The organism is Glutamicibacter creatinolyticus, from assembly GCF_006094275.1.
Taxonomy (GTDB): Bacteria; Actinomycetota; Actinomycetes; order Actinomycetales; family Micrococcaceae; genus Glutamicibacter; species Glutamicibacter creatinolyticus.
In genome coordinates, this window is the sequence record NZ_CP034412.1 from 392,946 (window position 1) to 449,344 (window position 56,399).

A 56,399-nucleotide genomic window follows, 5' to 3' on the forward strand; every position below is an offset into this window, starting at 1 on the left:
ATGCTCGTCCTCCACGCTGGCCGCATCGGCCACTGCATCCGCGTCGTAGAGCACCAGGCCCAGGTAGCGCAGGCGCCCAACACAGGTTTCGGCGCACACGGTGGGCAGACCCACTTCGATGCGCGGGTAGCAGAACGTACATTTTTCGGCCTTGCCGGTGCGGTGGTTGAAGTACACTTTCTTGTACGGGCAGCCCGAGACGCACATCCGCCAGCCGCGGCAGGCGTCCTGGTCCACCAGCACGATCCCGTCCTCGGCCCGCTTGTACATCGCCCCGGAGGGGCAGGAGGCCACGCAGGAGGGGTTCAGGCAGTGCTCGCAGATGCGCGGCAGGTAGAACATGAAGGCCTTCTCGTACTCGGCCTTCACCTCCTCGCTCATCTTGGCCAGGATCGGGTCATCGGCCATGGTCTCCAGCGAGCCGCCCAGGTTGTCATCCCAGTTCGCCGACCAGCCAATCTTCATATCCTTGCCGGTGAGCAGGCTCTTGGGCTTGGCCACCGGAGTGTGCTCCCCGGAAGGGGAGTTCAGCAGCATGTCGTAGTCGTAGGTCCACGGCTCGTAGTAGTCCTGGATTTCGGGCAGCTTCGGGTTGGAGAAGATGCGCGAGAGCTTGTGCAGCCGCCCGCCGTCCTTCAGCTTCAGCCGGCCGCGCTTGGTGCGCTCCCAGCCGCCGCGCCACTTCTCCTGGTCCTCATAGGTGCGCGGGTAACCCACCCCGGGGCGGGTCTCCACGTTGTTGAACCACACGTACTCCACCCCGGAACGGTTCGTCCAGGCCTGCTTGCAGGTCACCGAGCAGGTGTGGCAGCCAATGCACTTGTCCAGGTTCATCACCATCGACATCTGGGCCATGACCTTCATCGGTATTGCACCTCCTGGTTGCGGCGACGGATCGTGGTGACCTCATCGCGCTGGTTTCCGGTTGGACCAAGGTAGTTGAACGCCCAGGCCAGCTGGCCGTAGCCGCCGATCAGGTGGCTGGGCTTCATCAGGATCCGGGTCAGTGAGTTGTGGATGCCGCCGCGCAACCCGCTGGTTTCGGCGATCGGCACGTCCACGGTGCGGTCCTTGGCGTGGTACATGTACACCGTGCCCTCGGGCATGCGGTGCGAGACGATCGCGCGGGCCACGACCACGCCGTTGCGGTTGTAGGACTCAATCCATTCGTTGTCCCGCACCCCGATCTTCGCCGCGTCCTGCGGGCTCATCCAGATGGTCGGTCCGCCGCGGGAGAGGGAGAGCATGAACAGGTTGTCCTGGTATTCGGAGTGGATCGACCACTTCGAGTGCGGGGTCAGGTAGCGCACCGCCACCTCGGCGTTGCCCGACTCGTGTTCGCTGGTGCGCCCCAGCTGCGCGTCCCCGTACAACCGGTGCATGTCCAGCGGTGGACGGTAGATCGGCAGGGCCTCGCCCAGCTCGTCCATCCAGTCGTGGTCCAGGTAGAAGTGCTGGCGCCCGGTGAGGGTGTGCCAGGGCTTGAGGTGCTCCACGTTGATCGCGAACGCCGTGTAGCGCCGGCCCCCGTGTTCGGAGCCGGACCATTCCGGGGAGGTGATCACGCTGCGCGGCTGGACCTGCACGTCATGGAAGGAGATGTGAGTGCCCTCGTGCTCCTCGGAGAGGAAGGCCATCTTCTGCCCGGTGTGCTCCTCCAGCGCCCGGAAGCCCTGGGTGGCCAGCCGCCCGTTGGAGGTGCCGGAGAACGCCAGGATCATCTCGCACGCGCGCCGGTCGGTGTCCAGGCGCACATGCCCGGCGTACGGGCCGGAGGGCACGGTGCCGTTCAGCCCCTCCAGGGTGCTGATCTCCGGTTCCGGGTGGTAGTTGATGCCCTTGGTGGTCATCCCCATTTTGGCGGTCAGCGGGCCCAGGCTGCGCCACTGGTCGAACAGGTTCGGGTAGTCGCGTTCGACCACCTTCAGCTTGGGCATGCTCACCCCGGGCACCAGCGGCACCTCGCGCTGCACCCGCCCCTTGGGGGTGGCCATCGCATCCGGGGTGTCGTGCTGCAGCGGGGTGGCGACCAGGTCCCTGCGCACCCCCAGGTGCTTGGCGGAGTACTGGCTGAAGCGCTGGGCCATCAGCCCGAACAGCTCGAAGTCGGTCTTCGTCTGCCAGGGCGGGGCGATCGCCGGGTTGAAGGAGTGGATGAACGGGTGCATGTCCGTGGAGGACAGGTCGTATTTCTCGTACCAGGTGGCGGCCGGGAAGACCAGGTCGGAGAACAGCGTGGTGCTGGTCATCCGGAAGTCCGCGGTGGCCAGCAAATCCAGCTTGCCCTCCGGGGCCTGCTCATGCCACGCCATCTGCTGCGGCCGGGAGCCCTCGGCGGCCTCGGGGGCGCGCACCGCCGCGTTGGTGCCCAGCAGGTGCTTGAGGAAGTACTCGTTGCCCTTGCCCGAGGAGCCGAGCACGTTGGCCCGCCACATCAGGATCACCCGCGGGAAGTTCGCCGCATCATCCGGGTCCTCGCAGGCGTAGGCCAGCGAGCCGTCGTTCAGCGAATCCACCACGTGCTGCGCCGGGTCCTTGCCGGCGGCCTCGGCCTCATCCACCAGATCCAGCGGGTTGCGGTTGTAGGTGGGGTAGGAGGGCATCCAGCCGCGCTTGGCCGATTCGACCAGGCAGTCCGCGGTGGTCAGCCCGTCGAAGTGGCCGCGGGCCAGCGGGGAGGCCAGCTGGTTGGCCGGCAGCCCGTCGTAGCGCCACTGGTCGGTGGACAGGTACCAGAACGCGGTGCCGATGGTGTAGCGCGGGGGCCGCACCCAGTCCGAGGCGCCGGCGTACTGCTGGTAGCCGGTGAGCGGGCGGACCTTTTCCTGGCCCACGTAGTGCGCCCAGCCCCCGCCGTTGACGCCCTGGCAGCCGGTCATCATGGTCAGCGCCAGGAAGGTGCGGTAGATGGTGTCCGAGTGGAACCAGTGGTTGGTGCCCGCGCCCATCAGGATCATCGAGCGTCCCCCGGACTTCTCCGCGTTGTCCGCGAATTCCCGGGCGATGCGGATCGCCTGCTCGGCCGGCACGTTGGTGTGCTCCTGCTGCCAGGCCGGGGTGCCCGGGGCGGTGGCGTCATCGTAGCCGGTGGGCCACACCCCCGGCATGCCCGCACGCTGCACCGCGTAGCGGGCGAGCATCAGATCGAACACGGTGGTGACCAGCTTGCCGGCCACCCGCATCACCGGCACGCCGCGGGTGAGGATCCCCGAACCGCCGGCGTGTTCCTGCCCGGCCTCCGGTTCCAGGTCGAAGCGCGGCAGGTTGACCTCGCTGGCCGCGCCGTCCCAGCCATCCAGGTCCGCGACCGAGAGCATCGGGGTGATGTCCCCCAGGTCCAGGTTCCATTCGCCCTTGTCTTCGGCGGCGAAGCGGTGGCCCAGGGTGCCGTTGGGGACCCGGGCGGTGCCGCTGGCGTCCAGCAGCACCGGCTTGAACTCGGCGTTGGCGGCGCCGGCGGCCTGCCCGCCCAGATCCGCGGCGGTGAGGAACTTGCCCGGCACCGGCAGCCCGTTGGCTTCATCGATTTCCACCAGGAACGGGGAGTCGGTGTAGCGGCGCATGTAGTCCTGGAAGGGGGCGGTGCGCTTGGCCACGTAGTGCTCGTTGAGGATCACGTGGCCCATCGCCATGCCCAGTGCGGCGTCGGTGCCCGGGTGCAGGGCCACCCATTCGTCGGCGAACTTGGTGTTGTCGGTGTAGTCGGGGGAGACGGTGACGACCTTCTGGCCGCGGTAGCGCGCCTCGGCCATGAAGTGCGCGTCCGGGGTGCGGGTCACCGGCACGTTCGAGCCCCACATGATCAGGTAGCCGGCGTTCCACCAGTCCGCGGATTCCGGCACGTCGGTCTGGTCCCCGAACACCTGGGGGCTGGCCACCGGCAGGTCGGCGTACCAGTCGTAGAAGGAGAGCATGGTCCCGCCCACCAGGTTCAGGTAGCGTGCCCCCGCCCCGTGGGAGACCATCGACATCGCCGGGATCGGGGAGAACCCGGCGATCCGGTCCGGGCCGTACTTCTTCACCGAGTACACCTGGGCGGCCGCCGCGATCTCCATCGACTCGTCCCAGGTGGTGCGGATCAGCCCGCCCTTGCCGCGGGCCTGCTTGTAGCGCTTGGCCTTGACCGGGTCCTCCACGATCGAGGCCCAGGCGTCCACCGGGTCGGGGTGTTCGGCCTTCGCCGCCCGGTACAGTTCGGCCAGCACGTCGCGGATGTACGGGTAGCGCACCCGGGTGGGCGAGTAGGTGTACCAGCTGAAGGCGGCGCCGCGCGGGCAGCCGCGCGGTTCATATTCGGGGGAGTCCGCGCCCACCGACGGGTAGTCGGTCTGCTGCGTTTCCCAGGTGATGATCCCGTCCTTGACGTAGACCTTCCAGGAGCATGATCCGGTGCAGTTCACCCCGTGGGTGGAGCGCACCACCTTGTCGTGCGACCATCGGTCGCGGTAGAAGACATCACCCTGGCGTCCTCCGGAGAGGAACATCGCCCGCAGATCCTGGCTGGTTTCCCCGCGGCGCAGGTACTTGCCCATGGTCAGCAGCGAATCGGCCAGTGGTCCGTCGGTGGCCGGTGTTGTGTGGTTTGGCCTTTCGGTCATGACAGTGACTCCCAACTGTGACGCTTGACTCAAGCTTCGTCCTTTGTCTCGATAGATGCAAGGGTTCTTCCCCGGGTGTCACTGGAAGTGAGATTTCACATTCCCTAGATAAAAATGTTTGTTTCACTAGCGCGTTGGCGTTTGAGCGGTTAGTGTGCACAACAAGTGGTAGTGCAGCACCTGACGGTTACGGTGGAGGAAAACCATGAGCCAGAAGTCCCCAGCACAAGCCGCGCAGACGTCCCCGGAGCTGCGTGGGCAATTCCCGCAGCTGCTGCTGGCCACGCTCGCCAGCGCCGTGGGTTTCTGGGCCTGGATGCTGATTTCCCCGATTCAAACCCACTACGCGGAGCTGATGAAGCTGGGCGAGGGGCAGATTTCCCTGATGCTGGCCACCCCGGTGCTGGTCGGTGCGCTGGGGCGCATCGTGATCGGTTCGCTGACCGACCGCTTCGGGGCCAGAAAGATGTTCACCGTGGTGCTGCTGGCCTCCGTGCCGGCCGTGCTGCTGGTGGCGCTGGCCGGAACGCTGGGCAGCTTCGCACTGCTGATCGCCTCGGGCACCTACCTGGGCATCGCCGGCACCATCTTCGCGGTCGGGGTGCCCTTCGCCAGCGCCTGGTATGAGCCGCGCCGACGCGGTTTTGCCAACGGCGTGTTCGGCATGGGCATGATCGGCACCGCGGTGTCCGCATTCTTCACCCCCCGGCTGCTGCGCCAGCTCGGCTACTTCGAAACCCACCTGTTCATTGCCGGCCTGCTGGTGCTCAGCGCCGCGGCCGTGTGGTTCTTCATGCGCGAATCCCCGGCCTGGACCCCGAACCGCCAGCCGCTGCTGCCGAAGCTGATCGACACGCTGAAGCTGCCGATCACCTGGGAGATGTCCTTCCTGTACGGCATCGTGTTCGGCGGGTTCGTCGCGTTTTCCACCTTCCTGCCCAAATACCTTGTCACCATCTACCCCGATGACGTGGACCCGGTGGGGGCCGGCGCCCGCACCGCCCTGTTTGCGGTGGCCGCGGTGATTGCCCGGCCGATCGGCGGCGTGCTGGCCGACAAGTTCGGTCCGAAGCTGATTGCCCTGATCTCCCTGGCCGGGATCGTCTCGCTGGCCTACATCGTGGGCATGCAGCCCCCGGAGGGCATCCTGACCGGCATCACCTTCCTGCTGATGGCCTCGGCCATGGGCCTGGGCATGGGCGCCGTGTTCGCCTGGATCGGGCCCTCCACCCCGCCGGAGAAGGTGGGCGCGGTCTCCGGCGTGGTCGCCGCCGCCGGTGGCCTGGGCGGCTACTTCCCGCCGCTGGCGATGGGCGCGACCTACCACGCCGAAACCAACTCCTACGCGCTGGGGCTGTGGCTGCTGGTGCTGGTGGGCACGTTCGCGCTGATTGTGGCCGGCATGCTGCGCGGCACCAAGGGCCGCGGCGGCATGTAACACCGGCCAGGCGCATGCCACATGGGCCTTTGCGGCTGACTTTGGGGTGCCAATGGGGGCATACTGGCGGTAGGCAACCGAAAGGACGCAGATGGCCCTGACCCCCGAAGCGCACCTGGAGTGGATCCTGGATCAGCTGAGCCCCCTGCCGGCCCGGCAACACAGCCTGACCAACGGCTTCCACCACCTGTACGGCACCGTGCTGGCCGAGGACTTCGCCGCCCGCCACCCGCTGCCGCTGTGGGACAATTCGGCCATGGATGGGTACGCGGTGCGTGCCGCCGATACCCGCGGCGCCAGTGACAGCACGCCGGTCACCCTGCGCGTGCTGGGCGAAATCCCGGCCGGCAGCACCCAGGACCCGGCCCTAGAACCCGGGCAGGCGGTGCGGATCATGACCGGGGCGCCGCTGCCCACCGACGCGGACGCCGTGCTGCGGGTGGAGGACACCGTGGGCGAGGACGGGCAGCGCTGGGGCACCGGGCAGGTCACGATCCTGCGTGAGGTCCAGCCGGGCAAGGACATCCGGCACCGCGGTGAGGACCGGGCCGCCGGGGACCTGGTTGCAGCCGCCGGACAGCAGGTGGACGCGGCACTGCTCTCCGCGCTGGCCGCCGCCGGGGCCGAACAGCTCTTGGTGCGCCCACTGCCCACCGCCGCGGTCCTGGTGACCGGCGCGGAACTGCAGGAGGTGGGCGCGGTGCTGCAGCGCGGGCAGATTCCCGAATCGAACTCCTGGCTGATGCAGGGGCTGCTCACCGAAGCCGGCATCACCCAGATCACCGTGCAGCGCTGCACCGATGACACCGACCTGGTGCGTGAACAACTCGCCCGGTTGGGGGCCAGCCACGATGTGGTGATCTCCACCGGCGGGGTGGGCCCGGGCACCCACGACGTGATGCGCCAGGTGCTGCAGGACGAGCCGGGGGTGCGGGCAGTGCGGGTGGCCCTGCGCCCCGGAGCCCCGCAGTGCGCCGGACGCCTGGAATCCGGGGCGATGATGTTCGCCCTGCCCGGCAACCCGGTCAGCGCCGCGGTCGGATTCGAGCTCTTTGTGCGTCCGGCCCTGCGCGCCCTGCAGGGCAACGCGCAACTGCACCGGCCCCGGCTGCGCGCCACCGCGGCCGTGGGATGGAAATCCCCGGTGGGGCGCCTACAGGTGCTGCCGGTCGTCTTTGACCCGGTGAACCCGCAATTGTGCGCCCCGGCCGTGCAGGCCCAGGCGATCTCCCATTCGGTGGGCGGCTTCGGGGCGGCTGAGGGCTACGCCCTGGTCGGACCCGAACAGGGAGACGTGCAGGCCGGAGACCAGGTCGAAGTGTTGCGGGTTAAACCATGACGGAAGCACCTACGCCAGGGAACCAGCGGCCAGCGAACACGCCGAAGGCGGGCGCCGGGTTTGACGCCCTGGTATTGGCCGGCGGGCGCGGCAGCCGCCTGGGCGGGGCGGACAAGGCGGCCCTGACCCTGCACGGACAACGGCTGGTGGACCGGGTCATCACCGCGGCACGAAGCGCCGGAGCAAACCAGGTGGTCGTCATCGGCCCGCCGCACGCCGGCACCGAAGCGGACCGGGTCGTGCGCGAGGAACCAGCATATGGTGGACCGCTGGCGGCACTGGCCGCCGGGATCCGCGCCGTGGACAGCGAATGGGTCATGGTGCTGGCCTGCGACCTGCAGCACCCGCTGGCGGTCGCCACCGCGCTGCGCACCGCCAGCGGCATGGAGCTGGGGGATGGGGCACTGCTGGAAGACGAGGAAGGCCACGTGCAGTGGCTGGCCGGCTACTATCGCACCGCCGCGATCACCACCGCCTGTAAACGGCTCGGGGATGAGGTGGCCAACGCGCCGCTGCGCCGGGTCCTGGGTGAGCTGGAGCTGCACCGGATCCCGGTGGGTGAAAGACTCAGCGACGACATCGACACCCCGCAGGCCCTGGCCACCGCGCGGCAAAGCACGAAACCGGTGGAGCCGGACGACGCGCGCGGCCCCGGGCAACCTGGGGCCGGCCGCCAAGCGTCGGCCCCACCCACACCAAACTGAGTGAGAACACGACCAGCGCCACGCAAAGGGTGGCCGTGAAAGGAATTCGAAAATGGCACAGCATCTCCCACCGGAGGCCCTGGATGAATGGCTGAGCGCGGCCGCCGCCGAACTGGGCCTGGATGAAAACGAGGTGGACATTGCCACCATCCTGGACGTCGCCAAGCACGTCGCCCACGACGTCGCGCGCCCCGCGGCCCCCTTGAGCACCTTCCTGCTGGGCCTCGCCCTGGGACGCGCGGGCGAACAGGGCTCGCTGGCGGCGCTCGCCGGCCAGCTGACCGAGCGGGCCCACCGGTGGGAGCAGGAAAACCCCCAGTAGGAAGATCTGGTGAGGTGCTACCCGGCCAGCAGGGCCTTCTAGAGGTCCAGGATCTGCCGGTTGTGGGGCAGCTGGCCGTGGAACGTAATCGGTACCGGGGCAGCACGGCCGGGCTGCGGGCCATCCATTGCCTGCAGGTGCAGGTGCGGTTCGGTGCTGTTGCCGGTATTGCCGCAGCGTCCCACGGGCTGCCCGGGAGCGAGGTGTTGTCCCACCTCCACCTTCACGCTGTCCTGCATGAGGTGGCAAAGCGCCACGATGATTCCGTCGTGCTCGATCATCACATGGTTGCCGGCCAGTCCCGGCCAGCCGGCGCGGACCCGGGCGCGCTGGCCCAGCGCGTAGCCAACCGAGGCCAGGGCACGGTGGGCTTGATGATCCGGGATGGCGCGCTCAACGGCGATCACCCGACCGTCGCACGGGGCCAGTACCCTCCGGCCAAAGCCAGGGAACGCGGCAGCCGGTTCGCGGCCACGCCAGGTGTTCCACGTCAGTTGGGCACGGCGCCTGCTGTCACCCACGGGCACAAAATCGATGGCATGGGAACTGGCGAACAATGTCGTTCCATGGCTCGGCACACGGTTGGCCGGACTGTTTTGCACCAGCCACCTGCCGGTGAATGGGTAGTCCAGGTCGATCTGCGCTGTCATGGCAACCCCGTGGCTCGGTCATTTGCGTGTTGCCCGCATTCTTGCATCACCGTCTGGAATTTGCCGGTGAGCACGGGGTTGCCGAGCCGGACTGCGGTGCTGTGGAGCTGATCTTCCGTTGTTTCGCCTAGGCTTCGTGTGGGGCCAGGAAAGCCTTCGGAATCAGTTCGGCGCCGGAGACATTCTCCAGGAACTCCGGTTCAATGGGCACCCCGGTGCGCAGAACGCTGATCTGCCCGGTGGGTTCGAGGATGACGCAGGCGATTTCCGAGCGGTTGCGGACCCCGCTCAAGCGCAGCCGGGAGAGCAGCTCGCTTTCCGAGACGTGAGTGCGCTTCAGATTCGCGGTGATGAATTCTTCCCCGGCCATCAGCAGGTACGCCTTGTTGTTGACTGCGGCCCGGCCCCGTGGAAATCGGCGCAGCTGACCGGTGAGGGCCTGCAGAACCAACAGGGTCACCAAGCCCAGCGCCCCGGCGGCCAGTGTGGGCGTGTAGCCGAGGATCGCACGGCCGATGACGGCGCCGAAAGCCACCACCGCGGCAAGGTCAAAGCTGGACAGGTTAGCCATCGTGCGCTGACCGAGCACTCGGATCGCCACGAGCACCAGAACGTATAGCGCAATCGCGGAGAGCACCACGCGCCCGGCGTCGGCCCAAGTTAGTCCGAAATCATGCCACACAAAGAATCCCCTCTAACCTCATCGCTGGAGTGCTTTCGCCCCAACCCATCCTCTCAATAGGGCAGGCACCCGACCGAATTGAACCCAGGACAAAGCGCAACCGAATCGGTCGCAATCGGGGAGCAGACCACCAGCGCATGAGACGGAGAGGACCCGGAACCTCTAATGTCATGGGTTGTGAACATGAGAGTGTTTGGTCCTACGGGGACCTGCGCGTCGCGAATCTTTTGGCGATTTGGCCCTAGTTAAATCGGGGCCTTACAACGGGCTCACCCATTATTCAGATCCTTCTTGATGCCCACTGCTGCGAATCCGAGGGCGATGGCGAAGCAAATCCAGAGTGCGCCGAACGCAACCGGGTATGCGTGGCCGCCTATCAAGGTCATGGCGCCCATGAGCAGTCCGGTCACGACCATGGTGATGGTGAAGCGGTGCGTGATGATCTTCTTCATGGTGTTGAGAATTGCCAGCTGTGTTTGCCGGGCGACACGGGCAGTTGCCATATTTCGCGTTCTGGCTTCTGGAGCTGCTCACTTCCCGCTCGCGGCCACGCGTGATCATGCTGGCTCACTGCGGTAAGGGTGCCGTGGCAAGCAAACGACGGAGACTAGCTCGTTCCCTTGCACTTCCTTCCTCTGATTATCGTTTCCCGTGCAGGAGAGTGGCCGCTTTTTCTGGTGCGTTTCCGGATCGGGGCCATGAGGTTGATTGTGCACGTCGAAGCCGACATTTTGACTCAGCCAACAACTCGGTTCCATGCCCGCACTTTGAATTCAGGAAGAGAAAAACCCCGTAGATTCATAACCTACGGGGTTCATCGTGGCGGTGACGGTGGGATTTGAACCCACGGTACGGGGTTACCGTACACAACATTTCGAGTGTTGCACCTTCGGCCGCTCGGACACGTCACCAGACCTGATAACTCTACAACGAAGGAAAGCTGAAAACCAAAACAACGAGGGCCGATTGGATGGCGAAGTGGCCAGAACCACATGGCGGCTATCCGTGTGGGTCAGCCGTAACTGTTTGCGCCGGCAAGGTTCTAGCGGCGCTTGGCGCGGAAGAAATCCAGCAGCAGTTGAGCGCATTCAGCTTCCAAAACCCTGGGGTACACCTCGACCCAGTGGTTCAGCCGGGGTTCGCGCACAATATCGAATACCGAACCACAGGCTCCGGCCTTCTCATCCCAGGCCCCGAACACCAGCTTTGGGATGCGGGAAAGGACAATGGCGCCGGCGCACATCGCGCAGGGCTCCAGGGTGACAACCAAGGTGCAGTCCTCCAGCCGCCAGCCATCATCCGTGCCGCGGGCCTGCAGGGCGCGAACGGCATTGCGGATGGCCACCACCTCGGCATGTGCGGTCGGATCTCCGCCGGCCTCGCGCTCATTGCGCCCGGAGGCCAGCACCTGCTGGTCGGGGGAGAGAATGACGGCACCGATGGGCACATCATCGGTGGCCAGCGCGGTCCGGGCCTCATCCAGTGCCAGCCGCATCCACTTCTCGTGTTCTTGCACCATAGTGTCACCCACTTTACGTTGCGCAGTGCCACCGGCGTGCGCGAGCTGGGGTGACAACGGTGCCCGGAGCTTCCCAAAACCTCCCGGGCTTGTTCGGTTGGGCACATTGGCCGGATTCAGTGCCCGAATCTCGGGTAAGGGGCTCGTCGGGGCAGGTGGGCGGCTGGTAGATTTTTGCCTATGCGCGTACAGGTAGTTGACCACCCGCTGGTGGCACACAAGGTTTCGGTCCTGCGAGACAAGAACACGGCTTCGCCGACCTTCCGGCAGCTGACGGAGGAACTGGTCACGCTGCTGGCCTACGAGGCGACCCGCGAGGTGAAGACCGAAGAGGTCGAGGTCGTGACCCCGGTGGCCACGACCACCGGAATTGCCTTCGCAAAGCCCACCCCGCTGGTGGTGCCGATCCTGCGCGCCGGGCTGGGCATGCTGGAGGGGATGACCCGCCTGGTGCCCACGGCCGAGGTCGGGTTCCTGGGCATGGCCCGCAATGACGAGACCCTGGACATCATCACCTACGCCGACCGGGTCCCGAACGACCTGCAGGGACGCCAGGTCTTCGTGCTGGATCCGATGCTGGCCACCGGCGGAACCCTTGCCGAAGCCATCAAGTTCATTTTCGAGCGCGGGGCCGCCTCGGTCACCTGCATCTGCCTGATCGCCGCCCCGGAGGGGATCGAGCGCCTGCGCGAGATCCACGGCGAGGACGAGCGGGTCCACCTGGTGCTGGCCGCCCTGGACGAGCGGCTGGATGAGAAGGCCTACATCATTCCCGGGCTGGGGGATGCCGGGGACCGCCTGTACGGCGTGACCCCGCCCATGCACTAGGCCTTCTGGCCCCTACGCCGCCTCGGTTTTTGCCGCAGGCGGCGTTTGCGTATCGGCCAGCGGCAGCCGCACCTCAAAAACGGTGTCCCCGGGCTGGGAAGTGACCGTGATGGTGCCGCGGTGCGCCTGCACGATGCTCTTGGCGATGGGCAGGCCCAGGCCGGTGGTACCGTCGGAACCCGAACGGGCAGCGTTGGCCCGGGTGAAGCGTTCAAAGACATGCGGCAGGAACTCGGGGTCAATGCCCTCGCCGGTGTCCTGCACCCGCAGCACCGCCTGTCCCACGTCCGCATCGGCCAGCACGCTGACCGTCACGGAGTTGCCCACGCTGGTGTGCTTGCGTGCATTGCCCAGCAGGTTGGTGATGACCCGGCGCAGCGCCGAGGAGTCGCAATTGATCGCCACCTCGTCCTGGGTGGCGATGAACGTCCACCGGTGATCCGGGGCGGTGACCGTGAAGTCGTCGGTGATTTCCCGGGCCAGGTCCACCAGGTTCGCCCGGGAGAGCTTGTAGGAGGTTTCCTCCTCCAGCCGGGCCAGCAGCAGCAACTGCTCCACCAGGGCGCTCATGCGTGAACTTTGCTCCAGCACCCGATCGACCGCGCGCCGCCCGTCATCGGAGAAGTGCTCGGTGGCGGCCAGCAGCTCGGTGTAGCCGCGGATCGCCGACAGCGGGGTACGCAGCTCATGGGAGGCATCGGCCACGAATTGGCGCATCTGCCCCTGGGAACGCTCACGCACCTTCAGCGCGCTGTCCACATTGTCGATCAGCGCGTTCAGCGCCTGGCCCACGTTGCCCACTTCGGTGCCCGGGATTGCATCGTGCGGGGAGACCCGCTGGGTCAGCTCCACCTTGCCCGATTCCAGGTCGGTGTGCGCCACGGAGGAAGCCACCGCGGCCACGCGTTTGAGCGGGTTGAAGGACCGGCCAATGGCCCAGGTGCCGGCCAGGCCGGTGCTGATCACGGTCAGCACGCTGATCACCAGGGTCAACCAGGCCATCTCCCGCAACGCGTATTCGGTGGGCTCGGTGGGCAGCCCGGTGATCAGGATGCCTCCGGAGCCCTGGTCCGGGCGGGCGACCAGCACATAGTCCCCGATCGAGAGCTTGCGGATCACCGGGCGGGAGTTGACCTCCAGGGACAGCAGCGGGTCGATGTCCGCGTCGGTGATCGTGATGCGTTCACCGGTGCGTTCATCCAGCCAGGCCCCGAAGGTCAGCTTGCCGTCCACGAAGCGCACGTTCAAGGTGCCCGAGGCCTGCCCGGGCGCGAACAGGTCATCGGGGGAGTTCTTCGGGGTGGAGTAGGTGGCGGCACGGTTCGCCGCCTGGGAGAGCTGCTCATTCAGCTGCGCCATCAAGGTCTGGCGCATGCCGGCGTTGTAGAGCAGGCCAATGAGCACACACACCATCGTCAGGGCGCCGAGCAGGATCACCAGCAGGCGGCGCTGCAGGTTGTAGGGGGTGTGCTTGGTGGCGGGGGAGAACAGGCTCATGCCGCCGGCTTCAGGACATATCCCACGCCGCGCACCGTGTGGATCATCGGTTCGGCGTCCACGTCAATCTTCTTGCGCAGGTAGGAGATGTACAGTTCGACGATGTTCGCCTGGCCGTCAAAGTCGTAGTGCCAGACGTTGTCCAGGATCTGCGACTTGGACACCACCCGGCGGGCGTTGTTCATCAGGTAGGAGAGCAGGTCGAATTCGGTGGCGGTCAGCGAGATGGCCCGCCCGGCACGGGATACGTCGTGCGAATCCAGGTTCAACACCAGATCGCCCACCACCAGTTCGGAGGCGTCCGCGCTGGTGGCTCCGGAGCGTTCGACCAGCCGGTGCAGCCGGATGAGCACCTCCTCGAGGCTGAAGGGCTTGGCCACATAGTCATCGGCCCCGGCCCCCAGCCCCTCGATGCGGTCCTCCACCGCGTCCTTGGCGGTCAGGAACAGCACCGGGACCTCCGGGAAGTAGGTGCGCACCTTGCGCAGCACCTCGGGCCCGTCGAAGCCGGGCAGCATCCAGTCCAGGACCAGGACATCCGGGGCGAAGTTGCGGGCGGTGGCCACCGCTTCGGGCCCGTCGTGCGCGATCGCCGATTCCCAGCCGAGCATCCGGGTGCCCATGGACACCAACTCGGCCAGCGACGGTTCGTCGTCGACCACCAGGACCTTGATGGCGGTGCCGTCCGGGTGGGTGAGCCGTGGGAGCTGTGAAGGAGAGAAACGCGAATCGTTCATGGTCTTACCTTCCCCCATGCCATTGGGCTGACTTTGTGTTTTACCTGTGTGCTTGCTGTGCCCCCAAGCCCGATTTTATGCGGTGCGAAGCCTTGCAGATAGCCGAATATTTGGTCAAGAGCAGCTCTGGGCGAATGTTTGCATCGTGAACAGCGTCCAGCGCTGAATGCTTATTCATGGCAATGTATAGGGTAGTCAGATTGATCGATTCTGGGCGTATCATTGTGCAATGCGTGGCTAGTTAAACGTTTAACGAAAACATTTGTTCAAAGTGGCAAAGGTCACAAATGGATGCTTTTGTCTCGCATCGTGGACATGGGGGTTGATTGTTACTTGCAAGTTCCAATTGTTACGGGGAAACTGGAGGGGTGAGTCAGGCGCAGAACAGCAAAACAGGCAGGTCACGGTTCCCGTGGTCCGGTCCCCAGTGCTGTTCTCGAATGCTTTGCGTCAGCGGTCAGCTCGCAGCGGAAACCTAGTTTTCGTCGCGATCCAGCCGCTGGCGGGAAACCAACTGTCGTGGGTGTAGAGAAGGACGCCCGCGGCGCAAGCAACAAGCAAACAAGAAGCATCAGCGCCAAATCACTTGGCCTTCGCATAGTTAGAGGAAAAACATGACGGCTGGATCCGGATACGTACACGTTTCAATTCGCAACGCGCAGAACCGTGCTGCTGCAGCACAGCGTTCGACAGCTGGCGGCTATGCCCCGGCAGGCTACCGCCCACTGCGCGCCGTATCCACCAACCATGAGCCGCGCGATATTTCACGCCATCAGACCGCAGCCCCGGTCCAGGCCACCGGCGCCGGCTCGGGCAGCGCGGACACCACAGCCCGCGGGTTCGTCCTGTACGTGGGACTCGATGAGGCCACCGCGCAGGCCAACGGCACCTCGCTGGGCAAGCTGGCCACCCAGGTGCGCGCGTTCCTGGCCACCCTGTCCCCACAGGCGCAGACCCACGCCGCGGTCGCCCTGGCACCGGCCACCGCGCAGGGCGAAGCCATTGACGTGGTCCGCCAGGCACTGGGGGACCCGACGGTCAACCGCCGCGCCCGCACCGAGAACCGTCCCAGTACCCCACGGCCCTCCGGCGTTCTGATCGACCTGTCCCGCCGCGAGGTGTACCTGGACGGGGAGACCCTGAACCTGACCTTCAAGGAGTTCGAGCTGCTGAACTTCCTGGTCGAAAACGGCACCCGCACCGTGGGCCGTGAGGAACTGCTGGAAAACCTGTGGCGCAACGCCGAAGAGGTGCCCAATGAGCGCACCATCGACGTGCACATCCGCCGCCTGCGCTCGAAGCTGGGCCGCCTGGCCAACACCGTGCGCACCGTGCGCGGACAGGGCTACCGCTTCTACGAACACCCCGAGGTCGTCGTCTGGGCCGCCCCGGAATACTCGATCTAGCATCAGCTGGTCGCAGAACGGCCACACCGTCCAACGGGCGGGCGTGCTCCTGGCATGGAGGTACGCCCGCCCGTTCGGCGTTTAAGCGGCCCCGGGACGGTGACCCCGTAAGCTGGTGGCATGAATGCTGGAGGCAAGAACACTGCACAGGCCCGGCGGCTGATCCTGCTGCGGCACGGCAAGGCGGACTATCCGCTCGGGGTGGCGGACCACGACCGTCCGCTGGGTGCCCGCGGTGACCGGGAGGCGCCGGCGGCGGGCCGCTGGTTGGTGGAGAATAACCTCATCCCGGACTACATCATGTGCTCCGATGCGCTGCGCACCCGCTCCACCTGTGCCTGGGTGCTCTCCGAACTGGGGGAGAAGGCGCCCACCCCCTACATTGACTCCCGCATCTACTCTGCGGGCACCTCCGGGCTGTGCTCGATCATCAACGAAACCCCCGATACGGTCTCCACGCTGCTGGTCATTGGCCACCAGCCGGTGCTGCAGGAACTGGCGCTGCGCCTGGCCTCCAAGGACTCGGACCAGGAGGCCGTCTACGAGCTGGCCATGAACTACCCCACTCTGGGAATGACGGTCATGGAAACCGCCGAACCGTATTCGCACCTGGATGCGCGGGACGCAGCCGTGACGCACTTCGTGGTGCCCCGGCCCTAGCAAAAAGATCCCGTGACACCGCAGGCGGTGTCACGGGATCGGGGTTAGTTGGTTCGGTCGGTGGGGAGAGCCTGGGCCAGGTTATCCGGCGGCAGCGCGCTCCAGCCCGTGCACGGTGGCCAGCACCGCCTGCACGTAGACCTCCAGCGGGGGCATCGGGGTGGTTACCGCGCGTTCCCGGGCGGTGAGCAGCGTCGCGCCAAACATCGCGCTGGCCGCCACCTGCAGCAGGGGCTCGGGAACCTGCACGGTGCGGCGCAGCACCTGGCGGATCAGCGCGGTGATCTGTTCCCTGAAGTCGCTGAGCTGTTCGCCCCATAGGCTTTCGGAGCGCTGCTGCTCACTGATCCACAGCTGGGCGTAGGACGGGTAGCGCTCCACGAAGCGGAACGCGCTGACCACCATGGCCTCCAGGGCCTGCAGCCCGTCGGACTGTTCGGCGTACTGTTCCAGCTCCTCCAGGAGGATGTCGGCGCCAAAGGCCAGCAGGGCGCCGATCATCGAGTCCTTGGAGCCAAAATTGTAGTACACCGTGCCCTTGGAGACCCCTGCGGCCCGGGCGATCTCATCCACCGAGACCGCGTTGATGCCGCGGTGCCCCAGCAGGGTCATCGAGGCCGCGAACAGCCGTTCCTTGGAATCGGTGGCCCGCACCCGGGGGCGCCCGACCGCCTCGCCGGTCATACGACCAGCTCCGGCTGCAGGGTCTTCAACGTCCAGGTCTTGTGCTTGCGCACCGCCAGGGTGCTCAGCGCCAGACCCAGCAGCGTGTAGCCGATTAGGCCCAGCACCACTTCGGAGAGCAGCGCCAGATCCGCGCCGTAGACCAGGTGGCGCAGGCCGGCAACCACATGGCCCATCGGCAGGATGCGGTGCAGCACGTGCAGCGGCTCAGGCAGCGTCTCCCACGGGAAGGTGCCGCCGGCGGTGACCAGCTGCAGCACCATCAGCACCAGCACCACGAACTTGCCGGCCGCGCCCAGTAGGGCGGTGATGCCCTGGATGATCGCGGTGAAGGCCATGGAGGCCAGCGCCAGCAGGCCCCAGGTCATCCACGGGTGGGCGGTGTCCAGGCCCAGCCAGAAGAGCACCACCGCGTACAGCAGGCTGGACTGGATCACTGAGAGCAGGAAGAACGGCATCCAGCCGCCCAGCGCGATCTTCCAGTCCCGACCGTTGGAGGCCAGGGCACGCTTGGTGATCGGGCGCATCACCTGGGTCAGGATGAACGCGCCAATCCAGGTGGCCAGGGTGATGAAGAACGGCGCCAGGCCCTCGCCGTACGCGCCGGCCTTGGCCTGGTCGGTGCGGTCCACGGCCACCGGGTCACCGATGACCTCGGAGAGGTGCTCGCGGGTCGGGTCATCCGGGTTCGGGATTTCCTTGGTGCCGTCGGACAGGCCGGTGGCCAGTTCCCCGGAACCGTCGGCCAGGTCGTTGGAGCCCTTGCCCAGATCGCCCACGCCGCTTTGCAGGTCCTTCAGGCCGGTGTACAGCTGGGCGCTGCCGGTTTGCAGTTCGGCGGCACCGGCGTTCAGTTCCTTGGCCCCCGAATCCAGCTGCTTCGCTCCGGCCAGCGCGTCACGCTGCCCGGCATACAGCGTCTTGGCGCCGTCGTTGAGCTGCGCCGCACCGGCGGCCAGGTCGTTGCCGCCGGTGGCGGCGGTGGAGATGCCCTTGACCAGGGTCGGCACCGCGGCGTTAAGCTGTGCGGTGCCGTCCGCCAGGGTGTTCAGCCCCGCCGAGAGCTGCTTGTTGCCCTGGGCGACCTGCTCGGAGCCGTCGGCCAGCTGCTGGATCTGCTGCTGGGCGGTCTTCAGCTGCGCCTTGATTTCCTTGGCGCGCTGGATCACCTGCGAGTTGGCCGCGGCCTCGTCCACTGAGCTGGAGACGGTTTTGACTAGCTCATCGGCCTGCTCCTGGGTGATGATTTCATCTTTCACCAACTGCTGGATGCCATCGAGGCTCTTCTTCTCCACGGTTTGCAGGCGCTTGTCCGCATCGGCTTCCAGCGCGGTGATGACCTCGGCGGCCTCGCTGACTTTGTCGTTGAGCTGGGCGTTGCCGTCGGCGACCTGACGGGAGCCGGCAGCCAGCTGCTTGGCGGCCTTCGCGGCCTGCTGCGCGCCGTCGTTCAGCTGCTTGGCGGAGCTGGGCAGCGGGGCGGTCTGCTTCTTCATTTCATTGAGCCCGGCGGCCAGCTGGTCTGCACCCTTCTTCAGGTCCCCGGTGCCGGCGGACAGTTCCTTGGCGCCGTCGCGCAGCTGGGTCTGGCCCTTGACCAGGTCCCCGGTGCCCTGCTTCAGCGTCTTGGTCCCATCGTGCAGTTCCACCGTGCCGTCGGCCAGCTGCTTGCCGCCGTCGACCAGCTGCTTGGTGCCGTCCGAAAGCGTGGCGACCCCGTCCTTCAGCTGCAGGGTGCCGTCGTAGACCTGGCCTGCGCCATCAGCGGCGTCGGCCATGGAGGAGTGGATGTCCACGAATCCGGCGATCATCGAGTCGGCGGTTTGGGTGCCCACTTCCTTGGCCACCGAGTTGTGCACCTCATTGGCCAGGGTGTCGGCGAACGTGCCCACCATGAAGTTGTTGGCGTCATTTGTGGTGATCTTCAGCTGGGCCTGCTTGGCCTTGTCGAAGTCGGCCGGGGAGGCCAGGTTGGCGGAGAAGTCCTTGGGGATGGTCATGGCGAACGAGTAGTCGCCGTTGGCCACGCCCTCATAGGCTTCCTGCTCGGAACCCACCAACTCCCAGCCGAAGGTGCCGTCCTCCAGCAGGGATTCGGTGACATCCTCACCGACCTTCAGGTCCTTGCCGGACTTCTCGGCTCCCTCATCGAGGTTGACCAAGGCGGCGCGCACGCCGGAGAGGTGGGACTGCGGATCCCAGTTGGCATAGAGGTACATGGCCCCGTATAGCAGCGGTACACAGCTCAGGGCGATAATCGCCAGCTTGGGCAGGGTGCCGCGGGTCATGCGCTGCAGCTCGGAAAGAGCCAGTCGCAGAATCGTCATTTGGTGTCCTCCCCGCGGGAAGTGGTCTCAGGTTTTGGGTTGATCGCCGGGTCGTGGGGCTGGGCATGCTCGCCCGGCTCGGTCTCCCTGGCCGGCTCGGCCTGGGTGGCTTCGGGTTCGGCTGGGGCCGGGGGAGCCTCGTCCGCCGGCGGGGCCAGATGCTGCGGTTCGTGATCCGGCTCGGTGCCGCCGGCATTTTGTTCCACCGGTTCGGGACCCGGGTCCTCGGACTTGTGTTTCGGACCGTCCGGTTCATCGCCGTCGGCGGCAGCGTCCACCTCGATGTGCTCGGTGTCCTCGTGCTCGCCCAGCAGGGCATCAATGGCCACCGTCTGCTCCGCATCCTGGTTCTGCCCGGCCTGTTCGTGCACGGCATGCTCGCCGACGTCGGCGTCGTCCTGCGCATGTGCCGAATCGTGCGGAAGGTGCATCTGCGGTTCGACATCCTGCTCACCCATGAAGAACACCGGGCCATGCCAGTCATCGGGGACCCGGGAGACCACGGCCACGACCGCCGGCTTGCGGCGGGACTGGGCCATGGCCTCCAGCAGGTCCAGCCAGCTGGAGTCCTCCAGACGGTGGCGGTCGGGAGAGTCGAAGACCGACAAGCGCACCTGGTGGTACTCCTCGCTCAGCCGCGCCATGATGTCCAGGCGGGTCAGCGGATCGAGGGCATCCACCCATTCGCTGGCCACCTCGGAAAAGCCGTGCTGGTTCAGCCAGGAGTCAATTCCGCGCTTGCGCCAGATCGGCACCGGCACCAGGGAGAGGTCCTCGGCCACCAGGTCGCGCACCTTCAGGTGGGGTTCCGGGGCGTTGATTTCCGGTGAGTCCACCAGCGCGCTGTGCTTGCGCAGCAGCTTCAGGCTGTCCTTGCCTTCCCAGCTGGCCGTGCCGGAGCTGGGCTTCATGCGCCCGGAGAGCACCAGGCTTAGTGCGGTGCGTGAGAGCGCCGGTTCGGCAACTACCAGGACCACCTCTCCGCGCTCTACTCGCACGGTGGTTGGAGGGCAGATGACGCCGTGGCGTCCGTCCACGGAAACAGAGTCAGCAAAAAGCATGAAACAAGACTAATTGAACTGACCGGTCAGTTCAATTAGTAAGGCTGTTTTCTCACTCACACGCAGGAGTTTCACAGGTCATGCCGGTGATGCGGTCAGCTTCTGCGGCTGCGGCACTACGTCCGAACGCGGTCCCTTAGCTATCGGACAGCAGCTCTTGGCTCCGAGTGTACTGGTAGCCAAACTCGGTGGCTACCGATTCCAGGGTCAGCTTTCCGGCGTGGGTGTTCAGGCCGTTGGCCAGGCCCTCGTCTTCCCGCATGGCCTGCGCCCAACCCTTGTTCGCGATGCGCAGGGCGTAGGGCAGGGTTGCGTTGGTCAGGGCCGCCGTCGACGTCTGCGGCACGGCGCCGGGCATGTTGCCCACGCAGTAATACAGTGCATCGTGGACCTTGAAGGTCGGATCGTCATGCGTGGTGGGCCGCGAGCCTTCGAAGCAGCCGCCCTGATCAATCGCGATATCCACCAGCACCGAGCCCGGACGCATCCGCTGAACCATGTCCAGGGTCACCAGCTTCGGTGCTGCGGCTCCGGGGATCAGCACCGAGCCAATCACCAGGTCCGCGTCGGCGACCTGCTCGGCGATGGCCAGCTTGGTGGACGCGAGGGTCTTGACGCGTCCGGCGTGGGTGGTGTCGATTTCCTTGAGCCGGGCCAGGTTCACGTCAATGACGGTGACGTCGGCGCCAAGTCCGGCACTGGCCACCGCGGCGTTCTCGCCGGCTACGCCACCACCGATGACCACGACCTTGGCCGGGCGGGTGCCGGGCACCCCGCCCATGAGGATCCCGGAGCCACCCGATGGATGCAATAGGGTGACGGAACCGATCTGCGCCGCCAGCCGCCCGGCGACTTCGCTCATCGGCGCCAACAACGGCAGCGTCCGACCCCGGGTGACCGTTTCATAGGCGACCGCGGTGGTTCCCGCGGTGAGCAAGGCGTCGGTGCATTCCCGGGAGGCGGCCAAGTGCAGGTAGGTGAAAAGGACCTGGTTCTCGCGCAGCAGCGGGTATTCGCTGGGCGTTGGCTCCTTGACCTTGAGCACCAGTTCTCCGGCTTCGAAGGCCGCAGCCGCATCTGGAACCAGGCGGGCGCCGGCCTGGCTGTACTGCTCGTCGCTGATGCCCGAGCCGATGCCCGCCTGGGTTTCGATGACCACTTCGTGGCCGTGGGCAACGAATTCGGCAACGCCGGCCGGGGTGATCGCCACCCGGTGCTCGTTGTTCTTTGATTCCTTGGGCACGGCAATGATCATGGAACGTTCCTCCTTGGCGGCGAGCAGTCAAGCCCTGAAGTGTTAATCCTCCACGATACGTTCGGGCTCTGAAGTGTGCTCGAAGATGACGCAACAAAGAAGAGAACAGCTTCAGATGGCTCTGGGACATGACCGCCCCTTGGTTTCGTGAATGCGGAGGCGGTACCAAGCGCCAATGCCTGAATGGAATAAGGGGATCAAAGCCAGCCGGACAAGCGCTCCCGGGTCGGAGCGGCAGCGGGGAGCAGGGGAGTTAGGTTAAAAGCAAGAATCCCGGGAGCTTGAAAGCTTCCCGGGATTCTTGAACCTGTGCGCCCAAAGGGATTCGAACCCCTGACCTTCTGTTCCGTAGACAGACGCTCTATCCAGCTGAGCTATGGGCGCTTATTGAGTTGTTGTCGTCGTGACGACTTGAATAACTATACACGGGCGAAGGCGGGCTCGCGAACCGGAACGGTTCAAAGTGCCGCGATTCACATCCACGTCCTCCAGTCCAGTGCGTGGGCCCGGGTTCCTCGCTTGGCGCGAGAAAGATGTGACAGGATCCGACGGGGCGGAGCGAGGGCGCCCGGGTGGCTGGGCCGGGATGGGCCGCAGTGGAAGTTGAGAACGGGAACAAAAAATCCCGGAACTCGCCGTTGCGATGTTCCGGGATTTGCTGGTGCGCCCAAAGGGATTCGAACCCCTGACCTTCTGTTCCGTAGACAGACGCTCTATCCAGCTGAGCTATGGGCGCGTATTCTTTTATTTGGCCCGCAGGTGCGAACCTCGAATAACTATACAGGCCAACCGCCCGGCCTCCAAATTGGCTCGGCGGGGCACTGATATCTTGGTTTTTTACTTTTATTGAGGACCGAAAAAGGGTACCGGTCTACGTGACCTTCGTCACAGTAAAAGCTGGTTGGTGCACCAATCTTCCCCGAATTCACGGTGTTTTTATTCTAACCATGTTGACCATCCCCGGATTCTGCGGCTTGGGTCACAAGCGGCCGAAAACGTTGACCCCCTAGCCTTGAACTATTGCAAGTTCAGCCCAATGGAGGGAATGGATAATGAGCACCAGCTCCGATCAGAACGTACTCGATGCAGCACCGACCACCCACGCGAAGTTGGCGGCTTGGGTTGAGGAGGTTGCGGCACTGACGAAGCCTGATCGTATCTATTGGGTTGATGGCTCCCAGGAAGAGAACGACCGCCTGTGCGGCGAGCTGGTTGAAGCCGGCACCCTGGTCAAGCTCACCGACCCGAACTTCCCGAACTCCTACGCGGCCTTCTCCGACCCGGCCGACGTGGCCCGCGTCGAGGAGCGCACCTTCATCTGCTCCGAAAAGGAGGAGGACTCGGGCTTCACCAACAACTGGGAAGACCCGAAGGTCATGAAGGAGCGCCTGACCGGACTGTTCGATGGCGCCATGCGTGGACGCACCATGTACGTCATCCCGTTCGTCATGGGACCGCTGAATGCCGAGCAGCCTGCTTACGGTGTGGAAATCACCGACTCGGCCTACGTGGTCGCCTCAATGCGCATCATGGCCAAGATCGGCGATGAGGTCCTGCGCAAGATGGAAGCCGAGGACGCCTTCTTCGTTCCGGCCATGCACACCGTCGGTGCCCCGCTGGAGCCGGGACAGAAGGACGTGGCCTGGCCGTGCAACGAGGAGAAGTGGATCGTGCACTTCCCCGAGGAGCGCTCCATCTGGTCCTACGGTTCGGGCTACGGCGGCAACGCGCTGTTGGGCAAGAAGTGCTACTCGCTGCGCATCGCCTCGGCGATGGCCCGCGACGAAGGCTGGCTGGCCGAGCACATGCTGATCCTGAAGCTGACCAGCCCGCAGGGCAAGTCCTACAACATCGCTGCCGCGTTCCCCTCGGCCTGCGGCAAGACCAACCTTGCGCTGCTGGATCCGACCATCGACGGCTGGAAGGCCGAAACCCTGGGCGATGACATCAACTGGATGCGTCCGGGCAAGAACGGTGAACTGCGCGGCGTGAATCCGGAGTACGGCCTGTTCGGCGTCGCCCCGGGCACCGGCTGGTCCACCAACCCGAACGCCATGCGCGCCATCACCAAGGGCAACTCGATCTTCACCAACGTCGCGCTGACCGATGAGGGCGGCGTGTGGTGGGAAGGCATGACCGACGAGGCCCCAGCCCACCTGATCGACTGGAAGGGCAATGACTGGACCCCGGATTCCGGGCGCAAGGCCGCCCACCCGAACTCCCGCTTCTGCACCCCGATCGACCAGGTCGATATGCTCGCCGAGGAATACTACTCCCCGGACGGCGTGAAGATCGATGCGATCCTCTTCGGCGGCCGCCGCAAGACCACCATCCCGCTGGTGACCGAGGCCCGCACCTGGACCAACGGCATCTTCATGGGCTCGACCCTCTCCTCGGAGACCACCGCCGCCGCCTCCGGGGCCACCGGCGTGGTGCGCCGCGATCCCATGGCGATGCTGCCGTTCATCGGCTACAACGCCGGTGACTACCTGAACCACTGGGACCGCATCTCGCAGAAGCTGAACCCGGAACAGATGCCCAAGATCTTCCTGGTCAACTGGTTCCGCCGCACCGCCGAGGGTGGCTTCGCGTGGCCCGGCTTCGGGGACAACTCCCGCGTGCTGAAGTGGGTCATCGAGCGCATCGAGGGCACCGCCGAGGCCAAGGAAACCGCCGTGGGCTACGTGCCGACCGGTGATTCCCTGGACCTGACCGGCCTGGAAGGCTTCACCTCGGATGACGTGGAGGTCGCCGTGAAGGTTGACACCCAGGAATGGCTCGAGGAAGTCGAGAGCATCGAGGAATGGTACGCCAAGTTCGGTGAGGCACTGCCGGACTCGCTGCGCGCCGAACTTGACGGCCTGAAGGAGCGCCTGAGCGCCTAATCCGGCTCCCGGACAAAACACCTACCCTGCGGAAGAATCATTGATTCCGCGGGGTAGGTGTTTTAAGCGCTCATCCACCGGCAAGTTCCCGGGGCGCCAAGTTCCCGGGGAGCACAAGCCCGGGCCGGAAAGAGGGCAGGGAGCTAGCCCCGGCGGGGGCGATGCCGCGCGTCGGCGGTGGACCAGTAGGCGCCCAGCGCCAGGAGCAGCCCAACCAGTGCGGTCACCGAGAACGCGACCGGGGAATCTTCCCCGCCCAGCCCCACCAGCGGGCTGACCAGTGCGCCGGCCAGGAACTGTGCGCAACCCAGCGCAGCCGAACCGCTGCCCGAGGTGCGTCGCACCTCCTCCAGGGCCAGGCCGGTGGTGTTGCCCATGACCAGGCCAACGGGAGCCACCATAAAGAAGATCACCACCGCAAGGATGGGGGAGCGCACCCCGGAAAACACCAGGGTGAGCATCACCAGGCTGGAAACCAGCAGGATCACCAGGGCCACCCCCACGGTGCGGCGCAAGGGGACCCGCAGCGCCAACCGGGCGGAGATCAGGCCGGAAAGAATCAGGCCCAGTGAATTGACGCCAAAGCACAGGGCGTAACCGGTGGGGCTGAATCCCATGACGTTCTGGTAGAGGAACGGGGAAGCCGAAATGTAGGCCATCATCGCTCCGAAAGTCGCCGCGAACTGGACCATGTAGCCCACGAACCGGCGCTGGGTCAGCACCGTCCCCAATGGCCCGAACAGTGCCCCGGTGGAACGGGCCGCGGCCGGGTGGGTTTCACGCACCACCGCAAACGAGCCCAGGGCCATCAGCCCCGCCGCCCCGGCCAGCACCCACAGCACCGCGCGCCAGCCCCCGGCATGGGCTACCGCGGCACCCAGGATCGGGGCGACCGCCGGAGCGACCCCGCCGATGGTCATCAGGATCGAAAAGATGCGTGCGGTGCGCGGCCCGGAGGTGACGTCGGAAACGATGGCCTTTGAAATCACCAGGCCCGCCGCAGCACCCACGCCCTGGATGCCGCGTGCGGCAATGAGCGTGGGCAGGCTCGGGGCCAGCGCGGCACCGATCGAGGCCAGCACGAACAACAGCGTTCCGTAGCGCAGCGGAATGGTCCGTCCCCAGCGGTCGGAGAACGCGCCCCACAGCAGCTGCCCCAGCGCCATCCCGATCAGGAAGGTGGTCAGCGTCAGCTGCACCCCCGAGGCGGTGGTGGAGAACTCGTCCTGCATTGCCGGGAAAGAGGGCAGGTACATGTCCGTGGCCAGCGGCCCGGTTGTGCCCAACAGCACGATCACCATAAACAGGGCAGCGGTCAGCCGGGAGGCGGAGGGGGAAGATGACATATCTGCCATTCTAAATGTGGCCCTGGTCGGGGACCGCGGCCGGCCTGGCAGGTTACCAAGCGCCCGTTCGGGCACCCACGGGGTCACCGGAAGCCGGGGGATTGGAGGCCGTGGCGTTGGGGCCCTCCAGCCAGGCCACGCACGCCCCGGCCAGCGCAACCAGCCCAATGCCCGCCAGCGCCACCGGCGACAGGGCCTGATCCAGCAGCAGCCACCCGATCAGCGTGCCCATGGCCGGGTCAATGGCGAACAGGGTGCCAATCACGCGGGCCGAGGAAATCCGGGCCGCCAGGGTGTCCACCGCGTAGGGGATGGCCACCCCGATCAGCGCGCTGAGCGCCAGCATCATCCACTGTCCCCCGGAGACCTCCGCCACCCGTGGAACCCCGAAGGGCAGGCTGACCAGCGCCGCAACCGCGACTGACAGGGCCAGGGAGGAAATCGACTCCGAATCCTGTTTGCCGACCTTTTCCGCCAGCAGCGTATACAGGGCAAAGCACAGTCCGGCACCCAGACCGAAGGCGAAGCCCAGCAGATCGAAATAGCCGCCGGGCCCGGCTATCAGGATCACGCCGGCCAGGGCCAGCAATGCCCACAAGGCCTCGCGCACGCGCCGACTGAGCACCAACGCCACAATGGCCGGACCCAGGAAATCAAGGGTCACCGCGATCCCCAGCGGCAGATGCTCAATGGCCTTGTACAGCAGCAGGTTCATCGCTGCCATCGCGATCCCGTAGCCGGAAATGGCTGCCCACTGCCGGGCACTGCGCCCGGTGAGCCGGGGACGGAAGAAGGCCAGCAGCATCAGCGCTGCCAGCACCAGGCGCAACGAGCTGACTGCCGGGGAGCCCAGCGAATCAAACATGCTCGCGGACACGACGGAGGAGAGCTGGATCCCCAGCGAGCCGATCAGCACATACAGTGCCGCCCGCGCGCCGGGGTGCGCCGGGGCCAACGCCGACGCATTTTTGTTCGTGGACAACAGCTCACTCCTTTGGGACGGGGCGGGACGTCACATCCCGGGGAGCCGGAGGACGGATGGAGGATGCGCTCCGACTTGAGCCTGAGTAAAGAATTCGTTGCGCTCACGGCGCACCGGTGGGTGCAAACTCCCCTACCTGTGAAAGTATAGTCACATGGTTTTGGCGCGATTGATCCTCGGGTTGTTGTGCTTGTCGCCGATGACCGGCTACGAGCTGAAGAAGCACTTTGACTCCTCCATCAACCACTTCTGGAACGCCGACAAGGCGCAGATCTACCGCACACTGGCTCAGCTGGTGGACAAGGGCTACGCCACGGTGCGCACCGTGCCGCAAAGCAACTACCCGGATCGCCAGGAACACCACATCACTCCCGAGGGCCGCCAGGCGCTGCGCCAGTGGCTGGGGGACGGGGTGGCCCGCGGCACCGAACGCGACCCGTTCATGGGCCAGGTGTTCTTCGCCGCGGAACTGGAACGCGAGGAAATCCAGGATCTGCTGGCCACCCGGCGGGATCAGACCCAGTCCACCCTGGATGACTACCTCTCCCAGCGGGAGGGCATCGACATGCGTGCGGCCGCCGACCGGCGCAGCTTCCTGATGGCCGCCACCTTGGATCACGCCATCCGCCAGCAGGTGGCCGAAATTGAATGGCTCGACGCGGTAATGGAGTACCTGCCATGACTGATAAGAAGAACCCCGAGGGCCTGGGCCCGAACCAGAAGAAACCGACCGGCCAGCCCGCCGGCGAGCAGCCAACGGCGGCCGGGCAACAGACCGGCACTAGGCAGCCAGCCGAGGGTAAACCTCAGCAGGCAGCGCCGCAGACCAAGGGCGCCACCGCCGCAGGCAACCAGGCCAAGGGCAACCGGCCCCAAGACGCGGCAGACAAGACAGCTGCCGCCAAGGCGAGTGCGGCAAAGCCGGACGCAGCAAAGGAGCCGGTGAAGGAAAAACCGGCCGCCAACGTCCCCACCGCGAAGGACTCGGGTCAGCAGGCCGCCGATGGGCCGAAGCCGGCACCCCAGAAGTCGTCGCCGACCAAGCCAGCGAAGAGCAAGCCGGCGAAGAGCAAGGCGGCACAGGAGGGCTCGAAGCAGCCGGCCGCCGAGCCGCGGCCCAAGCCCACCGACCCGGTGAACAGCTCCGCCCCAGCGCAGGCGGCCAAGGACGGCAAGCTCAGGGCCGGTGAACCGATCGGTGAACAACCCAAGCCGGGCACCGGGCAGCGTCCGGGCGTGGTCAAGTACCCGAGCGGCCCCAGCCGTGAGGGATCCGCGCTGAGCCACCTGGCCGACAAGGTCAAAAACGGCCGGCTGCTTGCCGGGCAGGGGTTCGGGCGCAGGCCGCAGGCCGGCCCACTGGCGGACAAGTCCGGCACCGGCGCGACGGCGAAGCCGGCTGCCGCCGCCAGGCCCGCCACCCCCACCCGGGTCGACGGCAAGGGGCCGGGCGACTACCCGGAGGTGCATCCGGTGCGGCGCCACAGCGGCAACCAGACCCCGCAAACCATTGTGTTCCTGCATGGCGGCAACGTCGGCAACTGGTCCTGGGACCCGCAGGTGCTGGCGCTGGGGGACTTCCACATCCTCACCCTGCACCTTCCGGCGTTCGGGGCCCGCAGCGAGGAGCCCTGGCAGGGACTGGAGTCCGCGGCCGATGACGTGGCGGCGCTGATCGCCGATGAGGTCGCCGAGGGCGGGGTGCACCTGGTGGGGATGTCCCTGGGCGGGGTGATCGCCCTGCACGTGGCCGCCCGCCACCCGGAACTGGTGGAATCCCTGATGATCACCGGCACCCCGGTGGCCGGGGTGCCCGCCCCGGCCCGGGCGTTGAGCCGGATGCAGCTCAAACTGCTGGGCAACGAATGGTACTGGCGTTTCCAGGCCGGCGCGCACGGCATGGTCGATGACGAACGCGACCTGTTCGCCTCCCACGGCCTGGCGTTGAAACCGGCCAACCTGCGCGCCATCATGGACGAGCTGGACCCGGGAGGGCTGCCGGCGAACCTGACGGCCTTCACCGGCCCGGTGCTGATCCTGGCCGGGGCGAAGGAGCCGAAGGTGGTTCAGCGCTCCTTCGCGCCGCTGCAGACCCTGCTGCCCCAGGCGGTCACCCGCCTGGTTCCGAACCTGCACCACCAGTGGAACATCGAGGATCCGGTGTTCTTCAACTCCGTGGTCCGCCGCTGGGTCACTGAGGGCAAGGTCCACACCCGGCTCGTGGACCCCGCCGCAGCCAAGCCGGCCCAGGGCAAGTAGGGATCCGGGCCCCGGCCCCGGTGGCCTGGGCCGGGGGACAAGGGAAAAGGCGCGCCCGCTGTCGCGGACGCGCCTGGTACCCGTGCGGCTCAGCGGACCCCCATGATCCGTTGGACTGCCAGAGTGCGGTGTTGTGGCTAGACGGCCAGCCACACATCCGGTCCGAAGACCTCATAGTGGATGCGCTCGGCCGGAATGCCTGCAGCCAGTGCCTGTCCACGCACTGCGTGCATGAACGGCAGTGGACCGCACAGGTAGACGTGGGAATTCGGGTCGAACTCGGCATTGTTCAGGTTCATCAGGCCGGCGGTGCTCTTCACATCGGTGGGCAGCTCGCCGCGCTCGAACCAGGTGGTCAGGGTCGCGTTGGGCAGCTTCTCCACGGATTCGACCATCTGGGCGCGCAGGGCCCAGGTGTCGGCTTCCTGGTCGGCGTGCAGCACCGTGATCGAACGCTGTGAGTTGCTCTCGGCCAGGGTGGCCAGGGCGGCGGCGCTCGGGGTGCAGCCAATGCCGGCGGTGGCGATCACCAGCGGCTCACCGGAGTGGTCGATGACCAGGTCGCCGTAGGGGTTGGAAATCTCAATGGTGTCCCCAACCTTCAGCTGGGTGTGCAGGATCGGGGTGAACTCACCATTCGGATCCAGCTTCACGGTCACGGTGCGCCGGGAGGTGTCGGCGACATTGCCGGAGAGGGTGTACTGGCGGACCTGGCGGACGCCGTCGGCCATCGGCATGCGCAGCGAGATGAACTGGCCCGGCTCGGCGGGGGTGACCGGGGTGTCATCGGCCGGCTCAAAGGTGAAGGTCACCGAGCCCGGCGCGGTTTCCTCCCGCCCGGTCAGGGTCCACAGGCTGTAGTAGTGGTCGTTGACCTGCTTGGCGTACAGGCCCTTCTCGATCTTGATCAGCGCGTGGGCCATCAGCCAGTAGACCTCGGACCAGGCGTCGGCGATCTCCGGGGTCAGGGCGTCCCCGAGGTTCTCGGCGATGGCGGCGAACAGGTGTTCGTAAACGATCGGGTACTGTTCCTCAACGATGCCCAGCGAGGCGTGCTTGTGGGCGATGCGCGCCAGCATGGTCTCGGGCAGGGTGTCGGGGTTGTTCAGCAGGTGCGAGGCGAAGACCGCGATGGAACCGGCCAGCGCCTGCTGCTGCTTGCCGTTCTTCTGGTTCGAGCGGGAGAAGTATCCATCCAGCAGGTCCGGACGCGCGGCAAACATGCGGTTGTAGAAGTTCGGGGTGATGCTGGAAATCCGCTCGGCGATGATCGGCAGGGTGGCTTCGATGACCGGGCGGGATTGAGTGGAAAGCATCGGGTCTCCTTGTGGCGGTTTATCTTGCATCCCATATGCAAGATTTACATCTTAAGTTCTACGCGACGTAGAACTGATTGGCAAGTCCGTGACGCCCGGCAGCTGGCTAACGGGTGCCGCTGGGACGGATTTGGGGGAAGGGAAGGCGCGTCAGCGCCGGGGAAGCGGAGACCACATCGGCCACCGTCAGGTTGTCCAAAGAAGCGTAGAAAGCGTCTCTGGCTTGGCGCAACGCGCCGCGTAACCGGCATCCGCCGACCATCGGGCAGTCATGGGCGGCGTCGTGGGTTGTGCAGTCCACCACATCTTCACGCCAGTCCAGGGTGCGCAGCAAGGAGCCCAGATTCATCTGCAGACCCTGTTCGGTGATGCTGGCCCCACCGTGCCGGCCTCGGGTCACCTCCAGGGCCCCGAGGCCGCCCAGCTCGGCCACGGCCTTGGTGACGTGGTTGTACGGCACGTGGATCAGTTCGGCGATCTGCCGGGTGGTCAGCTGGCCGACACCGTGCGCGCCAAGCACCATCAAGGTGCGCAGGCACACGTCGGTATAGGCGCTGAGTCTCATTGCTGATCCATCACTAGGTCCGGGCCGCTGGGCGGGGGCCGGTGGCTACTGGGCGTCCTGGGCGAACAGCGACATGTCCGCCGGTTCGGCCACCGGGTCCTCGAAGTGCCAGGTGCCGCCGGGCTCATCGGGCATGGTGTAGGGCTGGACAATTGCCAGCGCGGCGCCGGCCTTGTGCTCGGCCACCACATGGATCGCGTCGCGGTTGTCCTCGGCCAGCAGCACATCGGAGGTGATGGCCACGGCCGCGAAGTTCGCGCCCTCCTGGTTCAGCACCTGAACCAGGTCCGCGGCCATGGCCTCGGTGTCGATATCGGCTTCCGGGTCATCGGGGTTCTCGGTCGGCGGCACCGCCAGCAGACGCAGCTCCGGCTCCTCGGCCCCGCTCTGCGGTTCCAGGCCGATCGCGAAGGGCAGGAAGACGCCCTGCTCCTCCAGTTGCTCGCGAGCCACACCCAACGCCGTACCCAGCACCTTGTTCAGGGCTTCCTTGACCGAGTCATCGAGTTCGTCAAAATTCATGGTCTCGTCCTCTATTTCCTCGTCCGCTTGCTTCGTTTCGGTCGCTTACTTCGTTTTGGCGTTTTCCCGCACAATGCCCAGCACGGTGTCCCGGATGGGGGTGATCACCGAGGCCTGCGCCCCCTCGCCGTTGAACCGCAGGTACGGTTCGGTGTTGGAGGGACGCAGGTTGATCCACCAGCTACCATCCTGCGCGCTGATGGTGGTTCCATCAAGGCGCTGCACCACCACCGGCTGGCCGGCGAAATGCTCCAGCACCCGGTCCACGGCCCCCTGCTTGTCCTCCACCTCGGAGTTGATCTCCCCGGTGGCGGTGTAGGGCTCGTATTCCGCGCCGAATTCTGACAATGGTAGCGGCTGGGAACCCAGGGCCGCCAATACGTGCATGGCCGCCAGCATCCCGGTGTCGGCGTTGAAGAAGTCCCGGAAGTAGTAGTGCGCCGAGTGCTCGCCACCGAAGACCGCGCCCTGGCGGGCCATCTCGGCCTTGATGAAGGAGTGGCCCACCCGGGTCATCACCGGCTTGCCCCCGGCCCGGGTCACGAACTCCGGGACCGCCTTGGAGGTGATCAGGTTGTGGATGATGGTCGGGGTCTGTTCCCCGTCCTTTTGGACGCGGGCGATTTCACGCACCGCCACCAGCGCGGTGATGGCCGAGGGGGAGAGCGGTTCGCCCTTTTCGTCAATGACGAAGCAGCGGTCCGCATCCCCGTCGAAGGCCAAGCCCATGTCCGCACCGTGCTGGAGCACCGCGGCCTGCAGGTCCCTCAGGTTCTCCGGCTCCAGCGGGTTGGCCGGATGGTTCGGGAAGGTGCCATCCAGCTCAAAGTACAGGTCAATGATTTCCAGCGGCAGGCCGGGCAGCACCGCATCTCCCAGCACGGCCGGGGTGGTCATCCCGGCCATCCCGTTGCCGGCATCCACCACGATCTTCAGCGGGCGGATCTGGGACAGGTCCACCAGCTCACGCAGGTAGGCGGCGTAGTCGCCCAGCACGTCCAGTTCGCTGATCGTGCCCTGGGGAGCGTCCCCGGAGACCGGCAGGCCCTCATCGAGGTACCCCTGGGCCACATCACGGATGTCATACAGCCCGGTCTCGGAGGAGATCGGCACGGCCCCGGCCTTGGACATCTTGATGCCGTTGTACTGGGCCGGGTTGTGGCTGGCGGTGAAGACCACCCCGGCGGCGTTGTGCTTGCCGGCGGCGAAGTACAGCTCGTCGGTGGAGATCAAGCCGAGCATCTTCACGTTGGCCCCGCGGTAGGTCGCCCCGCGGGCGAAGGCCTGGCAAAAGTCTGCGCTGGAAGGACGCATGTCCCCGCCCACCAGGACCTCGCGTCCGCCTAGTCCCAAAACATCGACGAACGCTGCGCCAATGGCTTCCACGGCTTCCTCGTTGATGGTCTGTCCCACCACGCCGCGCACGTCGTACGCCTTGAAGCACTGCTTAAGATCAATCTCTGCACTCACGCACCTCACACTACCGGGATGCCGGGCCCAATGCCCTGTCCTGGGGCGGTACGGGCATAGGAGTTCGCTAACAGTTTCGCCCTGGGCAGGATCGTGCGCACGCCGGTGCCCGGGCAGAAGCGCAAAAGGTCGGAGGCTGCTGGAATACTGGGGGCATGGCGCAGCTACAGCAGACCGAATTAAAGGAACTGGCACTGGAGAAGCTGCGGGCGCTGGTCCAGCACCCGCAGGCCGAGTTCCATCCTGGACAGTTCGAGGCGATCTCCGCCCTGGTCGCCCAGCAGCGCCGCGCCCTGGTGGTGCAGCGCACCGGCTGGGGCAAGTCGGCGGTCTACTTCGTTTCCTCCCTGCTGCTGCGGGCCATGGGCCGCGGGCCGACCCTGATCGTCTCCCCGCTGCTGGCGCTGATGCGCGACCAGGTCGCCGCCGCGGAGCGGGCCGGGGTGCGTGCCGCGGCGATCAACTCGGCCAACGTCCTGGAATGGCGTGAAATCCTGGACCAGCTGCAGCGTGACGAGCTGGACGTGCTGCTGGTCTCCCCGGAGCGGCTGAACAACCCCTCCTTCCGTGAACACCAGTTGCCGGTGCTGATCCAGCGCATGGGCCTGTTGGTGATCGACGAGGCGCACTGCATCTCCGATTGGGGGCATGACTTCCGCCCGGACTACCGTCGCATCCGGGACCTGATTTCCCGTCTGCCGCAGGGGCTGCCGGTGTTGGCCACCACCGCCACCGCCAACTCGCGCGTGGTGCAGGACGTGGCCGAGCAGCTGGCGGTGGGCGGCCAGGAAGTGTTTACGCTGCGCGGCACCCTGGCCCGCGACTCGCTGCGCCTTGGAGTGCTCAAGCTCGCCTCCCCGCGCATGCGCCTGGCCTGGCTGCTGAGCCACATTGAGGACTTCCAGGGCTCCGGGATCATCTACACGCTCACCGTCTCGGCGGCCGAGGACATTGCCCGGATGCTGCGCGAAGCCGGGCACGAGGTCGCGGCCTACACCGGGCGCACGGATCTGGAGCAGCGCGAGCGGCTGGAGGCGGCGCTGAAGGCCAATCAGGTCAAGGCGCTGGTGGCCACCAGCGCGCTGGGCATGGGCTTTGACAAGCCGGACCTGGGCTTCGTGATCCACGTGGGCGCGCCCAGTTCCCCGGTGGCCTACTACCAGCAGGTGGGCCGTGCCGGACGCGGCAGCATCAACGCGGACGTGCTGCTGCTGCCCGGGGTGGAGGACGCCGAGATCTGGGAGTACTTCGCCACCAGCTCGATGCCCGACGAACAGCGGGCCGGGCAGGTGCTCTCCACGCTGGCCGCGACCGATGGCCCCATGAGTGTGCCGGCCCTGGAAAGCGCCGTAAACCTGCGACGCACCCCGCTGGAGCTGCTGCTGAAGGTACTGGCCGTGGACGGGGCGGTGGAAAGGGTGGCCGGCGGCTGGATGCGCACCGACATGCCCTGGTCCTATGACGCCGAACGCTACCGCCGGGTCGCCCAGAGCCGGGTGCATGAGCAGAACCTGATGAAGGACTATGAGAACACCACCGGCTGCCGGATGGAGTTCTTGACCCGCACCCTGGATGACCCGCAGTCCGAACCGTGCGGACGGTGCGACCGCTGCGCCGGGCCCTGGTATGACGATCACATCCCGGACACCGCGAAGGACTCCGCGCAGGCGGCACTGGGCCGCGTAGGGGTGCCGATCGAACCCCGTAAGGCCTACCCGTCCGGGATGGACCGGCTGGGGCATTCGCTCAAGGGCAAGATCCCGGTTGACGAACAGGTCCAGGAGGGCCGGGCCCTGGCCAGGCTGACCGACCTGGGCTGGGGCAACCGGCTGCGCCAACTGTTCGCCGATCCCACCGACGCACCAATCAATGACGCCCTGCTGCAGGCCTGCGTGAAGGTGCTGGCCGAATGGGACTGGCAGACCCGGCCCGTCGGGGTGGTGGCGATGCCCTCGCGGGCCCGTCCCCAGCTGGTCGGCTCCCTGGCCTACCGCCTGGCCGAACTGGGCCAGCTGCGCTACCTGGGTCAGCTGCAGTACCGCACAGCCCCGGCCGAGGGGGGAGCCGGAGGCAACTCGGCGTTCCGGGTGGCCGAGGTGGCCGATGCCTTTGACATTCCCGCGGACATGGAGGCCCTGCTCTCCTCGGCGCCGGGACCGGTGCTGTTGGTCGATGACCTGTGCGATTCGCGCTGGTCACTGGCGATGGCGGGCCGTGCCTTGCGGATTGCGGGAGCTCCCGGTGTATTGCCTTTCACTTTGGGCATAGCCGGGTGAACGGGCAGGGAAAGGAAGTACGCTGGAAGCATGGAAATCCTCATCTGGCTCGTCGTGGTCATCTTTGTCCTGGTAGCGGGGTTCTTCTGGCTGCAGTCCGTGCGCAAGCGCAATATGGAGCAGATCTCCCAGTCGGTTAGCCGTGAAGCTGCCCAGGCTGCCGCGGCCAAGCTGGATGAGGAATCACGCAAGTCGATCTACCGGGACCTGGCCAAGGGGGATGTCATGGCCGCGGTGCAGAAGTACCGTGCCAAGACCGGAGCCAGCGTAAAGGAATGCGTGATCGCCGTGCGCAGCCTTGACGCCTACCCGCAGGCCGGTGGCCCCGCATCGATTCCGGAGCTGGATGCCGAACCGCACCAGGATAGTTCGGATCTGCCCCCGGCGGCGCGCGACGTGGCCGTGGCTGAAGCCCCCAAGGATGGAAGCGACCAGGACGCAAACGCCGAAGACTTGCCGGGTTCGAAGGAACCCGCCGCTGATTTGCCGGGTGATGACACCGGGGCGGGCATCGAGGTGCCGCGCACTGCGGATACCGGGGACATCCAGTCGCTGCCCGATGATGAAACTTGGGTGGTGCCCACCGAATGGAACGAAAAATTTGGATCGGATCGCACCCCCAGTTCCACTCATTTCAAGCTGGCCTACGAGGTGGATGGCGAACAGCATGAGTTCTCCAGCGAGAAGCTGCCGCCGAACGAGTACGACCAGCTCTTCTCGATGTTGCGCGACGGCGATACGGCCGGGGCAGCCCAGATCCTGCACGAGCACACCATGCTTCCGGTGGAGGATTTGGAGCGCATGATCGCCACTTCACCGATGGCCGGGGGAGAGGGCACCGGGAACGTGGCCGACTTCCGTTTTGAGGGGCAGGGCCCGGACGGCCCGGTCTACTTTGACGCCGCGGACCTGCCGGAATCAGAACGCGAGGAGCTCTTTGACGCGATCGCGCGCACCGACCTGGAAAAGATGAGTTCCATCATCGTCAAGCACACCTCACTGCCCGCGGACATAGTCCAGAACATGCTCCGTTCCTTCGTCAAGCGTGAGGAATAGACGCGCATTCACGGTGGCAGATAACTTCTCGAACATCTTCTTGGAGTTTCATGTGAGTCACCGATTTCCGGTTGCAGGCCCATAGCGCCCTCACTAGCGTCGTACATATCAACGCACCGCACGGTGTGTGAGATCGCTACGGAAAGGGGAAGTACATGGGACTCGGAGATAAGATCAAGAACCAGGCCCAGGACCTCTCGGGCAAGGCCAAGGAAAAGCTCGGCGATGCGACTGATAACCAGGACATGCAGGCCGAGGGTCTGAAGGACCAGGCCGGCGCCAAGGCCAAGAAGGCCGGCGAAGAGGTCAAGGACGCGGCACACGACGTGAAGCGTGACCTGAAGTAAACCAGTATTAAATTTTGAACCGGTGGGGCCGGAGTCGACCAAGGGGTCGGCTCCGGCCCCACCGCTGTTTACCGGCAGAAATCGTCATAGGTCTGCAGCGCCTTCAACGGACGGGTAAAGCTGAACGAGAGTGAATGCCTGCTGCAGCCCAGCGTGCACTAGGAAAATCAAACCTGTCAGAGGCTTGAGACCTACCTCGCAGAATCTGTGAAATGCATCTTGGCAAACGAAAAACCCCCTAGTTTACTAGGGGGTTTTTGGCGGACACGGGGGGATTTGAACCCCCGGTCGAGTTTAACCCCGACCCTTCATTAGCAGTGAAGTCCATTCGGCCGCTCTGGCACGTGTCCATCCGCTGTTTCCAGCAAAATAAAGCTTATCGAAATTGCTGGCTGGAAACAAAACGGCCGCACGCTACTGTATCGCACGCCATAGGAACTCGTAGCTGGTGGCCAACATGCGGGCGGTAGACGCATTGTCGGTGGAACCGGCATGACCTCCGTCTTCCGGCTCGTGGTAACGCGTGGAGGAGATCCCCTTCTCCAGCATGCGAGCTGCCATCTTGCGTGCCTGTACGGGGCCAACCCGGTCATCGGTCGTCGTCGTCCAGATCAGGGACTTCGGATAGTCTTGCGCCGGATGCGGCTGATCATCCAGCCGGTGCAGCGGTGAGAAGGTGCGCACGTATTCCCATTGTTCCGGAATCTCCGGGTCTCCGTACTCGGCGATCCAGGAGTGGCCGGCCGAAAGCCGGGTGTAGCGCTTCATGTCCAGCAGGGGAACACCGCAGGAGATGGCGCCGAAGAACTGGGGGTACCCGGTGATCATATTGCCCATGAGCAAACCGCCATTGGAACGGCCGGTCGCGGCAAGGTGCGAACGGCTGGTGACCTTTCGTGCCACCAAGTCCTCGGCAATGGCCGCAAAGTCTTCATACGCGCGGTGCCGGTTCTGCTGCAACGCCGCACGGTGCCACTTCGGGCCGTACTCGCCCCCGCCACGGATGTTGGTCAACACGTACACGGCGCGGCGTCCCTGCGCAGTGCGGCGATTCAACCATGCGGTGCCCAGGGACGGGCTGTAGCCCGGGGTGAGGCTGACCTGGAACCCTCCATAGCCGTCCATCAGTACCGGGTTCTTTCCGTCCAGTACCAATTGCTCATCAGCGACCTGGAAATACGGCACCCGGGTGCCGTCCGCGGATACCGCGAAATGCTGGGTCACGCTCAATCCGGCGGAATCAAAGCGCTCCGGTGAGCGCTTGATGACCTCGGCCTGCCCACCAACTCGTCCGCGCAGCAAGGTGGTGGGCTGGGTGAAACCGGTGACGGTCATCCAGTAGTCCTCACCGGCCTGCTCATCCTCGTCATCCACGGCGCTGACCGACACGGAGAGGAAGTCACCCTGAACCGGCAGGGTACTGCTCGCAAACCCGGAATCCAGGTCGACAACCTGTACTTCGCTGGCCACATCCCGCAGGAGCGTGATCAGCAGGTGGCCTGCGGTGAAGGAGAAGGACTCAAGCGAGGTGTGCTCATCCGGGGTGAAGACCAGGGTGCCCGGATCGCCGGAATCAAGGAAGCTGGACAGTTCGGTGATGGCCAATGCTCCGGCCGGTACGACCGTGCCCTGCTGGTTCCAATCGGTCTGTGGCGCGAAAAGCACCCATTGGCGGTGCAACAGGACCCGAACATCGGTGGGAACCTTGATGATCTGGTGGGTATCATCCCAAATCACCCCAGTCACCGAGTTGTAGAAGTCAATGGCGTCGGTGGTGACAATGCGTTCAAAACCCGGTGTCGAATCGAAATGTGCCCAGCCGCCCACGTGTTCCACGTCGACTTCGAAAATGCTCTCGGCCGCCGCCAGCTGCTGTCCCCGCTTCAAACGGCGTGTGCAGCGGGCGTAGGTGGAACGGGTCGTATCCTGTTCGTTGGTCGCGCTGGCCACCAAGATGGTGTCCTCATCCACCCAGGAGACCGAGGTCTTGGCCACCGGCAGCTCAAATCCGTCCGGCACGAACTCCAAGGATGCCAGGTCGAATTCCCGGATCATCACCTGGTCCCCGCCATCGGGGCTCATCCGGATCAGGGCGCGTCGGTACGGCTCGCCCGCCCCGGGGCGCAGCAGCTGTGCGCCGGCGAAATGCCAGTCCTGTTCCTGATTCCGCGCGTAGTCGTCAAAGTCGATCAGCACCTGCCATCGAGGGTTGGAGCTGCGGTAGGACTGCCAGTCGGTGCGCCGCCATACGCCCAAGCGGTGATCGGCGTCCCGCCAGAAGTTGTAGTAGTACTCGCCCCGCTTGGTGACCATGGGGATCTTGTCGGTGGCGTCCAGTACCTGCTGGATCCGTTGCGTGGTGGCCTCGAAGTTGGCGTCATAGAGCTCGCCTTCGGTGACGGCGTTCTGTTTCCGGACCCATTCAAGGGCCTTCTCGTCATGGATTCCCTCAAGCCAGTCAAGGGATTCGGTGTGATCAACGGGCGGTTGCTGGGTTGCGCTTCGGTCCATGTGCCCCAGTCTAGGCCGGAAACAGAATAATCTTGGAGGGTGAGTACCCAACGAGATGACACCAAAGCAACGTTCGCAGTAGCCATTATTGGCGCCGGCCCCCGCGGCACCAGCACGGTCGAGCGCCTTGCCAGCATGGTGGCCAACACCGGCCGGCTGGCTGTGCAACTGCGTGTCATTGTGCTTGATGCCTACCGGCCAGGCTCTGGACATGTGTGGGACTCAAGCCAGTCACCCAATTTCTGGATGAATACGCCCGCTTCCTTTCCCACTGTCGCCCCTGACCGGCAGGACAGCGAACCGGGACTCAGCTTTGCCCAGTTCGTGCAGCGCCATGGGGACGGTGCCAACCTGAGCCAGGGGCAGCAAGCCGAACTGCAGAACACCTCATCGGGGACCTACCCCACCCGCGCCCTGTACGGCCGGTATCTTGAGCATGTCTACGACCGGTGCGCGGCGGTACTCACCGGGCACCCGGATGTTGACTACGAATTCATCCGCGGTGAAGTGGTGGCGGTGGATCCCCGCGAGGCCACCTACCGGGTGAGCTATGAAACCCCCGGGAGCGACCAGCGGCACGAGTTGCGGGCCGATGCGGTGGTGCTGGCCCTGGGGCACCAGGCAGCGGACCTGAACCCGCAGCAGAAGGTGCTGGCAGAGCAGGCCCAACAGGCCGGGACCACCTATATTGGCCCGAGCATCCCGCTGGATGTGGACTACTCGAAGTTCTCCGCCGGCAAGCCCGCACTGCTGCGTGGGATGGGCCTGAACTTCTTCGACGCCATGGCCGAACTGACGATCGGCCGCGGAGGGCAGTTCCGTGAGGTTTCCCAGGTACCCGGCGAGCGCTTTGACTACCTGCCCTCCGGGAAGGAGCCGGTACTGGTTGCCGCTTCCCGGCGCGGCACCCCCTACTGGGGCAAACCCTTGACGGATCGGTTCATCCCCGAGGACATCACGCTGCATTACCTGCAGGCCGAGGAGCTGATGCAGCAGGTGGCCGAAGCCCGGGGAAACAACCCCGAGGCCACTTTGGTGTTCAGCCGGGACATCTGGCCGCTGCTGCATCGGGACATCCTCTGGGCCTATTACAGCCAGTGTGCACGGGAGCACGAGGCGCAGCTGCCCATCCCGGCCGAGCAGTTCCTCTCCCATGTGGCCGAAATCCTGGACGCCGAACACCACGAGGGCACCCAGGTGTGGTTGGCTGCGCTGCGTGACTTCATCACCGGCTTCCCCATGATCCAGTGGCTGGATGTGCCGGGGCTGGCCCACCCCTTTGAGGAGATCGGCTTCCCCTCGCACGAGCACTACCAGCAGGCGGTGCGCCAGTACCTGCGGCATAACGCGCACTGCAGTGCGCGCGGCATGCAGGACCCGCTCTCCTGGGCGGTGCTGACCATGAACGCCGGACGGATGGTCGTCAAGGACCTGATCGCCCAGGGCCTGATAGACCAGCAGTCGAAGATCGAGGAAATCCAGGGACGCTTCGAACCGCTGGTGGAGGGAATGGCCTCCGGTCCTCCGTTGGAACGCATCGAACAGCTGTTGGCGCTTTCCCGTGCCGGACTCGTGTCCTTCGCTGGACCAGAACCGCGGTTTGAATTCGATGCGCTCGCCGGGGAATTCACCGTCTCATCCCCCTGGGTGGACAGCGAGGGGTACACCGCCCGGCTGTTGTGCGAATCGATGATGCCAGCCAACCGCGTGTTGCAGAACAACACCCGGCTGATGCGACAGCTGTTGGGGGACCGGGTGGCCCGGGCCTTCCACTGGCAGAACGCGGATGGGGAACTGATCCCCGGGTCGGGCTTCGACGTGGTCGGTGAGCCCTACCGGCTGGTGGCCGGTGACGGCACCGTGCACCGCGGCATCTTCGTGCTGGGCCTGCAGCTGTCCTCCGTGCAGTGGGGGACCGCGATTGCCGCACAGTCCGGGGATGTGGAAGACCCGGCGGCGCGCACGCTGGGAGATGCGCACCTGGTGGTCAACGAGCTGGCACGCCTGAGCGGGCTGGGGATCTCCCACCTGTCACTGCGGCGCTCGCAGCAGGGCGCCGAAGTCGGCGTGGGTGCCGGCCCGGACTACGACTAGCACCCGATCCCGGTCTTGTGCCGCCGGCGGCGCTGCCCACGCCCGGCCCGGGCGTGGGAACACAAAAACCCCTTGCCATTCCATGTAAGAAGGAAGGCAAGGGGTTTTTCCCTGTGCGGATGGTAAGAGATTCGAACTCTTGGTACGGGGTTACCGCACACTGGTTTTCAAGACCAGCTCCTTCGGCCGCTCGGACAACCATCCAACCGGAACGAGTATACGCTATCGGCAAGACCTGAAAGGAATCGTTGACTATGTCCCACACCATGCAGGCCTACATTTACTCACAGCCCGGGGGACCGGAAGTTCTGGAGAAAGTCGAACGCGGCAAACCGGTGCCGGGGGCCGGGGAAGTGCTGATCAAGGTCGCCGCCTTTGGCCTGAATCGTGCCGACGTGCAGCAGCGGATCGGGGTCTACCCGCCGCCCCCAGGCGCCAGCGACATCCCGGGCCTGGAGGTGGCCGGCACCATCGAGGCACTGGGCCCCGACGTGGAACGCTGGGCCACCGGAGACCGGGTCGCCGCGCTGCTGGCCTCCGGAGGCTACGCCGAATACGTCACCGCACCGGCCGAGGTGCTTTTCCCGGTTCCCCAGGACATGGACCTGAGCCAGGCCGCCGGGCTGCCGGAGGTCGCCTCGACCGTGGTCTCGAACATCTTCGACCAGGGCGAACTGCGCTCCGGGCAGACCATCCTGATCCACGGCGGCGCCGGCGGCATCGGCTCCATGGCGATCCAGCTGGCCAAGGCGGCGGGGGCACGGGTGCTGGTCACCGCCTCCAGCGCTCAAAAACTGGCCTACTGCACCGAACTGGGTGCGGATGCGGGAATCAACTACGCCACCGAGGATGTGCTCACCCGGGTCGAGGAACTGACCGAGGGCACCGGGGTGGATCTCATCCTGGACGTAGTGGGCGCGAAGTACCTGGCCATGAACCTCAAGGCGCTCGCCGTGGGCGGACGGCTGGTGATCATTGGGTTGCAGGGTGGGCGCAAGGCCGAAGCCGACCTGGGACTGATGCTCTCCAAGCGGCTGCGCATCATTGCCACCACGCTGCGTTCCCGACCGCTGGAGGAGAAGGCCGGGATCGTGCACCGCACCGTCCAGCGGCTCACCCCGCTGCTGCAGGACCGGTCACTGGAACTGAATGTGGAGCGCAGCTTTGGTTTTGACGAGCTGGCCGCCGCCCACGAGTACTTCGACTCCGGAGAGCACAAGGGAAAGATTGTCGTAACGCTGCACTAGGCCAGCGGCCCCGTGGGAGTAGTGTGGATTTGTTTACATCTGGGTGACCCGCTTCATAGCATGGGGTCACCCAGATCACGGGGCACATCATCACCGCACCCTCTCGAAAGGTAAGTTGCCATGAGTCGCAGTCATACATTGCCGCCGGCAGCGGTCGATCCGCAAGTGGCCGAGCGCGAGGAGAACCGCTGGACCCCGACGCGGATCATTATCTGGGTGGCGATCGCGCTGCTGGGGGCCGTGGCCTGGTCCGTCCTGGCCTTCTCCCGCGGCGAGACCATCAATGCCATCTGGTTCGTGTTCGCCGCGGTGGCCACCTACCTGATTGCCTACCGTTTCTACGCCAAGTTCATCGAACGCAAGATCGCCAAACCCGATGACCACCGCGCCACCCCGGCCGAATACCTGAACAACGGCCGGGACTTCGTGCCCACCGACCGCCGGGTGCTCTTTGGTCACCACTTTGCCGCGATCGCCGGGGCCGGCCCGCTGGTCGGCCCGGTGCTCGCCGCGCAGATGGGCTACCTGCCCGGAACCATCTGGATCATCGTCGGCGTGGTGCTGGCCGGAGCGGTGCAGGACTACCTGGTGCTGTTCTTCTCCATGCGCCGCGGCGGCCGCTCACTGGGCCAGATGGCCCGCGAGGAACTCGGCGTCATCGGCGGCACCGCCGCCCTGATCGCCACCCTGGCCATCATGATCATCATCGTCGCCATCCTGGCGCTGGTCGTGGTCAACGCGCTGGGTGAATCGGCCTGGGGCGTCTACTCGGTGGGCTTGACCATTCCGATCGCCCTGTTCATGGGCATCTACCTGCGCTTCATCCGCCCGGGCAAGGTGCTGGAAGTATCCATCATCGGTTTCGTGCTGCTGATGTTCGCCATCATCTCCGGACGCTGGATCGCCGAAACCCCGTGGGGTGCCGAGTTCTTCCACATGGAACGCACCACCATCGCCTGGGCCATCATCATCTACGGCTTCATCGCCGCGATCCTCCCGGTCTGGCTGCTGCTGGCCCCGCGCGACTACCTGTCCACGTTCATGAAAATCGGTGTGATCGCCCTGCTGGCGATCGCGATCATTGTGGTGCGCCCGGAAATCAACGTCCCGGTGGTGTCCGAGTTCGCCTCCCGCTCCGATGGGCCGGTGGTGGCCGGCAGCCTGTTCCCGTTCCTGTTCGTCACCATTGCCTGTGGCGCGCTCTCCGGGTTCCACGCCCTGATTTCCTCGGGCACCACCCCGAAGCTGGTGGAGAAGGAAAAGCAGACCCGCTTCCTGGGCTACGGCGGCATGCTGATGGAATCCTTCGTGGCCATCATGGCCCTGGTCGCCGCGATCTCCATCGACCGCGGCATCTACTTCGCCATGAACGCCTCCTCCGCCGCCACCGGCGGCACCGTGGAAACCGCGGTGGCGTTCGTGAACTCGCTGGGGCTTTCCGGGGTGCATCTGGAGCCCGGAACGCTGACCGACCTGGCCAACCACGTCGGGGAGGAGTCGGTGGTTTCACGCACCGGCGGCGCCCCGACCCTGGCGGTGGGCATTGCCACGATCATGCACCAGTGGTTCGGCGGGACCGCGATGATGGGCTTCTGGTACCACTTCGCGATCATGTTCGAGGCCCTGTTCATCCTCACCGCGGTGGACGCCGGAACCCGTGTGGCCCGCTTCATGCTGCAGGACACCATCGGCAACTTCGTCCCGAAGTTCAAGGACACCTCGTGGCGTCCCGGGGCGTGGCTGTGTACCGCGATCATGGTCGCCGGCTGGGGGTACATCCTGATCCTCGGGGTCACCGACCCGCTGGGCGGGATCAACACGTTCTTCCCGCTGTTTGGCATCTCCAACCAGCTGTTGGCGGCGATCGCCCTGGCGATCGTGATGACCATCGTGGCCAAGCGCGGAAACTTCAAGCACCTCTGGGTGGTCGTGCTGCCGCTGGCCTTCACCGTCGTGATCACGTTCGTTGCCAGTTGGCAGAAGATCTTCTCCACCGACGTGAAGGTCGGCTACTTCGCCAACCACAACGCCTACAAGGAAGCGCTGGCCAACGGGGAAGCCAGCCTGGGCAGCACCAAGAGCGTGGAGGCCATGGAGGCGGTCGTGCGCAACACCGGCGTGCAGGGCTGGCTCTCGGTGGCGTTCCTGCTGCTTTCGGTCATCGTGATCGTAGCCGCGATCATCGCCACCGTGCGTGCCCGGAACCTCAACGCGGCCGATGACACCGAGGACCCGTACGTGGAATCCAAGATCTATGCACCGCAGGGCATTGTCTCCCTGCCGGCGGAGAAGGAACTGGAGGCGAAGTGGAAGGACTACCACGAGGCCACCGGCACCACCCCGGCCGCGGGGCACTAGGGGAGGGGAACATGGGATTCGTCCAGGGCCTGTTCAAGGCCAAGAAGTTCGTCGACGGGGTGTTGGGCGCCGACAAGTACCAGCACTACCTGGAACACCACCGGCGCCAGCATCCGGGCGAGGAACCGATGAACGAACGGGAGTTCTGGAAGGACTACACCGACTGGCAGGAGCGCAACCCGCAGGGACGCTGCTGCTAGGAACCCGGTCCGGGGCACCCTAATCGCAGCGGGCAGTGGCCGTCGCATCCGTCAAGGATGCGGCGGCCACTGCCGGTGGTGGGCTGGTCTGCGAATCCCGGTACTCTTAAACCGGTACCAGAGCACAGGAAGGCAACCACGAGCTCATGGCTTTCTTTTCCCGGCTGCGCCAAACCCGCGCCGCCAACCGCGACCTCGGGCAGGGGGTGTGGCGTCGCGCCCACGACCGGTTCAACCGTTCGCTGGACCGGGTGTTCCAGGTGGTGGAGGGAATCGGCAACGACGAGCTGCACAACCAGCTGATGGCCTGCGCCAATGAACTGGCCGACCTGCAGCCGCGGGTGCGCGTGGTGTGCACCCAGGCCCAGAAGCTGACTCCCAGTGAAGAGGAATTCGTGCCCGAACGCACCTTTGACGTGCACCGAGCCCTGACCAAGGCCGCCAATGACCTGGCCACCAGTGCCCAGGTGCTGGCGATGACCCGGCTGCAGGCCGAAGCCGGCAGCGATGTCAGCAACTTCGCGGTGCGCACCCGCGTGCAAATCGTTGTCGAAGGAGTCCAGGCCGCTGAGGCGGCCCTGGAAAAAGTGCGCGACTGACCCGTTTTCCGGTTTCCCCGCACCCGGTGCGCACACTAGATTGGGAACATGAGTAGACAAGTTCCACAAGTCACGTTCCTGGACGGAAATTCCATTGACCAGCTGGGCTTCGGTGTCTGGCAGATTCCCGATGAGCAGGTTGCGCCGGTGCTCGCCGCGGCATTGAAGGCCGGTTACCGGCACATCGACACCGCTGCGATCTACGGCAACGAGGCAGGAGTGGGCCGCGCGATCGCAGAGAGCGGGCTGGAACGCCCGGAGCTGTTCATCACCACCAAGGTCTGGAACTCCGAGCAGGGCTACGACAAGACCCTGGCCGCCTTTGATGCCTCGCTGCAGAAGCTGGGCACCGACTACGTGGACCTGTACCTGATCCACTGGCTGCAGCCCAAGCGCCAACTGTACGTGGATACCTGGAAGGCCCTGGTCCAGTTGAAGGAATCGGGCCGGGCCCGCTCCATCGGCGTCGCCAACTTCACCATTGAGGCCCTCGAGGAGCTGCATGAAGCCACCGGTGTCCGCCCGGTGATCAACCAGGTCGAAACCCACCCGTACTTCCCGCAGCATGAACTGCGCGCCTACGAGAAGGAACACGGGATCATCCACGAATCCTGGTCGCCGCTGGGCCAGGGCGGCGAGCTGCTCAAGGACCCGGTGCTCGTTGAGATTGCCGAGAAGCACGGGGCCAGTACCGCCCAGGTCGTCATCGCCTGGCACCTGGCCTTGGGCAACGTGGTGATCCCCAAGTCGGTCACCGAATCGCGGATCGTTGAGAACTTCGCGGCGCTGGATGTGAACCTGGACGCCGAGGACCTGGAAAAGATCGCCGGCCTGGACCGCGGGGCCGAAGGGCGGATCGCCTCGGATCCGGCAACCGCCGACTTCGCCTAGAACCCGCGTGGCACGGCGGCTGACCCTGTCTCTGGTGGGGCCAGCCGCTGCGCTCTAGACTGGCGTTGTCCTTTCGCCGACCCAGATGGAGCGAACATGAGCGCAGAGCAGTTTCCCGAGCCCGTCATCGAGGATCACCCGCTGGTGCACCTGGCGCTGATCCGCAAGACCCTGGGGTTTGACGAGATTAGGGCGTTCTATGACGCCAGTTTTCCCCAATTGTTTGCCGCGCTGCAGGACAGCGGCCGCCGGCTGGTGGGCGCCCCGCTGGGTATTACCTACGGCACCCCCGGCCGCCTGATCGACTTGGCCGTGGCGTTGCCGCTGGATGCCCCGCTGGGTTCCGTGCAACCCGTGGTGGGCGCAATCCTGCCGGCCGCCCGTACGGCCACCCTGGTGGTGCAGGGCGACTACGAACAGTTGGCAGCAGCGCACGCCCATCTGCGCCAATGGGTGCTGGAGCAGGGGCTGAACCCAGCCGAGGTGGCCTGGGAACAGTACCTGACGCAGCCGGAACCGGACGCCGATCCGGCGCAGAACCTCACAAAGATCGGCCTGGTCTTGGCTGGTTGATCCGAACCCGGCATCATCCGGCGTTATCCGTCGCTCCCTGAAACGGGCACCGGCGGCGTCGGCGTAGCCTTGCGGGTACGAAAAACGCCCTTGTCACAATCGCTGGCGATTCTGACAAGGGCGTCTGGCCGAGCCCCCTGCCGGATTTGAACCGGCGACCTGCTCTTTACGAGGGAGCTGCTCTACCCCTGAGCTAAGGAGGCCAAGTGCCACTAGGGCACCAAGTCACTTTATCCGAGTCGCTCTTGGCTCGTCAAAACGCGAGGGCGGCTGGCCGCGTCCTAGCATTTGGTTCCGTCTTCGGGAACCTGTCCATCAATCAGGTACCCGTCCACGGCTTGGGTCACACAGTCATTCGAGCGGCCGTAGGCGGTGTGGCCGTGGCCCTCATAGGTCAGCAGCACCCCACCCTGCAGCTGCTTGGCCAGTGATTCCGACCAGTGGTACGGGGTGGCCGGGTCGCCGGTGGTTCCGATCACCAGGATGTCCCCGGCGCCGTCGGCGTGCAGCTCGCCGGGAACCCGGGTCGACTCGAACGGCCAATCCTCACACCCCAGGGCACCGTAGGAGAGGTACTTGCCCATAATGGGAGCCTGGCGCTGCAGTTCGCTGGCCTCGGCCTCCATCCGCGCCTCGGCCGCGTCCATCGGGTAGTCCAGGCAGGTCACCGCACCGAAGGCCTCGGTGGTGTTGCCCGTGTAGTTCCCCTCCTCGTCGCGGCCGGCGGACAGGTCGGCGAAGTACTGGATCTGATCGACGTCGCCCTCCAACGCGTCGGCCATCGCCGAGCTGAGCATCGGCCAGGAGGTTGACTCGTAGAGCGGGATGATGAAGCCGTTGATGAAGTCGATGACCGGTACCTTGCGCCCGTCGCTGGCCACCATGGGCTTGGCCTCAAGCTTCTTGAAGAAGTCCTGCAACTGCTTGTAGGCGTCCTCCGCGGTGCCGGTGAACGGGCAGTCCCCGCTTTCCACGCAGTCTTCCAGCCAGGCCTTGATTTCCTTTTCGAAGCCGACCGCCTGGGCCAGGTCCACCTGGCTGGAGGTGCTCTTTGGATCCATGGCCCCATCCAGCACCATCCGCCCGGCGTGGCCCGGGAACAGGTCGGCGTAGGTGGCGCCGAGGAAGGTGCCGTACGAGAAACCCAGGTAGTCCAGCTGCTCATCACCCAGGGCCTCGCGGATGATGTCCATGTCCTTGGCCGCGCTGGCGGTATCCACGTGGCCAAGCAGCTCACCGGTCTTTTCCAGGCAGGAGTCGGCGTACTTCTTGGACTCGGCGCGGATTTCCTCGCGTTCGGCGGGGACCCAACTGCGCTGGTTCTGCTGGCGCAGTTCGTCCTGTTCGGCGTCGTCCAGGCAGGTGACCGGGGTGCTCTTGCCCACCCCTCGCGGGTCGAAGCCGATGACGTTGTATTCGCGCTGCAGTTCCTTGCTGAACATCAGCGGCACCGAGGACTTGACCAGGTCCAGCCCCGAGCCGCCCGGACCGCCGGGATTGACCAGCAGGTTCTTTTCGCTGCCCTGGGCGACGCGGCGGTTCAGCGCCAGGTCGATGGAGCCATCCTGCGGGTTCTCATAGTCCAGCGGCACCTTCAGGGTGGCGCATTCGATGACGCTGCCGCACTTTTCCCACTGCAGCTGCTGCTCGTAGTAGCTCTGCAGCCCCTGGGCCACCGGCTCCGGTTCGGCGCGTTGTTCCGTGGGGGCCGAGCAGCCGCTGACCAGCAGTGCGAGCACCGCGCTGAAGGCCGCGGCGGGGAGCCACCGGCGGTGGCGTGGACGTACGGACACGTGTCACTCCTTGGGTTGGTGAGCGCCGCAGCGCTGGAAAACTATCGTCGGACCGGTTGCAGCAGGGTGGACATCAGTGCCTCCAGGGCCAGCAGCGGGGTGACGTTGGCGGCCAGGCGGCGGCGGGTTTCGTTGATCGCGTCGATCTGGGAGAGGGTTTTCTCGCTGGGCTGGGCGGCGGCGTAGGCGCTGATCTCTTTGCGCCGGTGCTCATTGATCAGCTCCACCCGGGTGCCCAGCTGCAGGGTGAGCACGTCACGGAAAAAAGTGGTCAGGTCGATCAGGGTGCGGTCCAAAGAATCGAAGGTGGCGCGGCGGGAGAAGCGCTTGGCGTCCTCCTCCAGCTGCTTGAAGGCCCCCCGCAGGCCCGGCGGGATGGTTTCCTCCTCGCCCAGCCCGTTCGCGTGGCGCAGCGCCGCGGTGCGTTCGGCCAGTGAGGCGCCGGTGGTCGCCTCGGCGTGGTCGGTCGCCAGGGACACCACCTGGGCGGCGGCCGCCATCGCCTGGGGCAGGGTGCGCAGGCGCAGCGGCAGGCTGATGACCTCCTCGCGCCGGGAGCGGGCCTGTTCGTCCCGGGCCAGCATCCGGGCCACCCCAATGTGGGATTGGGAGACGCGGGCGGCGAAGTGGGCCTGCTCCTGGCTCAGCCCGTCCCGGCGCACCAGCAGATCGGCGACCTCATCCACGGAGGGGATGGACAGATTCACCGCGCGGCAGCGGGAGCGGATGGTGACCAGCACATCGGCGGGGGAGGGGGCGCACAGGAACCACAGGGTGCGTGCCGGCGGCTCCTCGATGGCCTTGAGCAGCACATTGGTGGTGCGCTCGGTCATCCGGTCCGCGTCCTCAATGATGATGATCCGCCAGCGTCCGGTCCGCGCGCTTTCCTGGGCGCGGGTGATCAGCTGGCGCACGTCCTCGATCTGGTAGGCGACCTTGTGGGTGGAGATGAAGTCCACATCCGGGTGGGTGCCCTCCAGGACCTGCACGCAGGCGGTGCACTGCCCGCAACCGGCCGGTTGGCGCTCGCACTGCAGGGCCGCGGCGAAGGCCCGGGCCGCGGTGGTGCGCCCGGAACCGGGCGGGCCGGTGAACAGCCAGGCGTGGGTGGGCGCGCCCAGTTCAATCTGGCGCTCGAGCACCTGAATGATGCGCTGCTGTCCGGCCAGCTCGGCAAAGACCGGGCGCATCAGAGCATCGCCTGCACTCGGTTCAGGATCTGGCGGTGCAGCTGTTCGGCGCCGGTGGTGGCGTCAAGGACCAGGTAGCGTTCGGGGGCCGTGCCGGCCAGGGCCAGGAAGCCCTGGCGGATGCGTTCGTGGAAGTCATCGGGTTCGGCTTCCAGCCGGTCGGCGTCCTCCACCCCGCCCCCGGCGGTGACCCGCCGGGCCCGGCCGTCGGCCGCGGAGATGTCCAGCAGGATCGTCAGGTCCGGGGCCAGCCCGTCGGTGGCGAACCGGTTCACGGCCGCCACCTGCTCGATCCCCAGACCGCGCCCAATGCCCTGGTAGGCCAGGGAGGAATCCACGAAGCGGTCGGTGACCACGTGGGTGCCCGAACGCAGGTGCGGCAGGATGAACTGGTTGACGTGGGCGGCGCGGGCCGCGGCGTACATCAGCGCCTCGGTGCGTTCATCGATCTGCCCGTGCCCGTGCTCGAGCACCAGGGAGCGCAGCTTCTCCCCGATGTCGGTGCCGCCCGGTTCCCGGGTGATGACCACCGGGGCGCCGCCGCGGGCCAGGGCCTGGTGCAGCAGGCGCAGCTGGGTGGACTTGCCGGCGCCGTCACCGCCTTCAAAGGCAAGGAACAGGCCACGCGCGGAACTGGGGGATGCGGTACTCACCCGTCTAGCCTAACGAAGATCGGGGCGCGGATTGCCCGGCTGGCCGCAGAAGTCGTCACGCTCACTGTGCCCGGCGGTGAAACATGCTGCAATGCTGCTGCTTCGCTTCCCGGCCCGGGCGTAATCTTGGCGCTATGAGCCCAACCAAGACCCCGCACACCGACCCCGAACAGTGGAGCGCCCACACCCTGGCGGTGGCCGGCGCCCGGCCCGAGGCCGTGAACAACGCCCCGGTGAACCATCCGGTGACCTTCACCTCCACCTTCCATTCACAGGCGGTGGCCAGCGGCGGGGACCGGGTCTACGCCCGCTTCGCGAACCCCAGCTGGGATGGGTTCGAGCAGCTGCTGGGCCAGCTGGAGCTTGCCACGCTCCCGGCGCTGGTCTACTCCTCCGGGATGGCGGCGATCGCTGCGGCCCTGTCACTGGTTCCGCGCGGGGGCACCCTGGTGCTGCCGCGGCACTCCTACAACGGTTCGCTCTCGCTGCTGGCCCAGATGGAGGCGGCCGGGGACGTGGTGGTGCGCCCGATCGATATCACCGACACCGCCGCCGGCATCGCGGCGCTGCAGGGCGCCGATGCGCTGTGGCTCGAGTCCCCGACCAACCCGATGCTGGAGGTGGCCGAGCTGCCCGTGCTGCTGGCCGCCGCGGCCGAGCACGGTGTGCTCAGCCTGGTGGACAACACGTTCGCCACCCCGCTGCTGCAGCGCCCGCTGGGCCTGGGCGCGGACGTGGTGGTGCATTCGGTGACCAAGTCGCTCTCCGGACATTCCGATGTGGTCCTTGGCGCGGCGGTGACCTCCAACCCGCAGCTGCGGGAGAAGCTGCACGCTTACCGCACCCTGCATGGGGCGATCGCCTCACCCATGGACGTGTTCCTGGCGCTGCGCGGGATGCGCACGCTCTCGGTGCGCCTGGAACGGGCCCAGTCCAACGCCCAGTTCCTGGCCGAACAGCTAGAGGCCCACCCGGCGGTCGGCGCCGTGCGCTACCCCGGCCTGCCCGGGGATCCGGGCCATGGACGGGCCCGGGAGCAAATGGACGGGTTCGGGTCGATCATTGCCCTGGAGGTCGGTGCCGATGCCCCGGCCGCCGACCGGGTGATCGCGGCGCTGCGCCTGATTACCCCGGCCACCTCGCTGGGCGGGGTGGAAACCCTGGCCGAGCGCCGGGCCCGGCACGCCTCCGAACCGGCCAGCGTGCCGCCGAACCTGATCCGGCTCTCGGTGGGCATCGAGGACCCGCAGGATCTGTGGCGGGACCTGAGCCAGGCGCTGGGGAGCCTGGAAGGCTGAGCCCGCCGCCGTCGGCGGGCTGGTCGGGGTGCCGGTGCGCCAAATGTGTCGTTGCCAATGTGTCCCGGCGCGGGGCCGCGCGGGTAGGCTGGAAACATGCAACTAGCACGCACCATCGAATTCTTTCTGATGTATGCCCTGTCCCTGGTGATCGCGGTCCTGGCGCTGTGGGCGCTGATTGACGCAGTGCGCCACCCCGGGGACCGCTTTGTGGCCGAGGGCAAGCGCACCAAGGGGTTCTGGATGGCGTTGACCGGCGGCAGCGCCTTCATCGCCGTGCTTTCCGTGCTGCCCAACGCGGCCGCGCTCGGCGGCGGATTCCTGCAGCTGATTGCCGCCTGCATCTGCTGCGTCTACCTGGCCGACGTGCGCCCGGCGCTCTCCGGGCGCGGAGGCAACTGGTACAACTACTGACCCGCCGGTCCCTGCGCCCGTTCCGAGGGATGGGCCGGGAGCACCGAGGGGTGACCAACGCCCAGGGTGGGTGCAATGAACCACCGGGGCACGAACCTGCAACGCTAAGATGGGAATCATGAGCCATACTTTGATTTTGCTGCGCCACGGGCAGAGTGAATGGAACGAGAAGAACCTGTTCACCGGGTGGTATGACGTCTCGCTGACCGAGAAGGGCCGCGCCGAGGCCGTGCGCGGCGGCCAGCTGATGGACGAGGCCGGCTACAAGCCGCAGGTCCTGCACACCTCCCTGCTGACCCGTGCCATCGTCACCGCCAACCTGGCGCTGGAGGCCTCCGGGCGTTCCTGGATTCCGGTGCACCGCAGCTGGCGCCTGAACGAACGCCACTATGGGGCGCTGCAGGGCAAGGACAAGGCGCAGACCCTGGCCGAATTCGGCGAGGAGCAGTTCATGCAGTGGCGCCGCAGCTACGACACCCCGCCGCCGGCGCTGGCCGACGACTCGCAGTTCAGCCAGGTCGGCGACGAGCGCTACGCCTCGCTGGGTGATGACGCTCCGCGCACCGAATGCCTCAAGGACGTGCTTGAGCGCATGCTGCCGTACTGGGAGGACTCCATCAAGCCGGATCTGACCGCGGGCAAGACCGTGCTGGTCGCCGCGCACGGCAACTCGCTGCGCGCCCTGGTCAAGCACCTGGACGGCATCAGCGACGAGGACATCGCCGGGCTGAACATTCCCACCGGCATCCCGCTGGTCTACGAACTGGACGAGAACTTCACCCCGGTCACCGCCGGGGGCACCTACCTGGATCCCGAAGCCGCCGCCGAGGCCATCAAGGCAGTGGCCAACCAGGGCCGCAAGTAGGTTCCACGCACTGTAAGACGTGCCACGAACGAAGCGTGAAAGCGCTTCCGACGTGGCACGTCTTTTGCCGTTCCGCTACCGGCGGGGCCATGGTTGACAGGCTGTGAGCGAAACCTCCCTCCACGATTGTGTTTTTGTCTCATCTATGCTGTAATCTCCTATCTCGAACAGCACAATGGCTCACGTTAGGAATGCAATTCGTGGCAACTGATTACGATGAGGTCCGCCCGGATGTAGCCGAGGCACGTAAGGCTTCACTGGATGCGGTCAAGTCCGCAAACGCCCCCGACGCCAAGAGCGTCGTGCGCGAACTCGACGAAACCGACCACACCGACGGTTTGGAACTGCCCGGTGCTGACTTGTCGAACGAGGAACTGACCGTCACGGTCGTTCCCGCCAAGGACGACGAGTTCATCTGTGGCTCGTGCTTCCTGGTCCGTCACCGCTCGCAGCTGGTGCGCGAGGAAGGCAACATCGGATTCTGCGTCGAGTGCGAAGGCTAATCGCCGCACTTTTACCAGCTTTCTTCAATCGGCATGTTTCGAAGACCACTTCGAGACATGCCGACGGTGTTTAACGGCCCGGCCGTGCGGGTTCGCGCTCAGCGGGGCAGCCCACCGCGGTCCAGCTGTTCCAGCAGGCGCGGCCGGTTCGCATGGCGGATGCGCACCTGGGCAATGAACTTCCGTGCCCGCGCCGTCTCACCGGTTTTTGCCGCCAGTTCCAGCAACTGGCGCAGCTGGTCGGCGACCTGCGGGTACATGCGCCGGTCGGCATGCAGCAGCTTGGCTTCCACGCTTGATTCCAGCAGGGGCACGGCCCGTTCGGGGGCGAATGGGACAACGGCGCTGATCACCTGATCCAGCAGCGCGTGGCCCGGTTCCTCCAGGCGTCCCAGCTCATCGCAGGCCCGTGCCGGGTCCTGCAGCACCTGCAGGCCAAAACGCACCGCGTCCCGCGGGGAATCGGCGCGCAGGCGCTCAAAGACCATCTGCTCATGTTCCGGCCACTGACCGGCGCCGAGCCGGTAGATTTGTTCGGCCAGCTCGTAGCCGCCGTAGCGGTGGAAAAGCTGCAGCCGGGCAGCCAGGGAGCGTTCGGGTTCCAGCCGGTCCAGCAGCTGCAGCCACAAGCGCAGGGCCCCGGCGCGCGGCCGGGATCCGTCGGGCAGCTCAACGTGCACGGCGCGGTGGGCGTAGTTCAGTGCGGCACTGGCCAGGCCGGCCTCGTCCAGGGCCTGCGCAATGAGCAGCGGATCCCGGCTTGGCCCGCCATGGCTTTGGACTATCGCCGAGGCGTCGGCTTCCAGGACTGCCAGGCGTTGGCGGTTGTACTGCGCCACCCGCTGCACCTGCAGCAGGCGGTCAGCCGCGGCCGCCGGTTGCCGGGAAGCCTGGGCCTGCAGGGACTGCAGGGCACGCTGCAGCCGCTGCTTGTATGGGTTGAGCGCCGGGCCGGGCAGCAGCGCGCGGTAGGCGAAGACGTCCGGCTGCCAGTTCGCCGGGGGCCGACGCAGCTGCTGCTGGAGCAGCCATGGCACCAAGTCGGCAGCCGGGACTCCTGCCTGCACGGCGGCCCGGGCGTGCAGCGGGGCCAATTCCTGCAGGGCCATCTGGATCAGCCCGTAGTCATCCCCGGAGCGGGCCAGCTCTGCGGTGAGCAGGTCGATGGCCTGGGCGCAGGTTTGGTACACCGGCAGCGCGGGCCCCTCCTGCAGCATTGCGGCCAGCTGCTCGGCGGCATCCAGCAGATCCAGTTCCAGGTCCTGCAGCCACTGACGTGCCGCCGGCCCGCGGGGCGCTGCCGCGGCGCGGCGCAGGTCGAAGCAGTCACGCAGCTGGGCAAGGTCCTGGTCCAGGGCGCTGACCGGGGTGCGGGCCACGGAGTGTGTCCGGGCCATGCTCAGGCCGAGAGTTCGGTGTGCAGCTCGAGCAGTTCGTTGGTGATTTGGGCGAAGACGGACGCGGGGGCCTCGGGCAGCTGGGAGGCCTCGTTGATTTGGCTCAGGGCCTGTTCGGTCAGATCCCGGGCGTTCTCGCGGTGTCCGCGGTTGGCCAGCGCGCGCAGCAGGGTGATGCCTTCACGGGCTTCGGCTGCGATGCCCTCCGGTTCCCGCAGGGCCGGGCTGATTCCGTCAAAGGTGAAATGCAGCAGGATCCGGGAGAACAGTTCCATCTCTGATTCGTTGCTCATCAATACTCCTTGGCGCAGGCTAGGTTCGTCTCCAGTATGTCATTGACCCGGCGGGCGGCGGCGATGCGCAAATGCCACGGTCCGGCATCCCGTTGGGGAGATGCCGGACCGTGGCATGGTGCTGTATTGCGTGCCGGGTGGAACCTAGCCCTGGGGCTCCCACTCGCCGGTGACCAGGTAGGTGACCTTGCGTGCCACCGAGACGCCGTGATCACCAAAGCGTTCCAGGTAGCGGCTGGTCAGCGACACGTCCACGGTGGTGGGGGCGTCCTCCTGCCAGCTTTCCTCGGCAATGATCTGGAAGACCGACGAGTGCAGCTTGTCCAGTTCGCGGTTCAGCTCAATGATCTGGCTGGCGATGGCCAGGTCGCGGGTGTCCAGCAGCCGGCCCAGTTCCCGGGCAATGCGGATGTCCAGCTGGGCCATCTTGCTGAAGGTCTCGGAAATTGCCGAGGGCACCGCCCGCTTGGGGAAGCGCAGGCGCGCCAGCTGGGCCAGGTGCCGGGCCAGGTCGCCCATCCGCTCCAGCGAGGCGCTCATGCGCAGCGAACCGACAATCATGCGCAGGTCGCTGGCTACCGGCCCCTGCAGGGCCAGGGTGTCAATGGCCCGCTCATCGAGCTGGGTCTGCAGGAAGTCAATCTTCGCGTCTTCGGCAATGACCTCCTGAGCCAGGTCCACATCCGCGTTGGCCAGCGAGTCCCATGCGCGTTCCATCGCCTCGGCCACCCGCTGTGACATCTCAATGAGGTCTTCGCCGATCTGCTGCAGATCAGCCTGAAATACTTT

At 66.0% G+C, this 56,399-nt stretch carries 49 protein-coding genes and 6 tRNA genes (2 of these 55 cut by a window edge); 24 read left to right on the forward strand and 31 right to left on the reverse strand.

All coding sequences use genetic code 11. The features are described from left to right. Positions 1-864 carry the 5' portion of a nitrate reductase subunit beta gene (narH, locus tag GcLGCM259_RS01875; protein WP_138925596.1) on the reverse strand. It extends 792 nt beyond the left edge of the window, so 864 of the gene's 1,656 nt are visible here — the first part of the coding sequence; the start codon lies at positions 862-864; its stop codon lies off the left edge, out of view. Next, positions 861-4,598, reverse strand: a complete 3,738-nt coding sequence (locus tag GcLGCM259_RS01880; RefSeq protein WP_138925597.1) for a nitrate reductase subunit alpha — start codon at positions 4,596-4,598, stop codon at positions 861-863. The genes narH and GcLGCM259_RS01880 overlap by 4 nt, the downstream gene beginning before the upstream one ends. 205 nt (positions 4,599-4,803) lie before the next feature. On the opposite strand from GcLGCM259_RS01880, the gene GcLGCM259_RS01885 reads away from it, so the two are divergent. From GcLGCM259_RS01885 to GcLGCM259_RS01900, 4 genes are all read left to right on the forward strand, one after another. Next, entirely contained in the window at positions 4,804-6,036 is a 1,233-nt protein-coding gene (locus GcLGCM259_RS01885) for an MFS transporter (protein ID WP_138175000.1), read from the forward strand. A gap of 91 nt (positions 6,037-6,127) precedes the next feature. After that, positions 6,128-7,375, forward strand: coding sequence for a molybdopterin molybdotransferase MoeA (locus GcLGCM259_RS01890; protein WP_138925598.1), 1,248 nt, complete (start codon positions 6,128-6,130; stop codon positions 7,373-7,375). Continuing rightward, complete coding sequence (mobA, locus tag GcLGCM259_RS01895; protein WP_138925599.1) at positions 7,372-8,079, forward strand: molybdenum cofactor guanylyltransferase; 708 nt, start codon at positions 7,372-7,374, stop codon at positions 8,077-8,079. Before GcLGCM259_RS01890 ends, mobA begins: the two co-directional genes overlap by 4 nt. A 52-nt stretch (positions 8,080-8,131) precedes the next feature. Further along, positions 8,132-8,401 carry a DUF6457 domain-containing protein gene (locus tag GcLGCM259_RS01900; RefSeq protein WP_138174994.1) on the forward strand — a complete coding sequence of 90 codons (270 nt, stop codon included), beginning with the start codon at positions 8,132-8,134 and terminating at the stop codon, positions 8,399-8,401. Positions 8,402-8,439: 38 nt separating this feature from the next. Here the strand turns inward: GcLGCM259_RS01900 and GcLGCM259_RS01905 are convergent, their stop codons facing one another. From GcLGCM259_RS01905 to tadA, 5 genes are all read right to left on the reverse strand, one after another. After that, positions 8,440-9,051 carry a M23 family metallopeptidase gene (locus GcLGCM259_RS01905; protein ID WP_138925600.1) on the reverse strand — a complete coding sequence of 204 codons (612 nt, stop codon included), beginning with the start codon at positions 9,049-9,051 and terminating at the stop codon, positions 8,440-8,442. Positions 9,052-9,178: 127 nt separating this feature from the next. Then, positions 9,179-9,733 (reverse strand): DUF421 domain-containing protein, encoded by a 555-nt coding sequence (locus GcLGCM259_RS01910; RefSeq protein ID WP_138174992.1) that lies wholly within the window; start codon positions 9,731-9,733, stop codon positions 9,179-9,181. A 269-nt stretch (positions 9,734-10,002) separates the two neighbouring features. Next, positions 10,003-10,236, reverse strand: coding sequence for a hypothetical protein (locus tag GcLGCM259_RS01915; protein ID WP_138925601.1), 234 nt, complete (start codon positions 10,234-10,236; stop codon positions 10,003-10,005). Positions 10,237-10,553: 317 nt separating this feature from the next. Beyond that, positions 10,554-10,644, reverse strand: a tRNA-Ser gene (locus tag GcLGCM259_RS01920). 131 nt (positions 10,645-10,775) lie between these two features. Beyond that, on the reverse strand, positions 10,776-11,252 hold the full coding sequence (gene tadA, locus GcLGCM259_RS01925; RefSeq protein WP_138925602.1) for a tRNA adenosine(34) deaminase TadA: 477 nt from the start codon (positions 11,250-11,252) through the stop codon (positions 10,776-10,778). 180 nt (positions 11,253-11,432) lie between these two features. On the opposite strand from tadA, the gene upp reads away from it, so the two are divergent. Continuing rightward, positions 11,433-12,080 carry a uracil phosphoribosyltransferase gene (gene upp, locus GcLGCM259_RS01930; RefSeq protein ID WP_138174986.1) on the forward strand — a complete coding sequence of 216 codons (648 nt, stop codon included), beginning with the start codon at positions 11,433-11,435 and terminating at the stop codon, positions 12,078-12,080. Between the two features lie 12 nt (positions 12,081-12,092). Here the strand turns inward: upp and GcLGCM259_RS01935 are convergent, their stop codons facing one another. Together GcLGCM259_RS01935 and GcLGCM259_RS01940 are read right to left on the reverse strand one after the other, a co-directional pair. Next, on the reverse strand, positions 12,093-13,577 hold the full coding sequence (locus GcLGCM259_RS01935; RefSeq protein WP_138174984.1) for a sensor histidine kinase: 1,485 nt from the start codon (positions 13,575-13,577) through the stop codon (positions 12,093-12,095). Beyond that, positions 13,574-14,314 (reverse strand): response regulator transcription factor, encoded by a 741-nt coding sequence (locus tag GcLGCM259_RS01940; protein WP_054821151.1) that lies wholly within the window; start codon positions 14,312-14,314, stop codon positions 13,574-13,576. The genes GcLGCM259_RS01935 and GcLGCM259_RS01940 overlap by 4 nt, the downstream gene beginning before the upstream one ends. A gap of 614 nt (positions 14,315-14,928) precedes the next feature. Between GcLGCM259_RS01940 and GcLGCM259_RS01945 the strand changes: the two genes are divergently transcribed. Next, positions 14,929-15,720 (forward strand): winged helix-turn-helix domain-containing protein, encoded by a 792-nt coding sequence (locus GcLGCM259_RS01945; protein WP_138174982.1) that lies wholly within the window; start codon positions 14,929-14,931, stop codon positions 15,718-15,720. 120 nt (positions 15,721-15,840) lie between these two features. Further along, positions 15,841-16,380, forward strand: a complete 540-nt coding sequence (locus tag GcLGCM259_RS01950) for a SixA phosphatase family protein (protein WP_138925603.1) — start codon at positions 15,841-15,843, stop codon at positions 16,378-16,380. 81 nt (positions 16,381-16,461) lie between these two features. Here the strand turns inward: GcLGCM259_RS01950 and GcLGCM259_RS01955 are convergent, their stop codons facing one another. The 6 genes from GcLGCM259_RS01955 to GcLGCM259_RS01980 form a co-directional block, all read right to left on the reverse strand. After that, the gene (locus GcLGCM259_RS01955) at positions 16,462-17,064 is read right to left on the reverse strand and encodes a TetR/AcrR family transcriptional regulator (protein ID WP_138925604.1); all 603 of its coding nucleotides are present in this window, start codon (positions 17,062-17,064) and stop codon (positions 16,462-16,464) included. Then, a complete protein-coding gene (locus GcLGCM259_RS01960) occupies positions 17,061-19,391 on the reverse strand; it encodes a YhgE/Pip domain-containing protein (RefSeq protein ID WP_138925605.1) in 2,331 nt (776 codons plus the stop codon). Before GcLGCM259_RS01960 ends, GcLGCM259_RS01955 begins: the two co-directional genes overlap by 4 nt. After that, positions 19,388-20,452, reverse strand: a complete 1,065-nt coding sequence (locus tag GcLGCM259_RS01965; RefSeq protein ID WP_138925606.1) for a P-loop NTPase family protein — start codon at positions 20,450-20,452, stop codon at positions 19,388-19,390. The genes GcLGCM259_RS01960 and GcLGCM259_RS01965 overlap by 4 nt, the downstream gene beginning before the upstream one ends. A gap of 136 nt (positions 20,453-20,588) precedes the next feature. Continuing rightward, entirely contained in the window at positions 20,589-21,707 is a 1,119-nt protein-coding gene (gene ald, locus GcLGCM259_RS01970; protein WP_138925607.1) for an alanine dehydrogenase, read from the reverse strand. Positions 21,708-22,017: 310 nt separating this feature from the next. Next, positions 22,018-22,091: transfer RNA gene (locus tag GcLGCM259_RS01975), tRNA-Arg, on the reverse strand. Positions 22,092-22,366: 275 nt separating this feature from the next. Continuing rightward, positions 22,367-22,443: transfer RNA gene (locus GcLGCM259_RS01980), tRNA-Arg, on the reverse strand. Positions 22,444-22,759: 316 nt separating this feature from the next. Here GcLGCM259_RS01980 and GcLGCM259_RS01985 point away from each other — a divergent pair. Further along, on the forward strand, positions 22,760-24,592 hold the full coding sequence (locus GcLGCM259_RS01985) for a phosphoenolpyruvate carboxykinase (GTP) (RefSeq protein ID WP_138925608.1): 1,833 nt from the start codon (positions 22,760-22,762) through the stop codon (positions 24,590-24,592). 143 nt (positions 24,593-24,735) lie between these two features. Here GcLGCM259_RS01985 and GcLGCM259_RS01990 read toward each other — a convergent pair whose 3' ends face one another. After that, positions 24,736-25,938, reverse strand: a complete 1,203-nt coding sequence (locus GcLGCM259_RS01990; protein ID WP_175419296.1) for a multidrug effflux MFS transporter — start codon at positions 25,936-25,938, stop codon at positions 24,736-24,738. Positions 25,939-25,990: 52 nt separating this feature from the next. After that, a complete protein-coding gene (locus tag GcLGCM259_RS01995; protein ID WP_246049692.1) occupies positions 25,991-26,920 on the reverse strand; it encodes an EamA family transporter in 930 nt (309 codons plus the stop codon). Positions 26,921-27,074: 154 nt separating this feature from the next. On the opposite strand from GcLGCM259_RS01995, the gene GcLGCM259_RS02000 reads away from it, so the two are divergent. Both GcLGCM259_RS02000 and GcLGCM259_RS02005 read left to right on the forward strand, forming a co-directional pair. Beyond that, a complete protein-coding gene (locus GcLGCM259_RS02000; RefSeq protein WP_054821049.1) occupies positions 27,075-27,602 on the forward strand; it encodes a PadR family transcriptional regulator in 528 nt (175 codons plus the stop codon). Then, positions 27,599-29,179, forward strand: coding sequence for an alpha/beta fold hydrolase (locus GcLGCM259_RS02005; RefSeq protein WP_175419297.1), 1,581 nt, complete (start codon positions 27,599-27,601; stop codon positions 29,177-29,179). Before GcLGCM259_RS02000 ends, GcLGCM259_RS02005 begins: the two co-directional genes overlap by 4 nt. A 137-nt stretch (positions 29,180-29,316) precedes the next feature. Here GcLGCM259_RS02005 and GcLGCM259_RS02010 read toward each other — a convergent pair whose 3' ends face one another. The 4 genes from GcLGCM259_RS02010 to GcLGCM259_RS02025 all read right to left on the reverse strand — a co-directional run bounded on the left by GcLGCM259_RS02010 (position 29,317) and on the right by GcLGCM259_RS02025 (position 33,052). Further along, positions 29,317-30,495, reverse strand: coding sequence for a globin domain-containing protein (locus GcLGCM259_RS02010; RefSeq protein WP_054821411.1), 1,179 nt, complete (start codon positions 30,493-30,495; stop codon positions 29,317-29,319). A gap of 106 nt (positions 30,496-30,601) precedes the next feature. Further along, positions 30,602-31,060 carry an RrF2 family transcriptional regulator gene (locus GcLGCM259_RS02015; RefSeq protein WP_138174962.1) on the reverse strand — a complete coding sequence of 153 codons (459 nt, stop codon included), beginning with the start codon at positions 31,058-31,060 and terminating at the stop codon, positions 30,602-30,604. 45 nt (positions 31,061-31,105) lie between these two features. Beyond that, the gene (locus GcLGCM259_RS02020; protein ID WP_138925611.1) at positions 31,106-31,582 is read right to left on the reverse strand and encodes a hypothetical protein; all 477 of its coding nucleotides are present in this window, start codon (positions 31,580-31,582) and stop codon (positions 31,106-31,108) included. Positions 31,583-31,627: 45 nt separating this feature from the next. Further along, entirely contained in the window at positions 31,628-33,052 is a 1,425-nt protein-coding gene (locus tag GcLGCM259_RS02025) for a phosphomannomutase/phosphoglucomutase (RefSeq protein WP_138174958.1), read from the reverse strand. A gap of 155 nt (positions 33,053-33,207) precedes the next feature. Between GcLGCM259_RS02025 and GcLGCM259_RS02030 the strand changes: the two genes are divergently transcribed. From GcLGCM259_RS02030 to GcLGCM259_RS02040, 3 genes are all read left to right on the forward strand, one after another. Continuing rightward, positions 33,208-35,328, forward strand: a complete 2,121-nt coding sequence (locus tag GcLGCM259_RS02030; RefSeq protein ID WP_138925612.1) for a RecQ family ATP-dependent DNA helicase — start codon at positions 33,208-33,210, stop codon at positions 35,326-35,328. A 30-nt stretch (positions 35,329-35,358) separates the two neighbouring features. Continuing rightward, a complete protein-coding gene (locus GcLGCM259_RS02035; protein ID WP_138925613.1) occupies positions 35,359-36,384 on the forward strand; it encodes an ICP22 family protein in 1,026 nt (341 codons plus the stop codon). 155 nt (positions 36,385-36,539) lie between these two features. Next, positions 36,540-36,731: a CsbD family protein gene (locus GcLGCM259_RS02040; RefSeq protein WP_054821052.1), complete on the forward strand. Its 192-nt coding sequence runs from the start codon at positions 36,540-36,542 to the stop codon at positions 36,729-36,731. A 258-nt stretch (positions 36,732-36,989) separates the two neighbouring features. Here the strand turns inward: GcLGCM259_RS02040 and GcLGCM259_RS02045 are convergent. Both GcLGCM259_RS02045 and GcLGCM259_RS02050 read right to left on the reverse strand, forming a co-directional pair. Continuing rightward, positions 36,990-37,081, reverse strand: a tRNA-Ser gene (locus tag GcLGCM259_RS02045). A gap of 64 nt (positions 37,082-37,145) precedes the next feature. Continuing rightward, the gene (locus tag GcLGCM259_RS02050) at positions 37,146-39,242 is read right to left on the reverse strand and encodes a prolyl oligopeptidase family serine peptidase (protein WP_138925614.1); all 2,097 of its coding nucleotides are present in this window, start codon (positions 39,240-39,242) and stop codon (positions 37,146-37,148) included. A 135-nt stretch (positions 39,243-39,377) separates the two neighbouring features. Between GcLGCM259_RS02050 and GcLGCM259_RS02055 the strand changes: the two genes are divergently transcribed. Beyond that, positions 39,378-41,336: an FAD/NAD(P)-binding protein gene (locus GcLGCM259_RS02055; protein WP_246049839.1), complete on the forward strand. Its 1,959-nt coding sequence runs from the start codon at positions 39,378-39,380 to the stop codon at positions 41,334-41,336. Between the two features lie 116 nt (positions 41,337-41,452). Here the strand turns inward: GcLGCM259_RS02055 and GcLGCM259_RS02060 are convergent. After that, positions 41,453-41,540: transfer RNA gene (locus GcLGCM259_RS02060), tRNA-Ser, on the reverse strand. 62 nt (positions 41,541-41,602) lie between these two features. Between GcLGCM259_RS02060 and GcLGCM259_RS02065 the strand changes: the two genes are divergently transcribed. The 6 genes from GcLGCM259_RS02065 (at position 41,603) to GcLGCM259_RS02090 (ending at position 47,204) form a co-directional block, all read left to right on the forward strand. Next, positions 41,603-42,583: an NAD(P)H-quinone oxidoreductase gene (locus tag GcLGCM259_RS02065; protein WP_138927141.1), complete on the forward strand. Its 981-nt coding sequence runs from the start codon at positions 41,603-41,605 to the stop codon at positions 42,581-42,583. A gap of 120 nt (positions 42,584-42,703) precedes the next feature. Next, positions 42,704-44,941 carry a carbon starvation CstA family protein gene (locus GcLGCM259_RS02070; protein ID WP_138925616.1) on the forward strand — a complete coding sequence of 746 codons (2,238 nt, stop codon included), beginning with the start codon at positions 42,704-42,706 and terminating at the stop codon, positions 44,939-44,941. A gap of 11 nt (positions 44,942-44,952) precedes the next feature. Continuing rightward, positions 44,953-45,141, forward strand: coding sequence for a YbdD/YjiX family protein (locus GcLGCM259_RS02075; RefSeq protein WP_138925617.1), 189 nt, complete (start codon positions 44,953-44,955; stop codon positions 45,139-45,141). Positions 45,142-45,287: 146 nt separating this feature from the next. Then, the gene (locus tag GcLGCM259_RS02080; RefSeq protein WP_138925618.1) at positions 45,288-45,740 is read left to right on the forward strand and encodes a hypothetical protein; all 453 of its coding nucleotides are present in this window, start codon (positions 45,288-45,290) and stop codon (positions 45,738-45,740) included. 48 nt (positions 45,741-45,788) lie between these two features. Further along, a complete protein-coding gene (locus GcLGCM259_RS02085) occupies positions 45,789-46,631 on the forward strand; it encodes an aldo/keto reductase (RefSeq protein WP_138925619.1) in 843 nt (280 codons plus the stop codon). A 96-nt stretch (positions 46,632-46,727) separates the two neighbouring features. After that, positions 46,728-47,204: a GyrI-like domain-containing protein gene (locus GcLGCM259_RS02090; RefSeq protein WP_138925620.1), complete on the forward strand. Its 477-nt coding sequence runs from the start codon at positions 46,728-46,730 to the stop codon at positions 47,202-47,204. A 131-nt stretch (positions 47,205-47,335) separates the two neighbouring features. Here GcLGCM259_RS02090 and GcLGCM259_RS02095 read toward each other — a convergent pair. From GcLGCM259_RS02095 to tmk, 4 genes are all read right to left on the reverse strand, one after another. Further along, a tRNA-Thr gene (locus tag GcLGCM259_RS02095) sits at positions 47,336-47,407 on the reverse strand. A 78-nt stretch (positions 47,408-47,485) separates the two neighbouring features. Further along, positions 47,486-48,997: an alpha/beta hydrolase gene (locus tag GcLGCM259_RS02100; RefSeq protein ID WP_138925621.1), complete on the reverse strand. Its 1,512-nt coding sequence runs from the start codon at positions 48,995-48,997 to the stop codon at positions 47,486-47,488. A 41-nt stretch (positions 48,998-49,038) separates the two neighbouring features. Next, positions 49,039-50,187: a DNA polymerase III subunit delta' gene (locus tag GcLGCM259_RS02105; protein ID WP_138925622.1), complete on the reverse strand. Its 1,149-nt coding sequence runs from the start codon at positions 50,185-50,187 to the stop codon at positions 49,039-49,041. After that, positions 50,187-50,840: a dTMP kinase gene (gene tmk, locus GcLGCM259_RS02110; protein WP_138925623.1), complete on the reverse strand. Its 654-nt coding sequence runs from the start codon at positions 50,838-50,840 to the stop codon at positions 50,187-50,189. Before tmk ends, GcLGCM259_RS02105 begins: the two co-directional genes overlap by 1 nt. 134 nt (positions 50,841-50,974) lie before the next feature. Here tmk and GcLGCM259_RS02115 point away from each other — a divergent pair, with 134 nt between their 5' ends. From GcLGCM259_RS02115 to GcLGCM259_RS02130, 4 genes are all read left to right on the forward strand, one after another. Continuing rightward, positions 50,975-52,138 (forward strand): trans-sulfuration enzyme family protein, encoded by a 1,164-nt coding sequence (locus GcLGCM259_RS02115; RefSeq protein ID WP_138925624.1) that lies wholly within the window; start codon positions 50,975-50,977, stop codon positions 52,136-52,138. 96 nt (positions 52,139-52,234) lie between these two features. Further along, positions 52,235-52,552, forward strand: a complete 318-nt coding sequence (locus GcLGCM259_RS02120) for a DUF2516 family protein (protein ID WP_054821668.1) — start codon at positions 52,235-52,237, stop codon at positions 52,550-52,552. Between the two features lie 118 nt (positions 52,553-52,670). Then, positions 52,671-53,417, forward strand: coding sequence for a phosphoglyceromutase (locus GcLGCM259_RS02125; RefSeq protein ID WP_212743868.1), 747 nt, complete (start codon positions 52,671-52,673; stop codon positions 53,415-53,417). Positions 53,418-53,617: 200 nt separating this feature from the next. Continuing rightward, positions 53,618-53,920 carry a DUF4193 domain-containing protein gene (locus tag GcLGCM259_RS02130; RefSeq protein WP_054821669.1) on the forward strand — a complete coding sequence of 101 codons (303 nt, stop codon included), beginning with the start codon at positions 53,618-53,620 and terminating at the stop codon, positions 53,918-53,920. Positions 53,921-54,018: 98 nt separating this feature from the next. Here GcLGCM259_RS02130 and GcLGCM259_RS02135 read toward each other — a convergent pair whose 3' ends face one another. The 3 genes from GcLGCM259_RS02135 to phoU form a co-directional block, all read right to left on the reverse strand. Continuing rightward, positions 54,019-55,317, reverse strand: a complete 1,299-nt coding sequence (locus GcLGCM259_RS02135; protein ID WP_138925625.1) for a hypothetical protein — start codon at positions 55,315-55,317, stop codon at positions 54,019-54,021. 2 nt (positions 55,318-55,319) lie between these two features. Further along, positions 55,320-55,610: a hypothetical protein gene (locus tag GcLGCM259_RS02140; protein WP_138174926.1), complete on the reverse strand. Its 291-nt coding sequence runs from the start codon at positions 55,608-55,610 to the stop codon at positions 55,320-55,322. A 144-nt stretch (positions 55,611-55,754) separates the two neighbouring features. Next, positions 55,755-56,399 carry the 3' portion of a phosphate signaling complex protein PhoU gene (phoU, locus tag GcLGCM259_RS02145; RefSeq protein WP_138174924.1) on the reverse strand. The gene runs 6 nt beyond the window's last position, so the window shows 645 of its 651 coding nt (coding positions 7-651); its start codon lies beyond the right edge, outside the window; the stop codon is at positions 55,755-55,757.

Coding starts and splice junctions, on each gene's coding strand:
- GcLGCM259_RS01880 (WP_138925597.1), bottom strand. CDS start 4,598: ATGACCGAAAGGCCAAACCACACAACACCGGCCACCGACGGACCACTG.
- GcLGCM259_RS01885 (WP_138175000.1), top strand. CDS start 4,804: ATGAGCCAGAAGTCCCCAGCACAAGCCGCGCAGACGTCCCCGGAGCTG.
- GcLGCM259_RS01890 (WP_138925598.1), top strand. CDS start 6,128: ATGGCCCTGACCCCCGAAGCGCACCTGGAGTGGATCCTGGATCAGCTG.
- mobA (WP_138925599.1), top strand. CDS start 7,372: ATGACGGAAGCACCTACGCCAGGGAACCAGCGGCCAGCGAACACGCCG.
- GcLGCM259_RS01900 (WP_138174994.1), top strand. CDS start 8,132: ATGGCACAGCATCTCCCACCGGAGGCCCTGGATGAATGGCTGAGCGCG.
- GcLGCM259_RS01905 (WP_138925600.1), bottom strand. CDS start 9,051: ATGACAGCGCAGATCGACCTGGACTACCCATTCACCGGCAGGTGGCTG.
- GcLGCM259_RS01915 (WP_138925601.1), bottom strand. CDS start 10,236: ATGGCAACTGCCCGTGTCGCCCGGCAAACACAGCTGGCAATTCTCAAC.
- tadA (WP_138925602.1), bottom strand. CDS start 11,252: ATGGTGCAAGAACACGAGAAGTGGATGCGGCTGGCACTGGATGAGGCC.
- upp (WP_138174986.1), top strand. CDS start 11,433: ATGCGCGTACAGGTAGTTGACCACCCGCTGGTGGCACACAAGGTTTCG.
- GcLGCM259_RS01935 (WP_138174984.1), bottom strand. CDS start 13,577: ATGAGCCTGTTCTCCCCCGCCACCAAGCACACCCCCTACAACCTGCAG.
- GcLGCM259_RS01940 (WP_054821151.1), bottom strand. CDS start 14,314: ATGAACGATTCGCGTTTCTCTCCTTCACAGCTCCCACGGCTCACCCAC.
- GcLGCM259_RS01945 (WP_138174982.1), top strand. CDS start 14,929: ATGACGGCTGGATCCGGATACGTACACGTTTCAATTCGCAACGCGCAG.
- GcLGCM259_RS01950 (WP_138925603.1), top strand. CDS start 15,841: ATGAATGCTGGAGGCAAGAACACTGCACAGGCCCGGCGGCTGATCCTG.
- GcLGCM259_RS01955 (WP_138925604.1), bottom strand. CDS start 17,064: ATGACCGGCGAGGCGGTCGGGCGCCCCCGGGTGCGGGCCACCGATTCC.
- GcLGCM259_RS01960 (WP_138925605.1), bottom strand. CDS start 19,391: ATGACGATTCTGCGACTGGCTCTTTCCGAGCTGCAGCGCATGACCCGC.
- GcLGCM259_RS01965 (WP_138925606.1), bottom strand. CDS start 20,452: ATGCTTTTTGCTGACTCTGTTTCCGTGGACGGACGCCACGGCGTCATC.
- ald (WP_138925607.1), bottom strand. CDS start 21,707: ATGATCATTGCCGTGCCCAAGGAATCAAAGAACAACGAGCACCGGGTG.
- GcLGCM259_RS01985 (WP_138925608.1), top strand. CDS start 22,760: ATGAGCACCAGCTCCGATCAGAACGTACTCGATGCAGCACCGACCACC.
- GcLGCM259_RS01990 (WP_175419296.1), bottom strand. CDS start 25,938: ATGTCATCTTCCCCCTCCGCCTCCCGGCTGACCGCTGCCCTGTTTATG.
- GcLGCM259_RS02000 (WP_054821049.1), top strand. CDS start 27,075: ATGGTTTTGGCGCGATTGATCCTCGGGTTGTTGTGCTTGTCGCCGATG.
- GcLGCM259_RS02005 (WP_175419297.1), top strand. CDS start 27,599: ATGACTGATAAGAAGAACCCCGAGGGCCTGGGCCCGAACCAGAAGAAA.
- GcLGCM259_RS02010 (WP_054821411.1), bottom strand. CDS start 30,495: ATGCTTTCCACTCAATCCCGCCCGGTCATCGAAGCCACCCTGCCGATC.
- GcLGCM259_RS02015 (WP_138174962.1), bottom strand. CDS start 31,060: ATGAGACTCAGCGCCTATACCGACGTGTGCCTGCGCACCTTGATGGTG.
- GcLGCM259_RS02020 (WP_138925611.1), bottom strand. CDS start 31,582: ATGAATTTTGACGAACTCGATGACTCGGTCAAGGAAGCCCTGAACAAG.
- GcLGCM259_RS02030 (WP_138925612.1), top strand. CDS start 33,208: ATGGCGCAGCTACAGCAGACCGAATTAAAGGAACTGGCACTGGAGAAG.
- GcLGCM259_RS02035 (WP_138925613.1), top strand. CDS start 35,359: ATGGAAATCCTCATCTGGCTCGTCGTGGTCATCTTTGTCCTGGTAGCG.
- GcLGCM259_RS02040 (WP_054821052.1), top strand. CDS start 36,540: ATGGGACTCGGAGATAAGATCAAGAACCAGGCCCAGGACCTCTCGGGC.
- GcLGCM259_RS02050 (WP_138925614.1), bottom strand. CDS start 39,242: ATGGACCGAAGCGCAACCCAGCAACCGCCCGTTGATCACACCGAATCC.
- GcLGCM259_RS02055 (WP_246049839.1), top strand. CDS start 39,378: ATGGTGGCCAACACCGGCCGGCTGGCTGTGCAACTGCGTGTCATTGTG.
- GcLGCM259_RS02065 (WP_138927141.1), top strand. CDS start 41,603: ATGCAGGCCTACATTTACTCACAGCCCGGGGGACCGGAAGTTCTGGAG.
- GcLGCM259_RS02070 (WP_138925616.1), top strand. CDS start 42,704: ATGAGTCGCAGTCATACATTGCCGCCGGCAGCGGTCGATCCGCAAGTG.
- GcLGCM259_RS02075 (WP_138925617.1), top strand. CDS start 44,953: ATGGGATTCGTCCAGGGCCTGTTCAAGGCCAAGAAGTTCGTCGACGGG.
- GcLGCM259_RS02080 (WP_138925618.1), top strand. CDS start 45,288: ATGGCTTTCTTTTCCCGGCTGCGCCAAACCCGCGCCGCCAACCGCGAC.
- GcLGCM259_RS02085 (WP_138925619.1), top strand. CDS start 45,789: ATGAGTAGACAAGTTCCACAAGTCACGTTCCTGGACGGAAATTCCATT.
- GcLGCM259_RS02090 (WP_138925620.1), top strand. CDS start 46,728: ATGAGCGCAGAGCAGTTTCCCGAGCCCGTCATCGAGGATCACCCGCTG.
- GcLGCM259_RS02105 (WP_138925622.1), bottom strand. CDS start 50,187: ATGCGCCCGGTCTTTGCCGAGCTGGCCGGACAGCAGCGCATCATTCAG.
- GcLGCM259_RS02115 (WP_138925624.1), top strand. CDS start 50,975: ATGAGCCCAACCAAGACCCCGCACACCGACCCCGAACAGTGGAGCGCC.
- GcLGCM259_RS02120 (WP_054821668.1), top strand. CDS start 52,235: ATGCAACTAGCACGCACCATCGAATTCTTTCTGATGTATGCCCTGTCC.
- GcLGCM259_RS02125 (WP_212743868.1), top strand. CDS start 52,671: ATGAGCCATACTTTGATTTTGCTGCGCCACGGGCAGAGTGAATGGAAC.
- GcLGCM259_RS02135 (WP_138925625.1), bottom strand. CDS start 55,317: ATGGCCCGGACACACTCCGTGGCCCGCACCCCGGTCAGCGCCCTGGAC.
- GcLGCM259_RS02140 (WP_138174926.1), bottom strand. CDS start 55,610: ATGAGCAACGAATCAGAGATGGAACTGTTCTCCCGGATCCTGCTGCAT.